This is a genomic window from Tepidibacillus fermentans, from assembly GCF_004342885.1.
Taxonomy (GTDB): Bacteria; Bacillota; Bacilli; order Tepidibacillales; family Tepidibacillaceae; genus Tepidibacillus; species Tepidibacillus fermentans.
Genome location: NZ_SMAB01000011.1, coordinates 1 through 57,671, shown reverse-complemented (window position 1 = coordinate 57,671; position 57,671 = coordinate 1). Strand labels below are relative to the sequence as shown.

General features: G+C 37.6%; 55 protein-coding genes, 1 tRNA gene, 2 pseudogenes and 1 riboswitch (1 of these 59 running past the window's edge). Of the genes and pseudogenes, 56 read left to right on the top strand and 2 right to left on the bottom strand.

Going from position 1 to position 57,671, the window contains the following annotated elements:
• The 49 genes and pseudogenes from EDD72_RS08040 to cysK all read left to right on the top strand — a co-directional run.
• On the top strand, window positions 1-247 hold the 3' portion of the coding sequence (locus EDD72_RS08040) for an SIS domain-containing protein (RefSeq protein WP_132769129.1). It extends 935 nt beyond the left edge of the window; only the last 247 of its 1,182 coding nucleotides appear in the window; its start codon lies off the left edge, out of view; it ends in the stop codon at window positions 245-247.
• Window positions 248-253: 6 nt separating this feature from the next.
• The gene (locus EDD72_RS08035; RefSeq protein WP_132769127.1) at window positions 254-1,120 is read left to right on the top strand and encodes a Cof-type HAD-IIB family hydrolase; all 867 of its coding nucleotides are present in this window, start codon (window positions 254-256) and stop codon (window positions 1,118-1,120) included.
• A gap of 118 nt (window positions 1,121-1,238) precedes the next feature.
• Window positions 1,239-2,096, top strand: coding sequence for a tagatose bisphosphate family class II aldolase (locus tag EDD72_RS08030; RefSeq protein WP_132769125.1), 858 nt, complete (start codon window positions 1,239-1,241; stop codon window positions 2,094-2,096).
• 14 nt (window positions 2,097-2,110) lie between these two features.
• Window positions 2,111-3,058, top strand: a complete 948-nt coding sequence (gene pfkB / locus EDD72_RS08025) for a 1-phosphofructokinase (RefSeq protein WP_132769123.1) — start codon at window positions 2,111-2,113, stop codon at window positions 3,056-3,058.
• A gap of 233 nt (window positions 3,059-3,291) precedes the next feature.
• Window positions 3,292-4,041: a glucosamine-6-phosphate deaminase gene (gene nagB / locus EDD72_RS08020; protein ID WP_132769121.1), complete on the top strand. Its 750-nt coding sequence runs from the start codon at window positions 3,292-3,294 to the stop codon at window positions 4,039-4,041.
• A gap of 12 nt (window positions 4,042-4,053) precedes the next feature.
• Window positions 4,054-4,206 (top strand): annotated as a pseudogene (locus tag EDD72_RS13030) (DUF7916 family protein); the annotation flags it as partial.
• Window positions 4,207-4,290: 84 nt separating this feature from the next.
• Window positions 4,291-4,890, top strand: a complete 600-nt coding sequence (locus EDD72_RS08010; RefSeq protein WP_132769119.1) for a Uma2 family endonuclease — start codon at window positions 4,291-4,293, stop codon at window positions 4,888-4,890.
• 215 nt (window positions 4,891-5,105) lie between these two features.
• A complete protein-coding gene (locus EDD72_RS08005; RefSeq protein WP_132769117.1) occupies window positions 5,106-5,912 on the top strand; it encodes a Cof-type HAD-IIB family hydrolase in 807 nt (268 codons plus the stop codon).
• Between the two features lie 23 nt (window positions 5,913-5,935).
• On the top strand, window positions 5,936-6,895 hold the full coding sequence (locus tag EDD72_RS08000; RefSeq protein WP_132769115.1) for a PucR family transcriptional regulator: 960 nt from the start codon (window positions 5,936-5,938) through the stop codon (window positions 6,893-6,895).
• 109 nt (window positions 6,896-7,004) lie between these two features.
• Window positions 7,005-8,114, top strand: coding sequence for an ABC transporter ATP-binding protein (locus tag EDD72_RS07995; RefSeq protein ID WP_132769113.1), 1,110 nt, complete (start codon window positions 7,005-7,007; stop codon window positions 8,112-8,114).
• A 133-nt stretch (window positions 8,115-8,247) separates the two neighbouring features.
• The gene (gene hprK / locus EDD72_RS07990; protein WP_132769111.1) at window positions 8,248-9,174 is read left to right on the top strand and encodes an HPr(Ser) kinase/phosphatase; all 927 of its coding nucleotides are present in this window, start codon (window positions 8,248-8,250) and stop codon (window positions 9,172-9,174) included.
• A gap of 14 nt (window positions 9,175-9,188) precedes the next feature.
• Complete coding sequence (gene lgt, locus EDD72_RS07985; RefSeq protein WP_132769109.1) at window positions 9,189-10,073, top strand: prolipoprotein diacylglyceryl transferase; 885 nt, start codon at window positions 9,189-9,191, stop codon at window positions 10,071-10,073.
• A gap of 86 nt (window positions 10,074-10,159) precedes the next feature.
• Entirely contained in the window at window positions 10,160-11,116 is a 957-nt protein-coding gene (locus EDD72_RS07980) for a nucleoside recognition domain-containing protein (protein WP_132769106.1), read from the top strand.
• A complete protein-coding gene (gene ppaX / locus EDD72_RS07975) occupies window positions 11,113-11,799 on the top strand; it encodes a pyrophosphatase PpaX (protein ID WP_132769104.1) in 687 nt (228 codons plus the stop codon). The genes EDD72_RS07980 and ppaX overlap by 4 nt, the downstream gene beginning before the upstream one ends.
• Complete coding sequence (locus EDD72_RS07970; RefSeq protein ID WP_132769102.1) at window positions 11,762-12,250, top strand: acyltransferase; 489 nt, start codon at window positions 11,762-11,764, stop codon at window positions 12,248-12,250. Before ppaX ends, EDD72_RS07970 begins: the two co-directional genes overlap by 38 nt.
• A 385-nt stretch (window positions 12,251-12,635) precedes the next feature.
• Window positions 12,636-14,855, top strand: coding sequence for an acyl-CoA dehydratase activase (locus EDD72_RS07965; protein ID WP_132769099.1), 2,220 nt, complete (start codon window positions 12,636-12,638; stop codon window positions 14,853-14,855).
• A gap of 2 nt (window positions 14,856-14,857) precedes the next feature.
• Entirely contained in the window at window positions 14,858-17,446 is a 2,589-nt protein-coding gene (locus tag EDD72_RS07960) for an acyl-CoA dehydratase activase-related protein (protein ID WP_132769097.1), read from the top strand.
• Between the two features lie 248 nt (window positions 17,447-17,694).
• Window positions 17,695-18,879 (top strand): ATP phosphoribosyltransferase regulatory subunit, encoded by a 1,185-nt coding sequence (locus EDD72_RS07955; RefSeq protein WP_165895014.1) that lies wholly within the window; start codon window positions 17,695-17,697, stop codon window positions 18,877-18,879.
• Window positions 18,876-19,502, top strand: coding sequence for an ATP phosphoribosyltransferase (gene hisG, locus EDD72_RS07950; RefSeq protein WP_132769093.1), 627 nt, complete (start codon window positions 18,876-18,878; stop codon window positions 19,500-19,502). Before EDD72_RS07955 ends, hisG begins: the two co-directional genes overlap by 4 nt.
• A gap of 12 nt (window positions 19,503-19,514) precedes the next feature.
• Window positions 19,515-20,789 (top strand): histidinol dehydrogenase, encoded by a 1,275-nt coding sequence (gene hisD / locus EDD72_RS07945; protein WP_132769091.1) that lies wholly within the window; start codon window positions 19,515-19,517, stop codon window positions 20,787-20,789.
• On the top strand, window positions 20,789-21,382 hold the full coding sequence (gene hisB / locus EDD72_RS07940; RefSeq protein ID WP_132769088.1) for an imidazoleglycerol-phosphate dehydratase HisB: 594 nt from the start codon (window positions 20,789-20,791) through the stop codon (window positions 21,380-21,382). Before hisD ends, hisB begins: the two co-directional genes overlap by 1 nt.
• Complete coding sequence (gene hisH, locus EDD72_RS07935) at window positions 21,382-21,990, top strand: imidazole glycerol phosphate synthase subunit HisH (protein ID WP_132769086.1); 609 nt, start codon at window positions 21,382-21,384, stop codon at window positions 21,988-21,990. The genes hisB and hisH overlap by 1 nt, the downstream gene beginning before the upstream one ends.
• Window positions 21,987-22,718 (top strand): 1-(5-phosphoribosyl)-5-[(5-phosphoribosylamino)methylideneamino]imidazole-4-carboxamide isomerase, encoded by a 732-nt coding sequence (gene hisA / locus EDD72_RS07930; RefSeq protein WP_132769084.1) that lies wholly within the window; start codon window positions 21,987-21,989, stop codon window positions 22,716-22,718. The genes hisH and hisA overlap by 4 nt, the downstream gene beginning before the upstream one ends.
• A gap of 2 nt (window positions 22,719-22,720) precedes the next feature.
• Window positions 22,721-23,479: an imidazole glycerol phosphate synthase subunit HisF gene (gene hisF, locus EDD72_RS07925; protein ID WP_132769082.1), complete on the top strand. Its 759-nt coding sequence runs from the start codon at window positions 22,721-22,723 to the stop codon at window positions 23,477-23,479.
• Entirely contained in the window at window positions 23,476-24,156 is a 681-nt protein-coding gene (gene hisIE, locus EDD72_RS07920) for a bifunctional phosphoribosyl-AMP cyclohydrolase/phosphoribosyl-ATP diphosphatase HisIE (protein WP_132769080.1), read from the top strand. The genes hisF and hisIE overlap by 4 nt, the downstream gene beginning before the upstream one ends.
• Before the next feature lie 16 nt (window positions 24,157-24,172).
• The gene (hisJ, locus tag EDD72_RS07915; RefSeq protein ID WP_132769078.1) at window positions 24,173-24,979 is read left to right on the top strand and encodes a histidinol-phosphatase HisJ; all 807 of its coding nucleotides are present in this window, start codon (window positions 24,173-24,175) and stop codon (window positions 24,977-24,979) included.
• Window positions 24,980-24,995: 16 nt separating this feature from the next.
• A complete protein-coding gene (locus tag EDD72_RS07910; protein WP_132769076.1) occupies window positions 24,996-25,868 on the top strand; it encodes a Cof-type HAD-IIB family hydrolase in 873 nt (290 codons plus the stop codon).
• A 178-nt stretch (window positions 25,869-26,046) separates the two neighbouring features.
• On the top strand, window positions 26,047-27,636 hold the full coding sequence (gene mbcS / locus EDD72_RS07905) for an acyl-CoA synthetase MbcS (RefSeq protein WP_132769074.1): 1,590 nt from the start codon (window positions 26,047-26,049) through the stop codon (window positions 27,634-27,636).
• Window positions 27,637-27,692: 56 nt separating this feature from the next.
• Window positions 27,693-28,298, top strand: a complete 606-nt coding sequence (locus tag EDD72_RS12710; protein ID WP_132769067.1) for a GntR family transcriptional regulator — start codon at window positions 27,693-27,695, stop codon at window positions 28,296-28,298.
• A 62-nt stretch (window positions 28,299-28,360) separates the two neighbouring features.
• A complete protein-coding gene (gene tnpA, locus EDD72_RS07895; RefSeq protein WP_132769065.1) occupies window positions 28,361-28,759 on the top strand; it encodes an IS200/IS605 family transposase in 399 nt (132 codons plus the stop codon).
• An 11-nt stretch (window positions 28,760-28,770) separates the two neighbouring features.
• A complete protein-coding gene (locus EDD72_RS07890; protein ID WP_132769063.1) occupies window positions 28,771-29,883 on the top strand; it encodes an RNA-guided endonuclease TnpB family protein in 1,113 nt (370 codons plus the stop codon).
• Between the two features lie 121 nt (window positions 29,884-30,004).
• Window positions 30,005-30,253: pseudogene (locus EDD72_RS07885) on the top strand (PTS sugar transporter subunit IIA); the annotation flags it as partial.
• A gap of 147 nt (window positions 30,254-30,400) precedes the next feature.
• Complete coding sequence (gene glcT / locus EDD72_RS07880; protein WP_132769061.1) at window positions 30,401-31,267, top strand: glucose PTS transporter transcription antiterminator GlcT; 867 nt, start codon at window positions 30,401-30,403, stop codon at window positions 31,265-31,267.
• A 158-nt stretch (window positions 31,268-31,425) separates the two neighbouring features.
• The gene (ptsG, locus tag EDD72_RS07875) at window positions 31,426-33,465 is read left to right on the top strand and encodes a glucose-specific PTS transporter subunit IIBC (RefSeq protein ID WP_132769059.1); all 2,040 of its coding nucleotides are present in this window, start codon (window positions 31,426-31,428) and stop codon (window positions 33,463-33,465) included.
• A 46-nt stretch (window positions 33,466-33,511) separates the two neighbouring features.
• Window positions 33,512-33,772: an HPr family phosphocarrier protein gene (locus tag EDD72_RS07870; protein WP_132769057.1), complete on the top strand. Its 261-nt coding sequence runs from the start codon at window positions 33,512-33,514 to the stop codon at window positions 33,770-33,772.
• Window positions 33,773-33,784: 12 nt separating this feature from the next.
• Window positions 33,785-35,509 carry a phosphoenolpyruvate--protein phosphotransferase gene (ptsP, locus tag EDD72_RS07865; RefSeq protein WP_132769055.1) on the top strand — a complete coding sequence of 575 codons (1,725 nt, stop codon included), beginning with the start codon at window positions 33,785-33,787 and terminating at the stop codon, window positions 35,507-35,509.
• Window positions 35,510-35,718: 209 nt separating this feature from the next.
• Window positions 35,719-35,828, top strand: a riboswitch (TPP riboswitch).
• Between the two features lie 69 nt (window positions 35,829-35,897).
• Complete coding sequence (gene thiS / locus EDD72_RS07860) at window positions 35,898-36,092, top strand: sulfur carrier protein ThiS (RefSeq protein WP_132769052.1); 195 nt, start codon at window positions 35,898-35,900, stop codon at window positions 36,090-36,092.
• A gap of 64 nt (window positions 36,093-36,156) precedes the next feature.
• On the top strand, window positions 36,157-36,933 hold the full coding sequence (locus tag EDD72_RS07855; protein ID WP_132769050.1) for a thiazole synthase: 777 nt from the start codon (window positions 36,157-36,159) through the stop codon (window positions 36,931-36,933).
• 1 nt (window position 36,934) lies between these two features.
• Window positions 36,935-38,041 carry a 2-iminoacetate synthase ThiH gene (thiH, locus tag EDD72_RS07850; protein ID WP_132769047.1) on the top strand — a complete coding sequence of 369 codons (1,107 nt, stop codon included), beginning with the start codon at window positions 36,935-36,937 and terminating at the stop codon, window positions 38,039-38,041.
• Between the two features lie 6 nt (window positions 38,042-38,047).
• Window positions 38,048-38,659 carry a thiamine phosphate synthase gene (thiE, locus tag EDD72_RS07845; protein WP_132769045.1) on the top strand — a complete coding sequence of 204 codons (612 nt, stop codon included), beginning with the start codon at window positions 38,048-38,050 and terminating at the stop codon, window positions 38,657-38,659.
• Window positions 38,660-38,793: 134 nt separating this feature from the next.
• Complete coding sequence (locus tag EDD72_RS07840; RefSeq protein ID WP_132769043.1) at window positions 38,794-40,500, top strand: tetratricopeptide repeat protein; 1,707 nt, start codon at window positions 38,794-38,796, stop codon at window positions 40,498-40,500.
• A 188-nt stretch (window positions 40,501-40,688) separates the two neighbouring features.
• Window positions 40,689-41,618, top strand: coding sequence for a thioredoxin-disulfide reductase (gene trxB / locus EDD72_RS07835; protein ID WP_132769041.1), 930 nt, complete (start codon window positions 40,689-40,691; stop codon window positions 41,616-41,618).
• A gap of 244 nt (window positions 41,619-41,862) precedes the next feature.
• A complete protein-coding gene (locus tag EDD72_RS07830) occupies window positions 41,863-42,372 on the top strand; it encodes an NUDIX hydrolase (protein WP_243643806.1) in 510 nt (169 codons plus the stop codon).
• Window positions 42,373-42,398: 26 nt separating this feature from the next.
• Window positions 42,399-43,358 (top strand): ROK family glucokinase, encoded by a 960-nt coding sequence (locus EDD72_RS07825; protein ID WP_132769039.1) that lies wholly within the window; start codon window positions 42,399-42,401, stop codon window positions 43,356-43,358.
• Between the two features lie 135 nt (window positions 43,359-43,493).
• Window positions 43,494-44,366, top strand: coding sequence for an RNase adapter RapZ (gene rapZ / locus EDD72_RS07820; RefSeq protein ID WP_132769037.1), 873 nt, complete (start codon window positions 43,494-43,496; stop codon window positions 44,364-44,366).
• A 14-nt stretch (window positions 44,367-44,380) separates the two neighbouring features.
• Entirely contained in the window at window positions 44,381-45,361 is a 981-nt protein-coding gene (locus EDD72_RS07815; protein ID WP_132769035.1) for a gluconeogenesis factor YvcK family protein, read from the top strand.
• A 9-nt stretch (window positions 45,362-45,370) separates the two neighbouring features.
• Window positions 45,371-46,309 (top strand): DNA-binding protein WhiA, encoded by a 939-nt coding sequence (gene whiA, locus EDD72_RS07810; protein ID WP_132769033.1) that lies wholly within the window; start codon window positions 45,371-45,373, stop codon window positions 46,307-46,309.
• A 54-nt stretch (window positions 46,310-46,363) separates the two neighbouring features.
• Window positions 46,364-46,621: an HPr family phosphocarrier protein gene (locus EDD72_RS07805; protein ID WP_132769031.1), complete on the top strand. Its 258-nt coding sequence runs from the start codon at window positions 46,364-46,366 to the stop codon at window positions 46,619-46,621.
• A gap of 145 nt (window positions 46,622-46,766) precedes the next feature.
• A complete protein-coding gene (gene cysK / locus EDD72_RS07800; RefSeq protein ID WP_132769029.1) occupies window positions 46,767-47,693 on the top strand; it encodes a cysteine synthase A in 927 nt (308 codons plus the stop codon).
• Window positions 47,694-47,952: 259 nt separating this feature from the next.
• On the opposite strand, the gene clpP is transcribed toward cysK, so the two are convergent.
• Window positions 47,953-48,549 (bottom strand): ATP-dependent Clp endopeptidase proteolytic subunit ClpP, encoded by a 597-nt coding sequence (gene clpP / locus EDD72_RS07795; RefSeq protein WP_132769027.1) that lies wholly within the window; start codon window positions 48,547-48,549, stop codon window positions 47,953-47,955.
• A gap of 243 nt (window positions 48,550-48,792) precedes the next feature.
• Window positions 48,793-48,871: transfer RNA gene (locus tag EDD72_RS07790), tRNA-Arg, on the bottom strand.
• Between the two features lie 63 nt (window positions 48,872-48,934).
• Between EDD72_RS07790 and rpoN the strand changes: the two genes are divergently transcribed.
• The 7 genes from rpoN (at window position 48,935) to eno (ending at window position 57,542) form a co-directional block, all read left to right on the top strand.
• On the top strand, window positions 48,935-50,266 hold the full coding sequence (gene rpoN, locus EDD72_RS07785; protein WP_132769145.1) for an RNA polymerase factor sigma-54: 1,332 nt from the start codon (window positions 48,935-48,937) through the stop codon (window positions 50,264-50,266).
• 116 nt (window positions 50,267-50,382) lie between these two features.
• Window positions 50,383-51,402 (top strand): sugar-binding transcriptional regulator, encoded by a 1,020-nt coding sequence (locus EDD72_RS07780; RefSeq protein WP_341539469.1) that lies wholly within the window; start codon window positions 50,383-50,385, stop codon window positions 51,400-51,402.
• A 76-nt stretch (window positions 51,403-51,478) separates the two neighbouring features.
• Window positions 51,479-52,483, top strand: coding sequence for an ArsJ-associated glyceraldehyde-3-phosphate dehydrogenase (locus EDD72_RS07775; RefSeq protein ID WP_132769025.1), 1,005 nt, complete (start codon window positions 51,479-51,481; stop codon window positions 52,481-52,483).
• Window positions 52,484-52,570: 87 nt separating this feature from the next.
• Complete coding sequence (locus tag EDD72_RS07770) at window positions 52,571-53,755, top strand: phosphoglycerate kinase (RefSeq protein ID WP_132769023.1); 1,185 nt, start codon at window positions 52,571-52,573, stop codon at window positions 53,753-53,755.
• Window positions 53,756-53,763: 8 nt separating this feature from the next.
• Window positions 53,764-54,510 carry a triose-phosphate isomerase gene (gene tpiA / locus EDD72_RS07765; protein WP_132769021.1) on the top strand — a complete coding sequence of 249 codons (747 nt, stop codon included), beginning with the start codon at window positions 53,764-53,766 and terminating at the stop codon, window positions 54,508-54,510.
• A 27-nt stretch (window positions 54,511-54,537) separates the two neighbouring features.
• Window positions 54,538-56,073, top strand: a complete 1,536-nt coding sequence (gpmI, locus tag EDD72_RS07760) for a 2,3-bisphosphoglycerate-independent phosphoglycerate mutase (RefSeq protein ID WP_132769019.1) — start codon at window positions 54,538-54,540, stop codon at window positions 56,071-56,073.
• A gap of 182 nt (window positions 56,074-56,255) precedes the next feature.
• Window positions 56,256-57,542 (top strand): phosphopyruvate hydratase, encoded by a 1,287-nt coding sequence (gene eno / locus EDD72_RS07755; RefSeq protein ID WP_132769017.1) that lies wholly within the window; start codon window positions 56,256-56,258, stop codon window positions 57,540-57,542.
• Window positions 57,543-57,671: the final 129 nt, after the last annotated feature.

The window sequence follows — 57,671 nt, the reverse complement described above, 5'->3', positions numbered from 1 at the left end:
TGTTGCTATATCAATCAACTATGATCCTGAAATTGATGAGAATAGTGATTATTATTTCTACTTTAATAGAGGTCAATTTAATTATTTGGATGATTCACACATTATATTTCAATATTCAATATTTTTTCAATCTTTGGCCATATTAAAATCAATTCAGCTAAAGGTTTCCCCTGATCAACCGGATCAAATTGGTTTGGTTCATAAGGTTGCTCAAGGTGTAAAAATTTATAAAAGAAACGAAAGATAAACTTTTGTGAAAGGGGAACAAGATTTGGCTTATAAATTGTTGGCACTAGATATAGATGGGACGCTTTTTTCTTCTAAAAAATATATCCTTCCACAAACAAAAAAAATGATTAGAAATGTAATTAAAGATGGACTACTGGTGACCTTGGCAACTGGGCGATCATATTCCTTCGCAAAGGAAATAGCAAAAGACTTGAATATTAAAATTCCGATTATTACACATGATGGAGCTTTGATTGCAAATTGTTTAGAACAACCTTTATTTATAAGTAAACTACCTAATGAAATAGTACAAAAAATGATTGAAATGATTACGGATTTCCAACTCGATTTTGAGTTGCAACAAGATCCGTATTCAATCATCAATGTGAGATATCCATGGAAAAATTTTTTTAACACAAAATCATTATCAGCACTGAAATATAAATTTGTTGAATATAGAAGTAGCAAGTTTATTTCTAACCAAGATATGTTATCTTATATTAAGTTGAACCGAATAGAACCGCAAAAAATTTCAATCGTTGCTGAAAATGAAAAAAAAATACAGTTCATAATGAAAGAATTATTAACTAAGTTTCATGATCAAATTCGAATTACTTACTCTGGTATGGGGTTTGAAATCTTACCCAAGGATATTTCTAAGGCTTTTGGTCTAAAAGTATTAAGTAGCGAATTGGGAATTGATTCAACGGAAATCATTGCAATCGGCGATAATCACAATGATATAGAGATGATTGAGTATGCTGGATTAGGCGTTGCCATGGATAACGCTCCACAAAAAGTAAAGAAGTTAGCAAACTACGTGACTCGATCAAATGATGAGAATGGTATCGCATATGTGATTCAAAGGTTTTATTACAGTCTTAAACATTAATAAAAAATCCCTGTTTCCTTGAAATTTTGTAATCAATAAGATTATAATTGGTACGTACATCATAATATCATGATTATTGGTGTTGTTGATTAAGATGCACTTATGAGGAGGTATTCAGATGTCGATTGTATCTACAAAAGAGATGCTTCTTGACGCGAAAAAAAGAAAATATGCAGTACCCGCTTTTAACATTCACAATTTAGAAACAGTTCAGGTTGTAGTAGAGGCTGCAGCTGAATTGTATTCACCAATTATTCTTGCCGCTACTCCAAGTACCGTAAAATATGCCGGTCCAGATTATTTGTTGGCTATCGCAAACGTAGCAACTGCTAGATACAATATCCCTATTGCTCTTCATCTAGACCATTCAGAAGACATTGATTACATTAAACAATGTATTGATTTAGGTTATAAATCGGTTATGATTGATGCTTCTCATGACCCATTTGAGGAAAATATTCGAAAGGTGTCAGAAGTGGTTGATTATGCACATCGATTTGGTGTAACTGTTGAAGCTGAATTAGGTCGACTTGGTGGTCAAGAAGATGATTTAGTAGTGGATGAAAAGAATTCAATATTTACGGATCCAGAAAAAGCTGTTGAATTTGTTGAAATAACGAATATAGACTCATTAGCTGTAGCAATTGGGACAGCTCACGGTTTATATAAAGATAAACCAAAGTTAGATTTTGACCGACTTGAACGGATTAATCAACTAATAGATATACCATTAGTCCTTCACGGTGCTTCAGGAATTCCAGATAAAGATGTAAGAAGATCAATTGAACTAGGAATTACTAAAGTAAATATTGCAACAGAATTAAAGATACCATTCTCCAATGCGGTAAAACAATTTTTCAATGAACATCCAGAGGAAAGTGATCCAAGAAAATATTTGACTCCTGGTAAAGATGCGATGAAAAAGGTAACGATTGAAAAGATAAAGTTATGTGGTAGTGATGGTAAGGCTTTATAAGGAAGTGATTTTTTATGATTACAACGATTACTTTAAACCCATCCGTTGATAGAAGATATGTTGTTCAAGATTTTCAAGTTGGTAATCTCTTTCGAACACATCAATTTGAAGCAACAGCTGGTGGAAAAGGACTTAATGTTGCTCGTGTAATAAAACAATTTGGTGAAGATGTATTAACGACAGGGTTTATTGGCGGAAAAAATGGCGAATTCATTCTTGAACAATTAACCGAACAAGGAATAAAAAATGACTTTATTCAAATAACCGGTGAGACACGCAATTGTATCGCAATACTGTCAAAGGATGTGGTACAAACAGAAATACTAGAATCTGGGCCAAAAGTAACATCTGAACAAATCGAGTTATTTCTCCAAAAATATGAAAGAATACTACAAGATAGTTCAGTACTTGTTGCGTCGGGAAGTTTACCTGAAGGTGTACCTGAGTCGATGTATTATGAATTAATTATTAGGGCAAAGAAAAAGGGAAAACCATTTATTTTGGATACAAGTGGTTCAGCATTAAGAGAAGGACTTAATGCTTCCCCTTTTTTGATTAAACCAAATAAAAGTGAATTAGAATTGCTAATGAATCGACCTATTGAATCAGAAGAAGAAATTATTAAAGCTGCTAAAGAAATTAGTCAAAATGGCGTTGAATTTGTTGTTGTTTCCTTGGGAAGTGATGGGGCTATTATAATCCATAAAGATCTAGGTTATAAGGTAAAAATTCCAAAAATAGAAGTAAAAAATCCTGTTGGATCAGGCGATTCTATGGTTGCTGGTTTAGCAATTGGACTTTATAAAAATTATGGAATAGAAGATATGCTAAAGCTTGGAGTAGCATGTGGAACTGCAAATGCAATGGAAATAGGAACAGGCCAAATTCGAAAGGCAAATGTAGAATCGATGTTTAAGAACGTTAAAGTAGAAAAAATAAAGGTATTAAATTCTTTAAAATAAAAGTTTGGAATTAGTCTACAGAAAACCAGTCTAAAAACCCCCACCCCCGCATGCGATTATTGACCCTGATATTGAATAATTTAAAAAAACAAATAACGTCAGTGAACGATATTAAAAAGGTATTATTGAATTTGGCAAGGATGTGGATCTTGTTTTACTTGATCAGAACAACCAAATTATCATTGTATTTTGTCGAGATGAATTAGAGTATAACCGAAAAGGAAGCGAAAAAGATGAAAATCATTGAAGTAGAAGATTACAACGCATTAGCTAAAAAGGCCTCAGAAATGGTTATCAAACGAGTATCTCAATCTTCTTCTTTAACCCTTGGTTTAGCAACAGGTTCAACCCCTCTAGGTGTATATGAACATTTACGAGAAGATTTTATAAATAATAAAACGTCATACAAATCTGTTAAAACATTTAATTTAGACGAGTATGTCGGATTAGAAAAAAGCAATCCTAATAGTTACTACTATTATATGTATAAAAACCTTTTTGATCATATTGATATACCATCAAACCAAATACACATTCCAAATGGTATGGCGAAGGATTTGGAAGCTGAATGCCAAAGATATGAAGAACAGATTGATCAAGTAGGAGGTATTGACCTACAACTTTTAGGAATTGGTGTAAATGGACATATTGGATTTAATGAACCTGGTACAAGTTTTGATTCCATTACTCATGTTGTGAAGTTAGCTGAGTCTACACGAATCGCAAATTCTCGTTTTTTTCATGATTTATCTGAAGTACCTACACATGCGATTACGATGGGAATTGCCTCCATCATGAAAAGCAAGGAGATTCTATTATTGGCTTATGGCTTGAAAAAAGCACAAATTCTATACGATTTAATGACGAAAACCATAGACGAAAGACTTCCAGCTTCAATCTTAAAAAGGCACCCAAGGGTAACCATTATTGCGGATAAAAAAGCAATGTCCATAATTAAAGAAAAAGCAGGTATTAATGATTAATAAAAATCTTAGCTACCAGAAGGGAGAATAGTTTCTGAAAATGATTTAATGGAGGCTAAAAAATTAGGATTTGATTTCGTTTGTTTAACGGGTAATCCGAAAACAGGAGTATCCAATCTGGAAATTAAGAAAGCAATTGAAAAAGCTAGGAGCGTATTTGGAAAATAGGAATCAGCCTATTCTCCCTTTTGAATTTCTAGCCACATGATATAATAAAGAAAAATGTGATGTGTAGGGGAGTGAGAAACAATGGGGAAAAAAAGGCATGTTGAAGATATAAAAGAAGAAAGCTTGACTTACGAGGATTATTCCAAGCTGCCTGAAGATGGTTCGCATTATGAATTGGTAAACGGAAAGCTAGAACTTATGGCTCCTGCCCCTACAGCAGAACATCAGATCATAAGCAGTAATCTTATCGCAATGATAAATCAACATTGTCGTCTTGATTATTTCATTCTGTATGCTCCGATTGATCTTATACTATCAAATGCTGAAGTACGTCAACCGGATATAGTAATGATTCAAAGAAATCGCAGAGATATCATTACGCGAAGGGGGATTGAAGGAGCACCGGATTTAATCGTGGAAATTCTCTCTCCTTCCACCGCATTAAAAGACAAGAAGAACAAACGGAAAACATATGCATATTTTGGCATAAAGGAATACTGGATAGTTGATCCTTTGCATCGCACTATAGAACAAAATTTATTGAATCCGGAAAAACATCAATATGATCTATATGAGGTATTTGGAGGAGATGAAGAAACGATCACCTCACCACTCATCCCATGCTTATCAATATCAGTAAAGGAAATTTTTCGTGATCTTGACTTGTTTGATCTAGGCTAAAAACCCGTAAATGATGATGAACTGCAAAAAAAACCGTGCATAGCTCGGTTTTTTTAATGAGTTAGCGCATTTAAATATTATTTTTGGAGAGTAGATGGTTGTTTGTAAATAATGGGGCATTAATCATTAACATTAGTGCCCTTTTTTGTCTTTACTTTTAATTATTATGCTAAAATAAATTAAAGTGAAATTTCAGATCAGAAAGGAAATCCAAGATGAACTACAAACTTGTCGCAATCGATCTAGACGACACACTACTAGCTGATGATTTGACGATATCGTCACAAACGATTGAAGCGATTCGCGAAGCTGTCGACAAAGGGATAACGGTGACTCTAGCAACAGGACGGATGTTCCAATCTGCTAAAAAATATGCAAAAGCCATTGAATTAGACGTTCCCATTATCACTTATCAAGGGGCATATATCAAAAATGTTTTAAGCGGTGAGGTTCTTTTTCAAAGATTGGTTCCCTATGAGTTATCGATCGATATCATAAAAGATTTAATAGAGAAGAATAAACACATTCAAATCTATCTCGAAGATCAACTCTATGTCGCTGAAGAGAATCAATATATTCGAGACTATGCCAAAGCATCAGATGTACCCTATTATGTGGTTGATGATTTGGTTCAACAAATGGATCAATCACAAACCGAGCCCATCAAAATCCTAATTATCGATGACCCTGATAACATTCAAACATTAGAGAAAGAATATCAATATCGATATGGAAATCAACTTCATGTTACAATTTCCAAACCATACTTTTTGGAAATTACCCATCCTGAAGCGACAAAAGGAAATGCGATTCGCTTTCTTGCGAAGCAAAAAGGGATTACGATGGAGCAAGTGATAGCGATTGGTGATAGCTATAATGATCGAGATATGATTGAATTAGCAGGTTTAGGTGTTGCCATGGGAAATGCTCGCCCTGAGATAAAAGCGATTGCTGATTATGTGACCAAAACGAATAATGACCATGGGGTATGGGAAGTGTTTCAAAAATTCGTCCTTGCTTGATTGGGTGCTAGGAGAGATTTGGATTGAAAAAGGGAATGGAACTGATTCGCGTCAAAAAAGGAATGGAAAAAGAACAGCAACGAGATACGAATACAATACTCCTCTTAGAAACAGAAGAAGAGAGAATCTATTTAAAAGTTGTAGATCAAAAACAAACCCTAACAATCGAAGAATTGCAACAAATCGTTTCTAACATTCGCGATTTTTTGGCAAATACCAAGTCGATCGAAGAAAAACTAAAAGACTGGTTGACGGAAATTCTAACCAATGAAAAGGCCATAGAAAGGATTCAAATTCCAAATTGGGTTAGGGAAGCAAAAGGATGGCATAACGGTTGGTTTCCCGTGTTGTTTCTTAAAAAAGAACAAGGTTGGGAAGAAAAGTCATTCATTGATATTATTCAGTCCTATATACCTGGTACATTATTACCGATTCCAATCTCTCAACGTAGTTTACTGGTCTTGGTCTCTAACGAGAAACTACGACTTGATCAAAAGGACGAAGTAGATGAGTTTGCCTTTGGACTGTATGAAATGTTACAAAATGAGTGGCATGAAGAAGTGAAAATCGGAATTCATAAACCTGCAACAAGTATCGAGAAACTTTTAAAACATAGTGTTCAATTGATTCAAGATATGTCTTGGATAAAATGGTTCTATGTTGATGTGAAAGTCTTCTCCCCTTGGAATCATTTTTTCGAAAGGATGATAGCGAAAATACCTAGTGAGGAGTTGAAATCCTTTATTCCGAAGCAATGGATGTTGACGTTAGATCCAGAAATAGAAGAGACGATTCGGGTTTTCTTGGAAGAAAATCTAAATATGAGTGAAACGGCTAGAAGGCTTTTTATCCATCGAAACACTTTGCAATATCGGATTGATAAAGTTAAACAGCAAACAGGTTTGGATGTGAAACAATTTCATGATGCTATGACTTTTAAATGGCTATCCCTCCTAAAAAAGCGTTTTGGACAAATTGAATAGAATCGCAAAAAATATTTGTAAGAAATGCGAATAGAAAACGTTTTCATCAAAAGGTAGACTAGAAACAAGAAATAAATGATTCTATGTTTTTACGATGGAGGGATAAGTTATGGCAAGTGTAACATTGAAACATGTGTACAAACGTTACGGCAACCATGAAGTAGTCAAAGATATTAATCTTGAAATCAAAGATAAAGAGTTCCTCGTATTAGTTGGTCCTTCGGGTTGTGGTAAGTCAACTACATTACGGATGATCGCAGGTCTAGAAGAAATTTCCGAAGGTGACCTGTATATTGGTGATGAGAGAGTCAATGACAAAGCACCAAAGGATCGCGATATTGCGATGGTATTCCAAAGCTATGCGTTATACCCACATATGACCGTTTATGACAATATGGCATTTGGTTTGAAATTAAGAAAGTTCTCCAAAGAAGAAATTAAAAAACGAGTTCATGAAGCTGCAAAAATTTTAGACATCGAACATTTACTTGATCGCAAACCAAAAGCACTTTCTGGTGGACAAAGACAACGGGTTGCTTTGGGGCGTGCGATCGTACGTGAGCCAAAAGTATTCTTGATGGACGAACCATTATCAAACCTTGATGCTAAACTACGTGTACAAATGAGAACTGAGATTAGTAAATTGCATAAACGTCTAGAGACAACGGTCATCTATGTTACTCACGACCAAACAGAAGCGATGACCATGGGGGATCGAATTGTGGTCATGAAAGATGGTGTCATTCAACAGGTTGATACACCGACTGAATTATATAATCATCCTAAAAATATGTTCGTAGCAGGTTTTATTGGTTCTCCATCCATGAATTTTATTCCTGGAAAATTGGAAACCAATGGGGATTCATTGGTATTTAAAATTAATCAAGTTCAGTTTGTAATCCCAGAGGGGAAAGCTAAAACTTTACGTGAAAAAGGTTATGTAGGAAAAGAGGTTTTCCTAGGAATTCGTCCAGAGGATATTCATGATGAATTAATTTTCCTAGAATCTTCTCCAAATAGTCAGTTTACGGCAATGATTGATGTGGCTGAGCATATGGGTGCCGAAATGTATCTCTATCTTTCTGGCGTAGGAAAAGAATCGGTTACTGCAAGAGTAAATGCTCGTTCTCAATTGAAGGCTGGAACACAAGTGAAGTTAGCTTTCGATATGAATAAGATTCACATTTTTGATAAGGATACAGAAGATAGTGTAATCTAATCGAATTTCATTTTCTTTACATTCAATTATAAAAATTCTATAATAATGAGGAAAAACAAACAGCGACTGATGTACATCAGTCGCTGTTCTGCTAATATAGATTTCCATATCATCTCCAAGTGGAGGGAACCATGTGAAAAAGATTCTAAAAGTAAAAGATTTAAAAGATGCTTTTGATTTAGAGTTAGTCTGCGATCTTGCTGATCTAGACCGAAAAATCACGGTGAGTGACTTAAGCCGACCGGGTCTAGAAATGGCGGGTTTTTTTACATATTATCCCTATGAACGAGTACAAATTTTAGGGAAAACAGAATTAACCTTCCTTGAAGGACTGTCTTCAAGGGTACGGAAAGAAAGAATGGAAAAATTATGCCATGATGAGACACCAGCTATTATCATCGCTCGCAATTTGTCTGTACCAGAGGAATTAATCGAGGTCTCCTGTAAGAAAAGAATTCCGATTCTTCGCACAGCGATGAATACTACACGCTTTGCTAGTAAACTAACCAACTATCTCGAGGCTCAATTGGCACCAACGATTACACTTCATGGTGTTCTGGTTGATGTGTATGGAGTAGGGATATTAATTACAGGGTCAAGTGGAATCGGTAAAAGTGAAACGGCATTAGAACTTGTAAAACGTGGTCATCGTTTAGTCGCTGATGACGCGGTGGAAATCCGCCAAACTGCAGAAAATGAATTAATTGGGACAGCACCAGAAGTAATCCGTCATCTACTAGAAATCCGTGGATTAGGTATTATTAATGTTATGACTCTTTTTGGTGCAGGTGCTGTACGTATCCATAAGAAAATCACACAAGTAGTCAAACTAGAGATGTGGGATAAAGATAAAAATTATGAACGCTTAGGCCTTGATGAACAAAAAATGAAGATTATGGATACAGAAATCCCAGAGATCACAATACCTGTTCGTCCAGGCCGTAACCTTGCTGTCATTATTGAAGTCGCTGCTATGAATTATCGTTTAAAAATAATGGGACATCACGCAGCAAAAGAATTTACAGAACGCCTCTCTGAATTCATGGATGAGGAGCATTAGAAAGGAGAAATCGTATGGTTACAGGATATATTGATCCCATCGCATTCCAACTTGGCCCGATTCAGGTCCATTGGTATGGAGTAATTTTAGGATCTGCTGCTATTGTTGGTTTATTGCTAGCACTATGGGAAACAAAACGAATTGGTTTTGATTCTGATCTTTTAATGGATCTTTTGATTTATGCTGTGCCTGCAGCGATTATTGGTGCCAGAGCCTATTATGTTTTATTCCAATGGGATTATTATTCAAAACATCCCTCGGAGATCATAGCGATTTGGCATGGTGGTTTAGCGATCCATGGGGCTTTGATCGGATCGGTATTAACGGCTTATGTCTTTTCCAAAAAGAAGGGTGTCCGATTTTGGAAACTAGCTGATTTAGCCGCACCTAGTATTTTATTAGGTCAGGCGATTGGTCGTTGGGGTAATTTTATGAATCAGGAGGCCCATGGTGGCCCTGTTTCCCTTGAATTTTTGCAGAACATGCATCTTCCTCAATGGATTATCAACCAGATGAATATTAATGGAGTATATTACCATCCCACCTTTTTATATGAATCTCTTTGGGATTTCATTGGCGTCTTTTTGTTGTTATGGTTACGAAAAAAGAATCCAATTCAGGGAATGGTTTTCCTTAGCTATTTTATTTGGTATTCCGTTGGACGCTTTTATATCGAAGGATTGCGAACCGACAGCTTGGCATTTAATGGGCCAAGTTGGCTATCGAGTTTGATGAATATCCTATGGTCGCCAATGAGATTATTTTTTGAACCTGGAAATATGGAATACGGTAATGTCAGAATTGCTCAGTTCATTGGTGTGGTTCTCATTTTAGCTGCGCTGATTCTGATGTGGTACCGGAAATACAAAGTAGATCATCCTCTTCATTATGAAGATTAAAAAGGCTTGTATGTTCTATATGCTGCGAGAGATCGGAGCAGCGTTAGAACATACAAGCCAATTCTAGATTTGAGAGGCAGAGAGAAATGATCACAAAAGAAACATGGAAAAAAGGAATTTTGTCAGGCGTAAAAACGACATGGGTTTTAGGGAAGGTAATTTTCCCCATCACCTTTATCGTAACGATCCTTAATTTTACACCTGTCATTCACTGGGTCGTTCGGATCTTTTATCCGTTGATGAAATGGATCGGGCTCCCTGGTGAGGCGGCGATTCCATTGGCATTAGGCTATTTATTGAATCTCTATGCAGCAATTGGGGCGATTTTATCCCTTCATTTGACTGTGAAACATGTCTTTATCCTTGCCGTGATGTTAAGTTTTGCTCATAATTTGCTCGTAGAGACAGCTGTCGCGAAAAAAATCGGTGTACACGCGATCGTGCCGATCGGTATTCGTGTTGGTTTATCTTTTATAGCTGCTTTCTTGATCAACCTTTTTTGGCATGGAGGGGGAGAGGCAGCTCAATATGGTTTGGTTGCCAGTACGACACAAAACCCTGAAACATGGACGGGGATTGTATTGTTCGCAATTGAGAAGTCCGCACTCGGTATTTGGCAAATTGTCATTATCGTTTTTCCATTAATGCTTGCTATTCAAGTTCTAAAAGATTTTCACGCGATTGAAACTATTTCAAAATGGTTAGAACCCTTAACGAGAATATTAGGTCTTTCTTCAGGAAAAACATCTGTTCCACTTCTTGCAGGGCTAATTTTTGGCTTAGCATATGGGGCAGGTGTGATTATTGAGAGTGCAAAAGAAGAGAATCTCTCAAAAAGAGATTTATATTTGCTATCGATTTTTTTAGTTGCTAGCCATGCAGTGATTGAAGATACATTAATTTTTGTGCCTTTAGGGATCAATGTTCTCTATCTTTTATTGATTCGAGTAAGTGTGGCTTTTTTGATCACCATTTTAACGGCAAAGGTGTGGCAACGAATCATTGTTCATACTGATTTTGTAGTGAAGGGAGAAGCAAAGTGAAGTATAAAACATTACTATTTGATTTAGATGGAACGATTCTGAATACAAATGAGTTGATTATAAACTCGTTTTTATATACACTCGAACAGTTTTATCCAGGAAAATACAATCGCGAGATGATTATCCCTCATATGGGTAAACCATTATATGAACAAATGGTTATCTTTGGTGATGAGTCACATGCAGAGGAAATGGTTAAAATTTATCGTGAACATAATCTTCGTACCCATGATGAGTATGTACTTGAATTCCCTCATGTGAAGGAAGTGCTTGAAACATTAAAACAAGAAGGTGCTATCCTTGGCGTTGTTACAACAAAGATGCTAAATACAACGATGATGGGTCTTAAGCGATTTGGTATGGATTCACTGATGAGTACGATTGTCTCTTACGAAGATACGGAATTCCATAAACCAGCTCCTGAACCTGTACTGCTTGCAATGGAACGTTTGGGAGCAAATCCAGAAACAACATTAATGGTAGGAGATTCCCAATATGATATTCAAGCTGCAAAAAATGCGGGGATAACCGCGATTGGAGTTGCATGGAGTCTGAAAGGACCAGAATTCCTAAAGCAGTTTGATCCAGATTATGTGATTAAGGATATGCGTGATTTAATTCCGATCGTGAGGGGAATCAAGGAAGATGAGGAAAACAAAACGATATCCGGTGAAAGAAAGTAATTCACTTTGGCAAGTGTATGATACAGTTAGCTTTTGGAAGGTCATGAAGAGTTTTATCATCATTACGATTGGCCGTTTTACCCCTTGGTTGCCTGCAAAAAATTGGTTGTATCGGACGTTTCTTCATATGGAAATAGGGGAAAAAACTGCGATTGCCTTAATGGTGATGATGGATACGATGTTTCCAGAAAAAATCCATATTGGGGACAATACGATTATTGGATATAATACCACGATTTTATGTCATGAATATCTGATCGATGAATATCGACTTGGTGATGTGTATATTGGTTCCAATGTAATGATTGGTGCCAATTCGCTCATTTTACCTGGCGTGACAATCGGGGATCATGCCGTTGTTGGTGCTGGGTCTGTAGTGACCCAAGATGTTCCCCCGTATGCGTTTGTGGCAGGAAACCCGGCTAAGTTGATTCGGATGGTAAATAAATAGCATTTAGGGGTTTGTATATTCCATAAGCTGCGACATAACGTGACTCGCAGCTTTAGCTGTGTAGCACGACTTGTACACGTTGTGTGCTTTCAGAAGTGCCCTTCTCTCCTTCATCTTTATTCATAGAAGGGCACGGATGACGGAGTGCGATGGAATATACAACCCTTTTTTTATATGTGGGTCTTTGCTTTGCATAACAAATACAAATCATAGATCTAATTGGTAAAATAAAGGATTTTTGTACCTTCTAGTGAATTAGATATTAGATACTTTTGCGAGGTAGGTTATGAGAGTTTTTTTGCTGTTTAAAAAAGCTAACGTTTGGAGATAATCAATATTTGATTGATAAATTTAGATCAAACGATATAGGTTAAGGTGAGTAAGAATGGAAAAAGTTTATCTTGGAGTCGATATCGGGTCGGCAACAGTGAAGGTTGTTGGGATTGATGAAAATGGAGATTTAGTGGGTAAGCCTATCTATATTCGTCATGATCAATTTCCGACACAAGTGGATGCAGTAAAACATGCTCTTCAATCCTATTTAGAGTCCATCTCTGACTATCAAGTTGTTGGTCTTGGACTAACAGGAAGTGGCCGGGAATTAAACCGCCATCTCCTCGGTGGTGATTTAACAAGGACCGAAATTTTTGCACATTCGCTTGGAATTCTCCATGTATTGAAAAAAGGATGGATTCCTGATCCAAACAATGATCATCAACCCTTAACGAAAATTGGAACGATTATTGAAATTGGTGGCCAAGATTCGAAAGTGATCGTTTTTGATGAGAATAATACACCTGTTTATTTTAATATGAATACGATTTGTTCAGCAGGAACAGGGGAATTTTTAAAACAGATTGCCGATGAAGCTGGAGTTCTACTTGATGATTTTGGTGATATCGCGCTTGAAGCCAAAATATCAGCAAAGATTGACTCTACCTGTACTGTTTTTTCCCGTCGAGATTTTCGTCACCTGACACAAAAAGGGGTGGCATTGTCGGAACGACTTCGTGGCGTTTGTGATGCCATGGTAAAAAATTATATAAACAATGTAGTCAAAGAGCAGAAACTAAAGGAACCTATTCTCTTTCAAGGTGGGGTTGCTTTTAATAAAGGAGTCTTATCTGCGCTTGAACGTCAACTTGAGACAAAAGTCATCGTTCCTCCTCACCATGATATTATGGGTGCCATCGGTATGGCTGTCATTGTTCGCGATGAAAAATTAAAGGCAGGAAATGGGTCTTCGTTTAAAGAGGATTTCTTTACACGAGAATTTGATAGTCAGGTTCGTTATTGCCATGGTTGTCATAATGCTTGTGAACTTTCTCAACCGATTGAGCGAATCGGAGATCAAGCTACAATTCTTGATACGCTAGGTGGAAGATGTGAAGGATCTCTTCTAGCGAAGAATGTAAAAGAATACCCTCAGGCTCAAAGCCAACTACAAATCCCGATCAATCGGTCAAAGGAAAGAAGGAAACAAATTGATCAAAAGATTCCTACTCTCGCAAATAAAGTTCGTATAGCTGACGGGATCTACTTTGCTGGGATAGATGGAGGATCACGAGGAACCAAGTATGCGCTAATAAAAGGGACTGAAATAGGGATCGATATAGTGGCAGTTGGATCAGTGGAAACCTCTGGTAACGCGATGAAAGCGATCCAAACAGCATTGAGCCAATTAGAACAACATCTTCCTAATGGTCAAACCTTAGGAGGAATCGGTACAACTGGAAGTGCAGCTGAACTAGCAAGAGATATGATTACGAGAAAAACCAAAGACACTTCAGATATAAAGGCAACCGAAATTATCGCCCATACGACATGGGCGAAACATTTCGTTCCCGATGTGAAAGTGATTATGGATATTGGCGGCAATGATGCCAAAATCATTGTGCTCAATGATCATGGAATTGAATTTGCGATGAATGACAAATGTGCAGCTGGTGCAGGGGCGTTCATTGAGGCGATTGCTAGAAGGTTTGAAGTTCCTTTAGAGGAATTTGGCAAAATTGCCCTAACGTCCAAAGCTCCTGCAAGGATATCTGGTCGTTGTGCCGTTTTTGGTGAATCAGACATTATCCATAAAGCGAGATTAGGGTTTAAAACCAATGATTTGTTTATGGGACTTGCTTATTCCATTTGCCGTACCTATTTATCTGATATCGGTAAAGGAAAAGTGTTATCTGTTCCCATCGTTGCTCAAGGAGGAACCTTCCTTAATCAAGCGATCCAAAAAGCATTTCAAGAGACGTTACAGTTATCAACGGATGAGTTGATTATTGCTGATGATCCCCGTTTTGTTGTAGGTGCAGGGGCATTAGGAGTCGCTTTGCTAGCCAAAGAAGCATATGAGAAAGGGTATGATACTGCATTTAAAGGTTTTGAATGGGTATTAAATTCCCATTATCAGACGGAATCGTTGACTTGTCAGCATCCTTCCTGTGATCGAACTTGCCATGGTGTGATCACCCTTTTAGAAAATGGGGTTCCGATCTCCGGATATAAATCCATTGATTGTGATTTTGGAATGTTTGATGGCATGATTTTAGATCAACAAGAGCGAAATCTCGTGGAAACTTTGCTGGAAAGGGGGACCGCATAAGCATGAAAGATATACGAAAGCCAATGATTGGCGTATCGACTGCTTTTACGGGAAAATATTTAGGAAGCCAAGTGATTTTTCGCTTTCTGGAAAATTTGCAGTTTCCTATAAGAAAAACAAAAATGACAAAACCACAAATCGTTGAAGCAGGAAGTACTTTGGCGAGTTCTGACTTTTGTTTACCCTTAAGAATCTATGTGGGTCATATTTACTATCTTCTTCAAGAACATCCAGAGATTGATCTGTTAATCACACCGATTGTAAAAGGAGAATATCCCGATTCGAGCACATGTGCCAAGTACCGCGATTTAAATGGTGTAATCATTCGCTCTTTAGGGAGTATCGCCGGTTATCATCTAAGGCAAAGCAGTGATAAACAAATCGAAGTATTCCAAGAATTGGTGGGATCGCAAAAAACCCAATATCTCTTGCATAAAGTTCAATCCCTTCCTAGAATTATCGCACCAGAGATTGAATCCATTGAAAGATCCCATATGCGTCATGTTTGTTTTAAACTATATCGAGATATCATGGGAAAAGGCAATGGTAAAGAAAAATTCACCAAAGAACAATTGGAAAATGCTTTTGAAGAGGCTTACGAGATCATTGTTGTTAAGAAAAGAGATCAATATCAACAGAAATTGGCAAATGAAGAGAAAATTCGTTTAGCGATCGTTGGACGGCATTATTTAACTGAAGATCCTGCTCTATCTGCTGACATTAAAAAATATTTTATCAAAAAAGGTGTAGAAGTCTTTACGATTCAAGATATTCCCTTTGAACAACTAAAGCAATACTACCAACAGATCAATGGATTTTATGATACTCATAAATTAGGACTTGCTTTTATTGATTATGTATTCGAGCAAGTGGATGGTTTTATTGTCATTGGTAGTTTTGGCTGCCATCCTGACGCATTTCAAGTTGAATATTTTAGTCAATATATTCGTGAAAGAGGAAAACCCGTTTGGACGTTTAAATTTGATGAACAAACAGGTGGGGTTGGTTTCCATACTCGCTTTGAAACCATTCTTGGTTTCCTTAAACAAAAACGGGATGAACGAATACAGAATAACAGGGTGATTCTCACAAGCAGTTTAGAAAAAAATCCTGTAGTTAAAGAAGTGGCTCAACAGGGAAATCTTAGACCGATATTTATTTGGCCACATATGGGTCCAGGAATTGATTTGCTTTTAAAAGAAATCTGGTATCAACTTGGACTACAGAATTACTTATATCCGCCAAAACCAGTAAATGAGGAAACCATTCAAAAGGGAAATGTTCATTATACGGAAACCTGTTCTCCTTATGCTTTCAGTATGGGAAGTGTACGCCAGACATTGGATCGTTTACTAGATGATTTAGAAAAAGAGGCAAAAGAATTAGAGCAAATGGTTGAACCAAGAAGGATTATTCTCCTAATGGCAAGGGGAAAGGGACCATGTACTTTTGGCTGGTATGCCATCGCTGGCGAAAAAGCATTACGAGAAGAATACGCGGATAAGTTAAAGCGTTATGGACATACTTTTGGAATGGTTGCGTTGGATAATGAGGGGCGTGATCTGATCCCATTCCTTCAAGAATTAGCCAATGTGGCAGAAAATGATCAGATCAAGAAAATCATTCGACTTTTAGACACGATCTTAATTGACCATGGTAAAGGTAAAGGACGTTTTCAGGCTATAAAGGCAGAATTCAAATTGATTAAACAATTAAAACAGATTGTTTGGCCTGGGTGGCAAAAGCTCCTTGCTTATGAAGAACTACAAAATAAGGCATTAGTAACTCGCGCTCACGAATATCAAAAAGGGATGACTACTCTCCGTTTGAAATATTGGATTGAGAAATTGGATCACGTTCATACGTTAGAAGAAATTGAAGAGATTAAGAATACTGCACTCTATGACCTGGATTCAATTCCGCAAGATTCTGAGCCCAAGCCAAAAGTGGTGGTTGTTGGCGAAATTTATGTGGCTCTTACTTCCTTTGCCAATCGGGGAACCGTTGACCATTTGTTAGGGCAGCATGGAATCGAAGCGGTAGAAGGAATGCGCTTAAGTCACTTTATCAAAGGGGCATTTAAAGGATTAAAGATGCATTATCTAAATCAGCACCCCCTTTTAAAACCATGGTTAGACAAACTGGAAGCTCTTGGCTGGTATCATCGAAATCGTTGGGTTCGAGAACCTTTTGCCAACCCTTTTTTAGAACATGAAATTGGTGGCGACGGGCAACCCACTGTGGCATATGCTCGCCATCATATTGAACAAGATGGAGTAGACGGAATCCTTCATATCTATCCTTTTAAATGTATGCCAGAAGGAATGGCAAAGGATGCGCTTGATGAAATGAGTCCAATCTATGGGGTAAAAAGCCTTCACTTGTCTTTTGATAAAGAGATTGAGATTGAACGATTAAGAACAGAGATTGGTACCTTTGCAACACTGTTGTATCAGGATCTAGAACGAAAACAAGGGTTGAATCCACAAAAGGAAATAGAACGAAGACAAAAAATTGGCCAAACGATTGAACAGGCTTATTACCATTCGAAGAAGTCAAAAAGTAAAGTGATCAAGGAGAAAGCTTTGTAGCCTCATGCTGCAAAGCTTTTTTAAATAGGTTTGTATGATTCTATAAGCTCGACTTTAGCGAGCGAGCTTTCCCTTCGACCGTTTATAGCCGTAAGGTTAGGAGTGCGTTAGAATCATACAAGCCATACTAAATGCTCATAGAGACAAAATAGTTCTTGACGCTTATGTCCATTGGTGGTAGACTTTATAACAACACTTTAGTTTGGTAGCATAGTAAAGTATCGTGAATCGAAAAAAGGATGGGAACAATGGGAAAGTTAAAAAACTTTGAGAAACCAATTGGATTTCGCGATCTTTTACCAGAGATGGCAAATCAGAAAAGAGAAATAGAGAATCGTTTACAGACCTTGTTTTCTCGTTGGGGATACCAAGAGATGATCACCCCAACTTTGGAATACGATCAAATCGTTGGAAAAGCAAGTGCGATCTCGGATTCGAAGATGTTTCGTTTACTCGACCGTCAAGGAAATGCGCTTGTTTTACGTCCAGATATGACTGCTCCAATTGCACGGGTTGTTTCTTCTGTTTTACGAAATGAAACATTACCGATTCGTATTTCCTATCATGCAAATGTCTTTCGTGCACAAGAAAATGAAGCAGGTCGTTTTTCGGAATTTTACCAATCGGGAATTGAGCTGATCGGAGAAAGAACACCTGATGCGGATGCCGAAGTGTTAACCCTAGCGATTCAATCGTTGAGACAAGTAGGGATCGATTCATTTCGGATCATTGTTGGTCATGTAGAATATTTAAATGGAATATTGGATGAATGGATCGATGAAGAAGAACAAAAAAAAGTTTTAAAAGAAAGGTTAGCAAAACGAGATTTTGTGGGCTATCAACGATTTGTTGAAGAAAATATAGGGATGGAACTAGGAAGAAAAACCCTTTTATCCATTCTTGATTTACAAGGGGATTTTAGCGTTTTAGCAAAAGCAAGGAAAATCACTTCTTCAGAAAAGGCAGAAAAAGCCCTTGACGAGCTTATTCAAATCTACCAACTCCTTCAACTCTATCAAGTAGAAGAATACGTATCTTTTGATCTTATTTTTGTTCCCCATTTGGAATACTATACAGGAATGGTCTTTGAGGCAACAGGGGAAGGATTAGGTTTTCCTGTATGTAGTGGTGGACGGTATGATTCCTTATTATCCTTGTTTAATAACCCCCAATATGCGACAGGATTTGCTTTGCATCTTGATCGAATACTTGATCTTGCAACCGTCAATCAGGAATCAAAGGAAAAAGTCTATATCATTTATGATTTGGCACATCAGGATGAAGCATTACGTTATGCTGTCAAATTACGTGAGACAAAGGGTATGGTTGTGGAGACGATACGCATAGATTCCAAAGAGGATCTTCAATTCATTCGTTCTAACAATAAAACGGTTGAGCGGATTTACTTTTTACAGGAGGACATAGAGGAATGAAAGAACAACGATTAACCATTGCTGTGCCAAAAGGTCGGATTATGGGAGAAGCGATAGAAATTTGGCGAAAGGCAGGGTTACCTGTCCCAAAAGATATTGAAGATACACGCAAATTAATCTTGACGACGGAAGATGGAGCAATGGAATGGATCCTAGCTAAACCGATGGATGTCCCTACTTATGTGGAATATGGAGTAGCAGATCTAGGTATTGCTGGCAAAGACGTTCTGATGGAAACAGGACGAGAAGTTTATGAACTCCTTGATCTGAAAATTAGTCAATGCCGTTTATCCGTTGCTGGACTACCTAGAGTGGAGCCAAAGGGAATCATGCCAAGAATAGCAAGTAAATATCCAAGAGTGGCAGAAAGATATTTTCGTGAACAGGGAAAACAGGTGGAAGTGATTGAACTTCATGGATCGGTTGAATTAGGGCCAATCGTTGGTTTGGTTGACCGGATTGTCGATATTGTCTCTACTGGACAGACATTAAAAGAAAACGGTCTTGTCGAATATGAAACCATTGCCGATATATCGACTCGCCTAATCGCCAATCAAGTGAGTTACCGAATGAAACAAGCAGCCATTAAAGAGATTATAGAACGCTTAAAAGAAGTAATCTAAGGAGGGTTTATGATGATCAAGATCTATCGCCAGTATACAGAATTTAAACGTCGGGAAAACAATGACAATCTTGAAGAGAAAAGACAACGGGTCTTAGAAATCATCCAACAAGTACGAATGAATGGGGACAAGGCCCTCCTTGCTTTTACCAAAGAATTTGATCATGTAGAACTATCATCCCTTAGAGTCCCTGTTGAAGAAATTGAGCAAGCTGATCAGAAGGAAGATTCAGCTTTTGTTTCTGCTTTAAAAGAGGCAGCAGAAAAAATTCGCTCCTTTCACCAAAAACAAAAACGGGAATCATGGTTTAGCACCGAAGAAGATGGAACGATTTTAGGTCAGAAGGTTACACCGATGGATCGGGTGGGGATCTATGTACCTGGAGGGACAGCCGCTTATCCTTCTTCCGTATTGATGAATGCGATCCCTGCTCAAGTAGCGGGAGTAAAAGAGATTGTGATGGTGACCCCACCGAATCGAGATGGTAAAGTGAATCCCCATGTTTTATTAGCTGCAAAAATTTTGGGGATTGATGAGGTTTATGCAGTAGGTGGAGCACAAGCTGTTGCTGCATTAGCTTATGGAACGGAGACGATCAAACCAGTAGACAAAATTGTCGGTCCTGGGAATATCTTTGTTGCCTTAGCCAAACGGGAAGTGTTTGGTCAAGTTGGAATCGATATGATTGCGGGTCCTAGTGAAATTGCGATTGTGGCTGATGAGAATGCCAATCCAATCTATCTAGCAGCTGACCTCTTATCTCAGGCTGAACATGATCCGATGGCTTCTTCCGTATTATGGACAACATCTGAGTCTTTAGCAGAAGCAGTCCAATTAGAGGTGGAAAAACAGTTACAGCAATTACCACGTGAACGAATAGCAAGGGAATCGATTGAGAATTATGGTGGAATTATTGTTGTCGAGAGTTTAGAAGAGGCTTTTAAACAGGTGAATCAAATGGCTCCTGAGCATTTGGAAGTGATGGTCGAACAACCCTTTGCATGGCTTCCAAAAATTAAGCATGCTGGCGCGATTTTCTTAGGAACATATAGTTCAGAACCTGTAGGCGATTATTTTGCAGGACCAAATCACGTGCTACCGACAAGTGGTACGGCAAGGTTTTCTTCGCCGTTAAATGTGGATGATTTTATCAAGAAATCGAGTATTATCGCTTATAGTAAGGAAGCGCTTTTTGAACATGGGAAGAAAATTATTACGTTAGCTGAAAAAGAGGGACTACATGCCCATGGAAAAGCGATAGCGGTTCGATTGGAAGGTGAGAGGTAATGGAACGGGAACGAAAAGCAAGAATCTATCGAAAAACGAAGGAAACAGAGATCGAAGTGGTATTAAACCTCGATGGGGAAGGCAAAACAGAACTAGAGACAGGGGTTCCCTTCCTTGAACATATGTTGGATTTATGGAGCAAACACGGTCATTTCGATTTAACTGTTAAAGCTAAAGGAGATATTGAGATTGATGATCACCATACCGTTGAAGATATCGCAATTTGCTTAGGTCAAGCCTTTAAAGAGGCATTAGGTTCCAAGGAAGGGATCAACCGGTATGGAATGAGTGTTGTTCCCATGGATGAAGCGTTAGGTCAAGTGATTGTCGATATTAGCAATCGTCCTCATTTGGAATATCGGATCGACCTTCCTGATTCAAGAATTGGGACATTTGCAACGGAATTATTTCATGAATTCTTATGGAAATTCGCTCTCGAATCACGGATGACGATTCATACGATTGTTCACTATGGCCGCAATTCTCACCATATGATTGAAGCGATTTTTAAGGCATTAGGAAGAAGCCTGCATGAGGCGATTCAAATCAATCCAAAGCAAAAAGGAATTCCTTCGAGTAAAGGGGTATTGTAATGATTGCCATTATAGATTATGGAATGGGGAATTTACACAGTGTGCAAAAAGCATTAGAACGATTAGGTTTTGAAGCAAAAGCTACTGATGGGGCAAAAGAGATTCTATCTGCGGATAAAGTGATCTTACCTGGTGTTGGGGCTTTTGGCGATGCTATGGAGAATCTACGAAAAAAAGAGCTTATCCCTGTCATTCATCAACTGATTGAACAAGGTACACCGTTTTTAGGAATTTGTCTTGGAATGCAGTTATTATTTGATTCAAGTGAAGAACATGGCTATCATCAAGGATTAGGAATATTTCGCGGTCATGTGAAACGTTTTGCGGGAGATTATAAGATTCCCCATATGGGCTGGAATGAATTAAACATTCAGCAAAAAGATCATCCATTGTTTGCAGGGATAGAGGGAGGGCATGTCTATTTTGTCCATTCCTACTATGTTGACGTAGAAGAAAAAAGCATCTTATTAGCAACGACCGATTATTATCAAGAGGTTCCAGCGATTGTTGGGAAGAACCATGTCATCGGCATGCAATTTCACCCAGAAAAAAGTGGCCAGGTTGGCATGAAATTGTTGGATCGATTTGCAAAGGGGGAGATTGCATGAGTTTTACCATTTACCCAGCTATCGATCTGCGTGGTGGACAGTGTGTTCGCTTATTTCAAGGAGATTATGGACAAGAAACGGTTTATGGAGATCCCATCGAAATCGCAAAACAATGGCAGAAAAGGGGTGCAACCTGGTTGCATCTTGTGGATCTTGATGGAGCCAAAGAAGGAGCACCGATTCAAATGGAAGTGATTGCGAAGATCGTCAAAGTGATTGATATTCCTGTCCAAGTAGGTGGTGGGATCCGAACATTGGAGACGATCCAAAAATATTTTCAACTTGGCGTTTCTCGTCTTATCTTGGGAACGGCTGCATTAGAAAACCGGGAATTGTTAAAACAAGCCCTTGAGTTAAATCCTGAGGGGATTGCGGTTGGTATCGATGCACGAAATGGGTATGTCGCAACTCGGGGTTGGTTAGAAACCAGTCAAGTCCCTGCGATCGAACTCGGAAAAGAATTAGTTAAGATGGGAGTAAGGCGGTTTATTTTTACCGACATAGCAAAAGACGGGACATTAACAGGACCAAACATTGTGGCGACACGACAATTTGCCAAAGAAACCAAAGGAGAAGTAATCGCTTCTGGTGGAGTTAGCCAAATTGAGGATCTGATTCAGTTAAAGCAATATGAAGAAGAGGGAATAGGTGGAGCGATTGTTGGCAAAGCCCTCTATACAGGAAATCTCTCCTTTGAAGAAGCATTACAACGGATCAAGGAGGCATAACGATGTTAACCAAGCGCATTATCTCTTGTTTAGATGTAAAAGATGGGCGGGTTGTAAAAGGAATTCAGTTTGTTCAACTGCGTGATGCAGGTGATCCTGTGGAGTTGGCAAAGGTTTACGATCAAGAGGGTGCCGATGAATTAGTTTTTTTGGATATTTCTGCGACCTATGAAGGGCGGAAAACAATGATTGATGTGGTTGAACGAACGGCCGGATCGATTTCTATCCCTTTTACCGTTGGGGGTGGGATTGGTTCGGTAGATGATATGAGAGCACTCTTACGAGCAGGAGCAGATAAAGTCTCCATTAATTCCAGTGCAGTAGCCAATCCAGACCTCGTCAATCAAGGAGCAAAGGTATTTGGCAACCAATGTATTGTTGTTGCCATTGATGCGAAATATAACGAGGAATGGGAAGATTATGAAGTAGTTACTCATGGAGGAAGAAAACCAACGGGTTTACGGGTTCGCGATTGGGCAAAAGAGGTAGAAAAACGAGGAGCAGGTGAGATCCTTCTAACAAGTATGGATCAGGATGGAAAAAAACAAGGTTTTGATTTAAAATTAACAAGAATGGTTGCTGAAGCTGTTCAAATCCCTGTGATTGCTTCTGGTGGTGGTGGAAATGCGGAACATTTTGCAGAAGCCTTTGAAATCGGAAAAGCAGATGCAGCATTAGCTGCTTCCATCTTTCATTATGGTGAAGTAAAAATTCCCGAATTAAAAGCAGAACTCCAAAAAAAGGGGTTGAATGTTCGTTGAGTAATTTTACAACCGAGATTGATATTTCACAAATTAAGTGGAATGAACAAGGACTATTACCAGTTGTGATTCAAGATGTGGAATCGAAACAGGTTCTAATGGTTGCTTATATGAATGAAGAATCTTTGAAAAAAACGCTTGAATCTGGTGAAACTTGGTTTTGGAGTCGATCAAGAAAAGAACTTTGGCATAAAGGAGCAACTTCTGGCCATATTCAAAAAGTAAAAGAACTAAGATTGGATTGTGACCAAGATACCTTGCTTGTACAAGTAGAACAAACAGGAGTCGCCTGCCATACGGGTTCATACACTTGTTTCCAAGAAGAGAAAGAGCAGGATTCTAGTAAAATACTCGAGAATTTAGCCCAACTTATCCAAGAAAGAGATCAAGAACGTCCAGAAGGATCCTATACCACTTATCTCTTTGAACAAGGTACAGATAAAATTTTGAAAAAAGTAGGAGAAGAGACGAGTGAAGTGATCATTGCTGCAAAGAATGAAAATCGTCAAGAAATCATCAATGAAGCGAGTGATCTTCTCTATCATCTTCTTGTTTTGTTCCAAGCAAAGGGAATCTCCATAAGAGAGGTAATGGCAGAGTTGCAAAGACGACACCAAAGTCCTTCTCATGATCAAAAATTTAACCGTAAACCGGAATTAAAGAAAAGACAATCGTAAACAGGACGTGATACAGATGTTTATCGACTATCATACACACCATGAACGTTGTGGCCATGCAGAAGGACAACTAAGAGATTATATTGAACAAGCGATTCAAATCGGCCTTGATCAATTGGGGCTATCTGATCATATGCCCATTATTCATCTTCCAGAGGAAAAAATTCCATCTGGAACTGCTATGAAACTTCAGCAATTAGATGAATATGTTCAAGAAGCGTTCGATTTAAAAAAGGAATATCGGGGCCAAATTGAGATAAAAGTAGGCATTGAAGCTGATTATGTTGAAGGGTTTGAAGAGGAGATCGAAAATTTACTTTCTCCTTATCCTTTTGATTATATTATTGGTTCGGTTCATTTTTTAGGAGAATGGGATCATTCAGATAGTCGGCAAATGGAAGGTTGGCGAAAAAAATCGATTGATCAGATTTTTAGTGAGTATTATCGTGCTGTTCAAGGAGCAGCAAAATCTGGGCTTTATGATATTATTGGCCATTTTGACGTGATTAAAAAGCATGGACATGTCCCTCGAGGGGATTTAACACCATTGATCGATGAAACGCTAAAAGTGATCAAAGAACAGGATTTAACCTTGGAAGTCAATACCTCAGGACTTTTTAAAGTTGTAAAAGAAATCTTTCCAGCCCCAATCATCATCGAAAAGGCTGTTTCATTAGATATTCCTTTTACCTTAGGCTCTGATGCTCATAAACCTGAACATGTTCATGTTGGTGTAGAAGAAGGAAGAAAGGTGTTAAAAGAATTAGGTGTAAACGAAATTGCCACTTTTGATCAGCGCAAAAGAATCATGGTCCAGTTTTAGATAAAGAGGTGTTATCATGATTAAATGCATCGCTAGTGATATGGATGGGACACTATTAAGTAGCAAACAAACGATCAGTGAAGAAAACCGTACTGCCATTAAAAGAGCACAAGAATCAGGGATTGAAGTTGTGATTGCCACAGGCCGTTCCTATCAGGAAGCGATTTATTTACTGCAAGAAGCAGGAATTTCTTGCCCGATTATTACTACAAATGGCGCAGAAATACGTTCGGAAACCGGGGAAAGAATTGCATCATTTCCATTACAAGGGGAAAAGGCAAGAAAAATCGCCGATTACCTTGACCAAAAAGAAATGTATTATGAAGTTTTTACGAATGAAGGAACATATATTAAAGATTATGAAAAAGGCTTAGCTACCATTATTGATATTTTATCAAGTGCGAATCCTTATTTCGACCCCGATCGATTCCTTGAGAATGCAAAAGAACGGATTAAACGAGAAAGTGTTCGTATCATTGATGATTATCAACCTCTGTTTGTTGATCCGAATATCGAAATTCTAAAAATACTCGCTTTTTCTTTAGATGTAGGAAAGAAAAAAGAAGTCGAACAATATCTCCTTCAATTTGACGTTGCTGTCAGTTCCTCAGGGTATGATAACCTAGAAATTACCGATATTCATGCCCAAAAAGGACTCGCGTTAGAATACTTTACTCGTGAACGAAAAATTAAGATGGAAGAAACAATGGCGATTGGTGATAGTTATAATGATCTATCTATGTTTTCGCGTGTAGGAATGGCGGTTGCAATGGGAAACGCGAATGCAGAAATCAAAGAAAAGGCAGATCAAGTAACAGCCACCAATGATGAAAATGGAGTTGCCAAAGCGATTTTACAATCATTAAAAATAAGCAATCCTCGGGAATAATATCGATTGAATTCAATAAAATCCCAATCCTATTCTCAAAAAATAGGATATGGGGATTTTTTTTAAATAAAAATTAGTACCAAGTCATATGAATTAGTATTATAATAAAGTAATAAAGAAGTAAAGGGTTAAAAGAAGAGGATTAAAAGAATAAGTACTGAAGAAAAGGAGAATGGTCATGGATTTTAAACATCTGATCGCGCCGAATAGATACAACTTAACACAAGAGGTTGAGAAGTTTGCTTCCGACAAAGTTGCGCTGAAATGGGAAAATGAAGAAGGACATTATGAAGAGATAACCTATAACGACCTCTTAAACAAGGCCAATCAACTTGCCAATGCATTGACAAAGTTGGGTTTAACAAAAGGGGATCGGGTATTAGTAATGATGCCACGATTCATTTTCTCCTACGTGATTTATCTCGCTTGTTTAAAAGCTGGTCTTGTAATCATTCCTGCTTCAGAGCTGTTACGTGCCAAAGATCTTAGTTATCGAATCAACCATGGAGAAGCAAAAGCGATCATCGCATATTCCGAATTCCATCAAGAGATTGATTTGATTACTGAACCGATGCCAACATTACAAGTTAAAATTTCTTACGGAAAAGAAGTGGATGGTTGGCTCTCGGTAGAACAATTAATGAAAAATGAATCGCAAACCTTTGAAACAATACGAACTACAAAAGACGATATTGCTTTTCTAACTTACACTTCAGGAACAACTGGTTTTCCAAAAGGAGTATTGCATAGTCATGGATGGGCCTATGCCCATTTACGGATCGCTGCAGATTTATGGCTAGATATTCAAGAACATGATCTTGTTTGGGCAACAGCGGGGCCTGGATGGCAGAAATGGGTTTGGAGTCCTTTCTTATCGATCTTAGGCAAAGGAGCAACAGGATTTATCTATCATGGAAGGTTTCAGCCTCATAAATATTTAACCCTATTACAGAATTACAAGGTGAATGTCTTATGTTGTACCCCGACAGAGTACCGTTTAATGGCTAAAGTGGATGGATTAAGTCAATACAATCTCTCCCATTTACGTAGTGCTGTATCTGCAGGAGAGCCGTTAAATCGTGAAGTGATTGATGTTTTTAGAAATTATTTTCAAATTGAAGTACGTGATGGTTATGGTCAAACCGAAGGAACTTTAATGGTAGCGACTTTAAAAGATATGAAAGTAAAGCCTGGATCAATGGGTAAACCAACTGTTAACGACGCTATTGAAATTATCAATGAAAACGGAGAGCCGGTTGCGATAGGTGAAGTAGGGGATCTTGCTGTTCATCGCAATCATCCTGCACTTTTTAAAGGCTATGATAAAGATCCAGAAAGAACTTCAGCTGTCTTTCGTGGTGATTACTATATTACTGGTGATCGTGCGCGAAAAGATCAAGAAGGGTATTTTTGGTTTGAAGGTCGTAGAGATGATATTATTATCAGTTCAGGTTATACCATCGGTCCATTTGAAGTTGAAGATGCATTGATGAAACATCCTGCTGTGAAAGAATGCGCTGTTGTTGCTAGTCCTGACGAAATCAGGGGGCATGTCGTTAAGGCATTTATCGTCTTAAAAGAAGGAATTCATGATGGATTGGAATTAGAACACGAATTGAAAGAACATGTGAAGCGCTTGGCAGCACCTTACAAATATCCAAGAAGAATTGAATTTATAAAAGAATTACCAAAAACAAATTCAGGGAAAATTCGTCGGGTCGAATTACGTGAATTAGAAGAACAAAAATATAAAGCTTTAGATATGTAGTGTATAAAATCGGGTATTATGGTATAAAAGAGATAGGAAGACCATGGAGGGGTTTTATGCACAGGAGATACCTCGAAATCTACGAAGAGATTAAAAATGCAATACTAGCCGGAACCTATCGTCCAGGTGAAAAACTATCTTCTGAACACGAATTTTGTCAAAAATATAGGGTCAGCCGAGGGACTATTCGTAGAGCACTAGAGTTGCTTGCAGAAGAAGGTTTTGTTCACAGTTTGCACGGGAAGGGCGTTTTTGTCTTAGATAAACACCCAATTACATTCTCCTTCGGGGGTCTTATTAGTTTCAAGGAAGCAAGTGAAGGTAATGATCAGCCTTTTCAGACGTATGTTCCTAAATTTGAGGAGATCATCATTGATCAATCCCTCCATAAGAAAACGAATTTACCAATTGGTGAAGAAGCATATCATATCTATCGTGTACCTATTCATGGCATTGCCTTTGAACCAACTGAAGGAGAAGTAGTTGCACCCATTGATGGGGAGATTATTCAACTTTTCCATACGAAACATGCAGTGGGAATTCGTAGTAAAGGTGGATTAGAAATTTTAACCTCCCATCGAAAGAAGTCTCCCACTTCTAAACGTGAAGGTGCAACAAAACCAGTGAAAGTGGGAGATGAATTTCGGTTAGGCGTAGCCTAAAGTTGTCTCTTTTTTGTACTATGATATAATCAGTCTTAGATAAATAAAAGGCTGTTATACAAATGAAATTAGATAATAATAATCATTCGGTATTCCTATTGTATTATCATCTTGTTCTGGTCGTAAAATATCGCAGACAAGTGATTGATGATACCATATCTGACTATGCAAAAGATATGTTTGTTCGATTGGGCGAAAATTACAATATTTCCTTGGTCGAATGGAATCACGATATTGACCATGTGCATATTTTGTTCAAAGCGCATCCGAATAGTGAACTATCAAAGTTCATCAATGCCTATAAAAGTGCAAGTTCTCGATTGATCAAAAAGCATTTTCCACAAGTGAAAAGAAAACTGTGGAAAGAGTATTTTTGGTCAAGAAGCTTTTGCTTACTTACAACGGGCGGTGCGCCCATCGAAGTGATAAAGCAGTATATAGAAGATCAAGGGATGAAGTGAGGTGATTCGATATGGCAAACAAAGCATATAAATTTCGTCTGTATCCAACGAAAGAACAAGAGCAACTTCTTGCGAAAACCTTCGGTTGCGTTCGTTTCGTCTACAACAAAATGTTGGCTGAACGAAAGGAAACATATGAACAATTCAAGGACGATAAAGAAGCCTTGAAAAAGCAAAAATTCCCGACTCCTGCCAAGTATAAAAAGAAGTTTGCATGGCTCAAAGAAGTCGATAGCCTTGCATTGGCAAATGCTCAACTGAACTTGCAGAAGGCATACCAAAACTTCTTTTCTGGTCGTGCAGAATTTCCGAAGTTCAAAAGCCGTAAGGCAAGACAATCCTATACAACCAATGTGGTCAACGGAAACATTATGCTTTTGGATGGTTATATCAAATTACCAAAACTGAAACTTGTAAAGATGAAGCAACATCGAGAAATTCCATCAGATCATATTATCAAATCTTGTACGGTTTCTCGAACAAAAACGGGAAAATACTATGTTTCTATTCTCACCGAATACGAACATCAACCTATACAAAAAGAAGTACAAGCTGTTGTTGGTTTGGATTTTTCCATGAATGGCTTATTTGTTGATAGCGAAGAAGGTAAGACAGCCAATTACCCTCGTTTCTATCATCAAGCCTTGGAAAAATTAGCGAAGGAACAGCGTATTCTATCACGCAAAAAGAAAGACTCTAATCGTTGGCACAAACAGCGACTAAAAGTGGCGAAGCTACATGAAAGAATTGCGAACCAACGAAAAGACTTTCTACATAAGGAATCGTACAAATTAGCAAAATTGTATGATTGCGTGGTTATCGAAGACCTCAACATGAAGGGAATGTCGCAAGCCCTCAATTTCGGCAAAAGCGTTGCTGATAATGCATGGGGCATGTTCACGACATTTCTCCAATACAAGTTAGAGGAGCAAGGGAAAAGAATTATCAAAATAGATAAGTGGTTTCCATCATCCAAAACTTGTTCATGTTGCGGTCAAGTAAAGGAGTCTCTATCTCTTGCTGAGCGCATATTCCACTGTGATTGTGGTTTTGTAGCAGATAGAGACTGGAATGCTTCTATCAATATCAAACTTGAAGGATTACGCTTATTAGCGTTAGCATAGCAAAAAGAACTCTTGGAACAAGAGGGATAGCTCGGTCAGTTTTCGTTGGCTACTAAAAGCAACGATAAGTCGAGAAGCCCCTACTTCAAAAACCGCAAGGTTTTAAGTGGTGGGTAGTTCACTCCACATCGGTTTAGAAACGGTACAAATGGAAGGAGAAGGTTTCACTGCACATGTGAAAGAAGGGGACAAAGTTAAAGCTGGTGATGCTTTGATTAGTTTTGACCTTAATCTCATCAAGGAAAAGGCCAAAAGTACCATTACTCCATTGGTGATCACAAACGGAGAGAAAGTAGGACAGATGGAAAGACTGGCGCAAGAGAATGTAAGCAAAGGGCAAACCCAAGTATTAAAAATTCATCTTGCTTAATCAATTGATTTAAAATAAAATAATAGAATTAAAAAATCAAGTGGCTATGTTCACTTGATTTTTCTATACTGCGATGAAAGTGCAGTACAATAAACAATTTTTTACAGTCTTTATTACTAAAAGGCAGTTTAAGAGGATGGAAAACAAATGAAGGATAAAAAAACTTATCAAATCCTGCGAATTTTAAATAATAATACGCTACTGGCCAAAGATGAATTAGGAAATGAAGTTGTGCTTTTAGGAAAAGGGATTGGTTTTAATTGTAAAAAAAGAGAATATTTGGTTGGTAAACAATTACAAGCGATTGAAAAAGTATTTACCCTTTCTTCTGATGCAAACCGCGATTCCATCTTACGTGTTCTTACAGAGGCTGATGATGAAACGATACATGCGATTCATGATGTGATTCAATATATTGAAAAGAACTCGGACCTTCATTTTACAGAACAATTTTTAGTCTCTTTTATTGATCATATTTCCTTTGCGATAAAACGTTTACAACAGGGAATTAATATCGATAACCCCTTTTTATTTGAGATTCGAACCCTTTACCCAGAAGAGTTTGCTCTCGCATTACAAGGATTGAAGATTTTAGAACAAAAATTAAATCTGGAAATCCCAGAAGATGAGGCTGGGTTTATTACCCTTCATCTTCATAGTCTTAGGACCAATCAAAGCATTAACAAAATGAATCGTTTTTCAGCACTTGTCAATCAATTGATTCATGTGATTGAAGAAGAATTAGCGATCAAGATTGACAAGGAGTCCATCGATTATGCCCGCCTAGTGACACACTTGCGCTTTGCCATTGAAAGAACGGAGCAAAACCAACACTTAGGAGAAAATCATCCCTTAAGTTCTTTATTGCAAAAAGAGTATCCTATATGTTATAATCTCGCTTGGAAATTAGTTAAGATCATGCAAAATACCTTAAAGACAGAAATACCAAAAGCAGAAGTTGTTTATCTCACTATGCATATTCAAAGAATATTGAATCATATCAATGAAAATTGAAAATGAAAGCGTCTACGTGTTACTGATTCGATCAGGCATGAGTAAATTTTTGGTGATTATGACATCCTAGTCATATCACAATTATTACTCATGCCTTTTTCTTTTTTGGTATTTCCTGCCGATATTAGCAGAAATTATAAATTAAAGGAGGATTAACGATGCTAAAAAAAATCTTTAGTGTGTTGCAACAAGTAGGTAAAGCATTGATGTTACCTGTTGCCATTCTACCTGCAGCTGGAATTTTGTTAGCTTTTGGGAATGCACTGCAAAACCCCGAGTTGATAGAAAGAATTCCAGCTTTAACAAGTCCTAGTTTTCAACTAGTTGCAAAGGTGATGGAGGATGCAGGGGGAATCGTATTTAGCAACCTTCCACTCCTTTTTGCTGTGGGAGTTGCTGTTGGATTAGCTGGTGGAGAAGGAGTTGCTGGTCTTGCCGCAATTATTGGTTTTCTGATCATGAATATTACGATGGGAGACATTCTTCATATCACCCCTGAAATGGTTGCAAAAAGTCAATCTTATGCAACAGTACTTGGTATTCCAACGCTGCAAACAGGGGTTTTTGGTGGGATCATCGTAGGTATTTTAGCCGCTTATTTATATCGAAAATATTACACCATCCAACTCCCGCCATTTTTAGGTTTTTTTGCGGGGAAACGTTTTGTGCCGATTGTCACTGCAGGATCTGCATTAATCTTGGGTATTTTAATGACTTTTATTTGGCCGCCTGTTCAAAATGCATTAAATGTATTTTCTCACAGTATGATCGATCAAAATAAAACGTTAGCTGCGTTTATCTTTGGTTTGATTGAACGATCCTTAATTCCATTTGGACTTCATCATATTTGGTATGCCCCATTTTGGTATGAATTTGGGAACTATGTCTCAAAAGCAGGTCAAATCATTCATGGGGATCAACATATCTTTTTCGCTCAGTTAAAAGATGGGGTACCTTTTACAGCTGGAACATTTATGACAGGGAAATTCCCATTTATGATGTTTGGTCTTCCTGCCGCAGCCTTAGCGATGTATCACGAAGCAAGGCCTGAGAAGAAAAAGATTGTTGCAGGAATTCTTGGTTCTGCAGCCTTAACATCGTTTTTAACAGGAATTACAGAACCGATTGAATTTACATTCTTGTTCATTGCACCTATCTTATTTGCGATCCATGCGGTCTTTGCTGGATTATCCTTTATGATTATGCATATCCTAAATGTAAAAATTGGGATGACCTTCTCTGGCGGTGTCATCGACTATATCCTCTTTGGAATTTTACCAAACCGTACTGCATGGTGGCTCGTCATACCAGTGGGCTTAGTATTTTCTGTAATTTATTATTTTGGTTTCCGTTTCGCTATTCGCAAATGGGATCTAAAAACCCCTGGCCGAGAAGACGAGGAAAATCGAGTTGAAAATACAGCAGATCATTCAGATAGTCTTGCTGCAAAAGTTTTAAAAGCCTTTGGAGGGAAGGAAAACTTAAGTGTACTCGATGCTTGTATTACTCGTTTACGGGTTACGGTAAAAGATCCAACGAAAGTGAATAAAGAAGAATTAAAAAAATTAGGAGCAGCAGGAGTCATGGAAATGGGCAATAACTTTCAAGCGATCTTTGGAACAAAGTCTGACTCCTTAAAGGAACAAATAAAAGCAATAATCAATGGTCAATCACCGGAAGCAGTGGAACAAAAGAACTTGATCAATGTCATTCCAAACAATATAGAAACCGTTGAAGAAGGTATCGAATATATCGTTGCTCCATTAGATGGAGAAGTCATTGACCTTTCAGAGGTGCCAGATCAAGTTTTTGCTGGTAAAATGATGGGGGATGGGTTTGCGATCAATCCTTCAGATGGAAAAGTTGTTTCTCCTATAAAAGGAAAAATCACAACCATCTTTCCGACTAAACATGCGATTGGTCTAGTTTCTCACAGTGGTTTAGAGGTTCTCATCCATGTAGGAATCGATACGGTTAATCTACAAGGAAAAGGATTTGAATTATTGGTGAAAGATGGACAAGAAGTAGAGGTTGGGACACCGTTATTAAACGTCGATTTGGATTATATCCGCACCCATGCCAAATCAACGATTACACCCATTGTCTTCACCAATTTAAATGAGAATCAATTCCTTCATGTCAATAAAGGAGAAGTAAAAGCTGGAACCACAGAAATTGCAATTATTGAAAAGAAATAACCTGTTCATAATTAAAAAATTTTAGAATCACAAGGAGGAATATCAAATGGTAGAAAAAGTATTTACAGTAAAAAATCCAACAGGACTTCATGCTAGACCTGCAACATTATTAGTACAAAAGGCAAGCTCTTTCCCATGTGAGATCACGATCGTAAAAGGAGATAAACAGGTAAATGCCAAAAGTATTATGGGAATTATGTCGTTAGGTGTTCGACAAGGTGATGAAATTAAAGTAGTTGTAAACGGGGAAAACGAAGATGAGGCACTTCAAGCAATCGGTGAGATCCTAGAATCTGAACACGAATAAGGAGGATAAGCGATGGAATGGAGAGGGATAGCTGCCTCATCTGGAATAGCTATGGGGCCTGCTTTTCTTCTTAAAGAGGAAAAAGTAGATGTCCAAAGATATGAAGTGAATGACATAGAACAAGAAGTGAAACGCTTTGAAGAAAAAGTAAAGCAATCCATCAGCGAGTTGGAAGCGATTCAACAAAAAGCAAAGGAAAAATTAGGAGAAAAAGAAGCGCAGATCTTTGCTGCTCATATTCTCGTTTTGCAAGATCCAGAATATATTGGCGCAGTAAAAGAGAAGATTCAAACCGAATCCATTAACGCAGAAGCCGCATTAAAGGAAATCACAGATCAATTCATTACCATTTTTGAAAGTATGGATAATGAGTACATGAGAGAACGGGCTGCCGATATTCGCGACGTAAGCAGTCGGGTTTTAAAAAGACTTGCTGGAATAGAAGAAAAATCGTTAGAAGACTTCAATGAACCTGTTGTTTTAGTTGCTCACGATCTAACCCCCTCCGATACAGCCCAATTAGATCGGGATAAAGTTGCGGGCTTTGCCACCAATATTGGCGGTCGAACTTCTCATTCGGCGATTATGGCTCGCTCCATGGAAATTCCTGCGGTTGTAGGCTTAAAGAATATTCTTGAAGGGGTAGAAGCTTTAGATTATCTCATTGTCGATGGCATTGAGGGAGTCGTTTATAAAAATCCCACTTCAACGATGATTGAACAATATGCAATAAAGAAAAAAGCTTATGAAGCAGAACTTGCTGAACTAGCGAAGTTGAAGGCAGAGCCTTCGATTACAAAGGATGGTCATCGTGTAGAAGTCGTCGCCAATATTGGTAATCCAAATGATGCAAAAGTTGCTGTTGCCAATGGGGCAGAAGGAATTGGTTTATTCCGCACAGAGTTTTTGTATATGGGAAGAACCGACCTTCCTTCTGAAGAGGAGCAGTTTGAGGCCTATAAACAAGTGGCAGAGATGTTCGCAAAAGAGAACCCAATCGTTATTCGTTCTCTGGATATTGGCGGAGACAAAGAATTGCCTTATCTTGATCTGCCGAAAGAGATGAACCCGTTCCTTGGCTATCGAGCAATTCGACTCTGTTTAGATCGTACCGATATTTTTAAGACACAACTTCGTGCGATTTTGCGTGCAAGTGTCTATGGTAATATTAAACTAATGTATCCGATGATTGCTTCTTTACAGGAATTACGCGAGGCGAACAAGATTCTAGCTGAGGTCAAACAAGAACTAGATCAACAAAATATTCCCTACAATAAGGAAATGGAAGTAGGGATGATGATTGAAATCCCAGCAGCAGCAGTGATTGCAGATCAACTTGCAAAAGAAGTGGATTTCTTCAGTATTGGAACAAATGATTTAATTCAATACACCATGGCTGCCGATCGCATGAATGAGCGTGTCTCTTATTTATATCAACCCTTTAACCCTGCTGTACTGCGATTAATCAATATGGTAATTCAGGCTGCTCATAAAGAGGGAAAATGGGCAGGAATGTGTGGTGAAATGGCTGGTACTATTCCAGCGATCCCGATCTTATTAGGAATGGGATTAGATGAGTTTAGTATGAGTGCTTCATCTGTTCTTAAAGCCCGTTCTTTGATCCGAAAATTAAATGCAGCTGAAATGAAACTCGTTGCGGAAAAAGTTCTGCAAATGGAAACCGCTGAAGAAATTGTACAATATGTTGAGCAAGAGGTCTTGGAAAAAATAAAATAGAAAATTATAAAATCCCCCTTTACAAAATTAATCTTGTCTAGGGGGATTTTATTATATTATTATCGTTATTTCTATTTGTTCTAATTTGACAGTTCAAACGCGAGGGTGATTGATCGACGAGTGCGTCAAACCGACAGGTTTCCCGTCTTTACTTTTTTTATGTGTCGCTTTATAATAATTGTAAATTAAAATAATTGGTAAAATTTAATAAACGTAACAAGGGGAGCCTATAGAGATAGGCTGAGAAAGAAATGTTATTTCTGACCCTTATCACCTGACTTGGGTAATGCCAACGTAGGGAATGTTACACAGTCTTTTATGTGCAAATTCTTTACGGATTTGCACTTTTTTAATTTAAAAGGATTTAGCAAAGGGGGGCGGCGGGAATTTGGTTGTTAATGGTAAAGAAATCACAGGATTTGCAGGAAAAACGGTGGCTGAGTTGTTAAATGAACTTAAACTAAACCAAACACTTGTAGTCGTAGAAATCAATTTTGATATTATACCTAAAGATCAATATGATATAAGAATCCTTCAAGAAACAGATAAAGTAGAAATTGTTAGTGTTGTTGGTGGAGGTTGATTGAAAGATTTTACTACAAGTTCTTATCGATGAAAAAATAAGAAAAAAGGAGTGGGGTTTAGAAATGAGTAAATTAAGTATTGGTGGAGTCGAATTAAAAAGCCGCTTATTCATTGGTACTGGAAAATTTCCTAATCATCAAATTCTACCAGAAGTGATTCAAGCTTCGGAATCACAAGTCATCACGATGGCAATTCGACGTGTAAACTTAGATTCAAAAGAGGAGAATATTCTAGAATATATACCAAAGGACTGTATTTTATTACCAAATACTTCTGGAGCAAGAAATGCACAAGAGGCAGTGAGAATTGCAAGACTTGCTAGAGCAATGGGATTAGGGAACTGGATTAAAATTGAAGTGATCTCGGATAATAAATATCTTTTGCCAGACAATGCAGAAACGATTAAAGCCACCGAGATCTTAGCTAAAGAAGGCTTCGTTGTGCTTCCTTATATGAGTCCCGATTTAATGGCAGCGAAAAGATTAGTAGATGCAGGGGCTGCTGCAGTTATGCCTTTAGGAGCTCCTATTGGAACAAACCGTGGTTTGAAAACAAAAGAGTTAGTTCAAATCATAATCAATGAGATTGATCTCCCAGTGATTGTTGATGCGGGAATTGGAAAACCATCAGAAGCAGCAGAAGCGATGGAAATGGGGGCAGCGGCAGTGTTAGTTAATACAGCCATTGCTACAGCAGAAAATCCCGTCCAAATGGCTAAGGCTTTTTCTTTAGCGGTAAAAGCAGGGTATCTCGCTTACCATGCAAAACTTGCTGAACAACACCAGCTTGCTCAGCCTTCGTCACCTTTAACAGGGTTTTTATATGAAGAGGTGAGATGAAATGGGCTTTTATGATGTATATTCCCAGTATAAGAATATTGACTATCACCAGTTTTATGAAGAATTAACCGACTCAGATATTTTAAAAATCATTCACAAGGATCGTCCAATCAATGAAATTGAATTTCTTGCATTATTATCTCCAAAAGCGGAGAACTATTTAGAATTAATGGCACAAAAGGCTCATACCTTATCCCTTCAACATTTTGGGAAAACCGTTTTATTGTATACTCCCATGTATCTTTCTAACTATTGTACGAATAAATGTACTTATTGTAGTTTTAGTATTGATAACCAAATCAAAAGAAAACAATTAACAGCAGAAGAGATTGAAAAAGAAGCAAAAGCGATCGCAAGTATGGGATTTAAACATCTCTTAATTTTAACAGGAGAATCGAAAAAAGATACACCACTCTCTTACGTGATTGATGCCGTTCACATCTTGAAAAAATATTTTGATTCGATTGGAGTCGAGATTTTCCCATTGACCGTAGAAGAATATCAACAAATGATTGAAGCTGGCGTAGATAGCCTTACCATTTACCAAGAAGTATATGACGAGGAGATTTATCGAAAAGTTCACCTTGCAGGTCGTAAACGTAACTATCATTTCCGACTTGATGCCCCTGAGCGGGGATGCATAGCCAAAATGCGCAATGTCAATATAGGAGCATTATTAGGTTTAGGTGAATGGCGAAGTGAATCCTTTATGACAGGCCTTCATGCGAATTACTTACAAAATAAATACCCTGATGTAGAAATAAGTGTATCTTTTCCAAGAATTCGTCCCCATGTAGGGGTTTTTGAAGATATATATGAAGTAACTGATCAAAATTTAGTACAATTTATGTTAGCGTTACGTATCTTCTTACCTCGTGTAGGGATTACCATTTCGACAAGAGAACGCCAAGGATTCCGCGAGAATTTGATTCCCTTAGGGGTAACAAGAATGTCTGCAGCTTCTTCTACAGAAGTAGGTGGACATTCAATAGAAGATGCGGGGGATGGACAATTTGAGATTGATGATAAACGAAGTCTGGAAGAAGTAAGAGCAGCGATTTTCAAAAAAGGGTATCAACCGATTTTTAAAGATTGGGTAAGGATATGAGGATTAATGTTATATTTAATTACGAATCGAAAAATTGTAAAAAAAGAAAGTTTCATAGGGGTCATCGAGCAAGCGGTATATGGTGGTGTCGATGTCATCATTTTGCGAGAAAAAGATCTATCTATTGAGGAACTATTCCCCTTGGCTTTAAAAATAAGAGAAATCACAAAGAATAATGGAGTTAAGTTGGTGATTAACCATCATTTAGAAGTGGCAAAAGAAGTGCATGCGGACGGTTTTCATACGAGTTATGAAAACTTTATGAAAACAAATATCGACTTTCCTAGTATCATAGGAGTTTCGATTCACCATTTGCTAGAAGCGAAAAAAGTTGAGAAAAAAGCGAATTATCTTCTTGCAGGGCATGTTTTTGAGACAGATAGCAAGAAAGGGCTTAAACCAAGGGGGATATCCTTTATTGAAAATCTAAAACAAGAAGTTCATATTCCTATTGTAGCCTTAGGGGGAATTCATTTACACAATATTGAACAATTACTTATAAGAGGAATCGATCATATTGCAGTCATGTCGGCGATTATGTCATCGGAAGACCCTTATCAAACGACAAAAAATTTGAAAAACAAAATGAAGAAATTTAATCATCAAAGCGAAGCGTGAGCATTAGTTGTTCACGCTCTTTTTTATGTGCGCCCAGCATGGGCGCAAACTAAACCTATACACCTAATACAAGAATCTTTGTCCTGTTTATGTTATACTATTTTATAGGAAATCGTGTAAAGTTGGAGGCTACTATGGACAAACAAAATCGCATGACAGCCAAACAAAAGAATAACGTGATTCCAATGGCTTTCGATGCGGATTTTTTCTTCGAAAGGGCTATGCATTACCTTGAACAACATAACTACACAAAGGTCTTAAAATACCTTTGGAAAAGTGTTGAATATGATTCCAGTAATCCTGTGCATTATTGTAATATTGCTGGAATTTTAGCAGAGATGGGAAGATTTGAAGAATCCACTCGACTTTTACTATATGTTGTTGAAAAACTAGATCCGAATCTGAAAGAGTGTTACTTTTATTTAGCTAGTAATTATACCTATCTAGATGATTTGGAGTCTTCCTACCACTATGTAAAGTACTATCTTGAAATTGATCCTAATGGGGAATACGCAGATGAAGCGAAAGAAATGCTAGACTATGTGGCCTATGAGTTAGAACTATCTGAAGAACAAAGAGAAAACGATAATATGCAATTATTGATTTGGCATCGTCAGGCAAAGCGTGCCATTGAAGAGGGAAAATATTATGAAGCCATCAAACTGTTACTAAGAATCTTAGAAATTAATCCTGACTTTATCATTGCACGCAATAATTTATCACTTGCCTATTTTTACATGGGGAATGTAAATAAAGCGATCGAGCAAGCAGAGTTGGTTTTAGAAAGGGAACAAACTAATATTCATGCACTAGCAAACCTTGCGATTTATTATCATCATTTGCAAGATAAAAAGCGATATGAAAACTATCTCACGATACTAAAAAAAGTTGTTCCATTTCATCGAGAAGGTTTATATAAATTAGCCACTACCTTTGGAATCTTAGGGGAGGATGAATTTTCCTTTAAATATCTGAAAAAGATGATTAAGGATGGTATAGGGGATTGGCTAGTATTTCATTACGGTGCAATTGCTGCATTCAATACAAAGCGTTATGAGATCGCTGCGAAATGGTGGAAACAACTGTTAGTCAATCGTCCATCAAAAGTAGCTGAGTTTTATTTAGAACTTTTAAATTGGATTGAAAAAGAACCGAATGGACAATTACCCAACCTTCCTTATCTTCATCAAGTTCCATTTCCCGATTGGTTGGATACCATTGAAGAAGACCCTGTGCAATATTTTCATCAATCTTTTTTACGCTTCGTCATATTGCGAAGTTTGAAATATGGAGATGAGTTAACGAAGGAACGAGCTGTTGCGATCCTTTATTTTGTTGAAGCTGAGGATACAGAGGAGATTCTCCGTCAACTATTAGTCGATGATCAGCAATCTTTCTCTTTAAAGAAAAAGGTGCTTTTCATTCTAGAAGATATGGATGCGATTCCACCTTATCGACTAAAATGGAATTTACGATTGATCGATAAAGGCCGACTAACTCCTGAGAAAAAACATTGGAAACCATCTTGGATAAAAGTAATGGAAATTCTTGAAGAAGAAATGATCGAAAGATATTCTTTTTTGGAAATTCTTCATGCAAAGGAACTATGGTATCACTTTCTCGCCAAAACGATACCAGATACACCGCAAATTCGTAAGGCAGAAGGATGGGCAGCTGCAATAGAATATATGATTAGCTATCTTCGTGAGAAGCCAATGACGATTGAAAGATTAGGAGAACGATATCTCGTATCTGATCTTACGATTTTGAAAAATATAAAACGGCTTCAAGAAGTCTTATCCTCTACCTACCCATCGAATGAAATTCATCGGTTCAATTAATTTGGACTGATTTTTTTCTATCAGATGGTGAAAATAAGGAGGAACATTCCCACTTCTGACCACTAAACCTAATGTCTGCATTTTATACCCCTTGGGGTACTCGACAATTATGTCAGAATTGAGTAAGATATATATTATGATTTGAGAATAAATAACATTGTTTTATATAAAGGAGGTTATGGATACTTATGAGTGAAGAGAAAGTATATGATGTTGCCATTATCGGTGCGGGTCCTTCAGGAATGACTGCTGCAGTTTACACCTCACGTGCGAATTTAAAAACAGTGATGATTGAAAGAGGTATTCCAGGTGGCCAAATGGCAAATACGGAAGAGATTGAGAACTACCCAGGTTTTGATAGTATCCTTGGTCCGGAACTTGCAAATAAAATGCTTGATCATGCGAAAAAGTTTGGAACCGAATATGCATATGGAGACGTACAAGAGATTGTGGATGGAACTCCATATAAGATTGTAAAAACAGGAAATGGAGACTATAAAGCAAAGGCAGTGATTATAGCAACGGGGGCAAAACCACGTTTGCTTGGTGTACCAGGTGAAAAAGAATTATCTGGTCGTGGTGTTTCTTATTGCGCTGTTTGTGATGGGGCATTCTTCAAAGGAAAAGAATTAGTGGTAGTAGGCGGCGGAGATTCAGCAGTAGAAGAGGCTGTATTCTTAACGAAATACGCTTCAAAGGTAACCATTATCCATCGCCGAGACCAATTTAGGGCACAAAAGATTTTACAAGATCGTGCATTTAAAAACGAAAAAATTGAATATATCTGGAATACCACAGTTGAAGAAATTCTTGGAGAAAATCGCGTAGAAGGGGTTCGAATCAAAAATAAAGTAACTGGGGAAGTTAAAGATTTTCCAGCCCAAGGTGTGTTTATCTATGTTGGAATGGATCCATTAACTGAACCATTTAAAAAACTTGGTATTACAAATGAAGCAGGATATATTCTAACCAATGATAATATGGAAACAAAAATTCCTGGTATTTTTGCATCAGGAGATGTAAGAGAAAAAACGCTACGACAAGTAGTCACAGCTACTGGAGATGGTAGTATTGCAGCAATGGCTGCTCAACACTATATTGAAAGTCTAGAGGATTAAAAAGAATAGATTGTTACAAAGAATTAAAATTTTTGTAACATACGCGTAATATATAGGGGGTATAATAAGATTGAACATTGAAATGACCCCCTTTTCTATATAGAAAAATGTATGCATGGTATCTCGGCCATGCTATTTTTTTGTGTTAGGAGTATGGAAGGGTGAAAGATTGTTAATATAAGAATAACGTGCTATTCTTTATATGGAATCATTTCGGAATAATGACTTTGTCTCAAAGTGTAGGATGAAGTCAGTCATCGAGGTGAAGATTGTGAAACGAGTAACAAATTGTATCCTACAAAATGGGAACCAAATTTTAATGTTACAAAAACCGAGACGAGGTTGGTGGGTGGTTCCTGGTGGAAAAGTTGAACCGAAGGAAAGCCTTCAAGAATCTGTGAAAAGAGAATTTTATGAAGAAACGAATCTTGTTCTCGAAGATCCTCAACTACGTGGAATTTTTTCAATTATCATTGAAGATAACGGAGTTTTTGTTGAGGAATGGATGCTTTTCACTTATTATGCATCCAAATTCAGAGGAGCATTGAAAAAGGATTGTGAAGAAGGTATCCTTGAATGGAAAAATATCAACCAAATACTCTCTTTGCCAAAAGCAAAAGGAGATAATATTTATTTTGAACATATTTTTTCATCGGATCAATTAATCACAGGTAAATTTATTTACACGCCTGATTATGATTTGATCTCTTATCATATTGATCCTCTTTATCAACATAAAGTAGTGACAGTTTAAATCATGCAATAGAATGGAGAACAGTTATGGAAAAGAAAGAAATCTATATTGGCATTGATTTAGGTGGAACAACCATTAAAATGGGTTTGATTTCTGACAAGGGAGAATTATTGGAACAACTTGAAATCCCAACTCGTACAAAGGAAGGCTATCAAACCATTATAGAAGATATTGTCCAACATTCAAAAAAATTGGTATCAGAGACCGGTTTTGAATGGGAGAACGTAAAGGGGATGGGTATTGGTATCCCAGGCCTATTAGATATCGAAAGTGGGATCGTTCGAATGGCACCCAATCTTCACTGGACAGATATTCCGATTAAACAAATTCTTGAGGAGAAATTACAGATCCTTGTTCAAATTGAAAACGACGGAAATATCGCTGCGCTTGGCGAGACATGGATGGGTGCAGGAAAAGGGTATAAACATGTCGTTATGGCTACTATTGGCACTGGGATTGGTGCAGGAATTATTGTAAATGGCCAAATTCTTCATGGAAAAAGTGGAATGGCTGCAGAATTAGGGCATATTCCAATATCCGATAAAGGAATCGTCTGTGGTTGTGGAAACGTTGGTTGTCTTGAAACTGTCTCTTCAGCCACTGGTATCATTCGTATGGCACAAGAAGTGGTAAAGAACAGAAAAAATTCTTTACTCACAGAACGTTTTGAGGGAAAACTAGATCAAATTACCGCAAAAAGTGTGTTTGATGCTGCAAAAGAAAAAGATAAAGAGGCGGTTGCGATTGTAGAAGAAGCGGCCCATCTATTAGGAAAGGCTTTAGCGACAGTTGCTAACTTATTTGATCCTGAGATCATCATTATTGGCGGTGGGGTTTCGAAAGCTGGGGTTATTTTATTTGATCCTATTCGCGAGGCATTTTATCAATATGGGTTAAAAAATATTGTGAAGAATGTTCAAGTCGTACCAGCAACTTTAGGAAATACTGCAGGCATGATCGGGGCAGCTGCTTTATTTCATGTATAAGTTATGCAAAGAAGCCATAGATATGATTTATGGCTTCTTTTTCTCTATATGGAATCACAAAAGCTAACGAATGTTTTCACAATATAAGTTTGATATTATAATGGTAGATAGCTAAGAAAGATGAGGGTGAACAGAATGAGTGAGGGTCCAATTCATTTAATTATCATTACGGGTATGTCAGGTGCGGGGAAAACAGTTGCCATTCAAAGTTTAGAGGATATTGGATTTTTTTGTGTAGATAATTTACCACCTGTCTTTATTCCTACTTTTGTTGATTTAATGATCCAATCAGGTGGGAAAATTAATCGAGTTGCTTTGGTGATCGATTTAAGGGGCCGTGAGTTTTTTGAGAACCTATCAGAATCTTTGAAGGCGTTAGACCAAAATGAAAATATTCGCTATCAAATTCTCTTTTTAGATGCTGATGATAAGACACTGGTACGTAGATACAAAGAAACCAGAAGAAGACATCCTTTATCTTCAAAGACATCACCGATAGAAGGCATTACAGCAGAAAGAAAATTATTAGAAGAATTAAAAGGAAAAGCAAATGATCTTATTGATACAAGTGCATTAAAACCAAGTCAATTAAGAGAAAAAATCCTTGCTCGTTTTGGTGAGATTGAAAAAAATCGTTTGTCGGTTCATGTGGTTTCTTTTGGGTTTAAATATGGAATACCGATCGATGCGGATCTTGTTTTTGATGTTCGCTTTTTAGCTAATCCTCATTATGTAGATTCTTTACGTCCGCAAACAGGTCTCGATCAGCCTGTCTATGAATATGTGATGAAATGGCCGGAAACCCAAGAGTTTATTACGAAATTAAAGGATTTTCTCCATTTCCTTGTACCGAAGTATCAAAAAGAGGGAAAAAGTCAACTTGTGATTGCCATTGGCTGTACAGGTGGAAAACACCGTTCGGTGGCAATTGCAGAATATATTGCCCACTCACTTGAAAAAGAATGGAATGTAAGCGTTCAACATAGAGATATAGAAAAAGACCGATGAGGAGTCAAAAATCAATGGAATCGAAACAACATAAGGTGGTGGCCATAGGTGGAGGGACCGGGCTATCAGCCATCTTAAGAGGATTAAAGAAAAAAAATCTTGATATCACAGCGATTGTAACGGTTGCTGATGATGGGGGCAGTTCGGGCAAATTACGTGATCAGTTAGATATGCTTCCACCAGGGGATATTCGTAATGTTCTGATTTCTCTTGCCGATACAGAACCTTTGTTAGAAAAAGTTTTACAATATCGCTTTCAACAAGGAGAAGGTCTTGCTGGGCATAATCTGGGCAATTTATTACTTGCTGCTTTACAAGACATGACTGGAGATTTTGTTTCTGCGATCAAAGAGTTAAGTCGTGTATTGGCTGTCAAAGGGAAAGTACTCCCCGCAACATTGCAACAAGTCTCACTCATTGCAGAATTTACGGATGGGACGAGGATAAAAGGGGAGTCAAGAATACCAACAACGGGTAAATCGATTAAACAGGTATATATTGTACCTCATGATGTAGAACCATTGGATGAGGCCATTGAAGCAATCCAAAAGGCAGATGCGATTTTAATCGGTCCAGGTAGTCTCTATACAAGTATTATTCCAAATCTTCTCGTAAAGGGTATAAAAGATGCGATACTCGCAGCTAAAGGGAAAAAAATTTTTATTTGTAATGTAATGACCCAACCTGGAGAAACGGATCATTATCAAGCCATTGATCACGTAAAGGCCGTGGAAAAACATGTTGGAGAGCGTTTTATTGATTATGTGATTGTCCAAAATGGGAAAATTCCAGCTAAAATGATAGAACGCTATCGTCAACAGGGTGCAGAGCCAGTAAAAGCGAATATTGAGATTCTAGAATCACAAGGGTATAAAGTCGTTGCAGATCAATTCTTAAAATATAATACTTATCTACGCCATAATGCAGATAAATTAAGTGATCGAATCATCATGATCTTGGAAGGTAAAGGAAATCAATCGAGTGAAAAGAATTGAGGTGATCCTATGTCCTTTGCCTCAGAAACAAAGAAGGAACTCACCTATGTTTTTGGAGAAAATCGGAAGTCGAAATTAGCGGAGCTATCTGCAATTGTAAAAATGAATGGAAGCGTACAGGTTAGTAATCAACGTTTTAAATTAGAGATTATGACAGAAAATGCGGCAATTGCGAGAAAGATATATACTTTAATTAAAGAGCTTTTTCAGATCCATGCTGAATTATTAGTTCGAAAAAAGATGCGATTAAAGAAAAACAATATTTATCTTGTCCGTGTTCCAATTAAAGTAGAAGAGATCCTAGAAGAACTTGCGATTGTTGAAAGTGGATTTACTTTTTATCCAGGGATTAAAAGAACAATTGTTCCAGACACTGACAGTAAAAGAGCTTATCTTCGCGGCGCATTTTTAGCAGGTGGTTCAATCAATCATCCAGAAAGCTCGTCTTACCATTTAGAAATTTCATCAAATGATTATAACCATGTTATTGATCTTTGTAAATTATGTAATGAATTTGGGTTAAATGCCAAATGGACAGAGCGCAAAAAAGGTTTTTTTATGTACATTAAAGAAGGAGAAAAAATAACTGAATTTCTTAGCAATATTGGTGCACATCAAGCGCTATTCAAATTTGAGGATGCACGAATTGTAAAAGATATGCGGAATTCTGTGAATCGTTTGGTCAATTGTGAAACTGCGAACTTGAATAAGACGATAGGGGCTGCGATGAGGCAGATTGAAAATATAAAATTAATCGAGAAAGAAATTGGTTTAGAGAATTTACCTGTGAAATTAAAAGAAATTGCAGAATTGCGTTTGCGTTATCCTGAATTAAATCTTACCGAATTAGGGCAACTGCTTCCAAGTGGAAAAGTAAGCAAATCAGGGATAAATCATCGGTTACGTAAATTAGAAGAATTAGCGAACAAATTGCGGGGCCATCTGTAATTATTTGCTAAAGTCATGGTATAATAAGTAAAAGACGATAGGGGGACGTAAATAATGATCAAAAAAACAGTTGTTGTAAAATTAAAGACGGGCTTGCGTGCTAGACCTGCAGCATTATTTGTTCAAGAGGCAAATCGGTATTCTTCTGAAATTATGGTTGAAAGAGAAGATAAGAGAGTAAATGCGAAAAGCATTATGGGAATTATGAGTTTAGCGATTAATACAGGAGCGGAAATTACAATTATTGCTGATGGTAGTGATGAACAACAAGCAGTTGAAAACTTGACTGAATTGTTAAGTAAAGAGGAATAATAAATGGTTATAATAAATAGAATAATAAGTGGGAAAATGCTGTGGTCTTCACAGCTTTTTTCATTACAACACATTGGTTCATTGACATGGATGAAACATCGTATTAGTATAATCCCAAATAAGAGAAAAGGAGATATGGGAGAAAATGAACGTAGTCAATAGTATTGTCGAATTAATTGGACAAACTCCAATTGTTAAATTACAACATCATGATGAAAATTCTGCAGATATTTATATAAAATTAGAGTTCATGAATCCTGGAGGTAGTGTGAAAGACCGTATTGCTTTACAAATGATTCTGGATGCAGAGGCAGAGGGAAAATTAAAACCAGGAGACACGATTATTGAGGCAACAAGTGGAAATACAGGAATTGGAGCCGCAATGGTAGCTGCTGCTAGGGGTTATCATACAATTATTGTAATGCCGGAAACAATGAGTAATGAGCGGAAAAATCTTTTACGCGCTTACGGGGCAAAACTGATTTTGACCCCTGGAACTGAGGGAATGTCTGGGGCAGTGAAAGTGGCTGAGAATCTAGCGAAAGAGAAAGGGTACTTTTTATTACGCCAATTTGAAAATCCTTCTAACCCCAAAGTACATCGATTAACCACTGCAAAGGAAATTCTTGAGCAAATGGATGGGAAAATCGATGCCTTTGTAGCCGGTATCGGAACAGGTGGTACAATTACTGGAGTTGGTGAAGTGTTAAAAGAACGAGTTCCTCATATTCAGATTATTGGCATCGAACCAAAGGATTCCCCTGTTTTATCTGGGGGAAAACCAGGACCTCACAAATTACAAGGTTTAGGGGCAGGATTTATTCCAAAAACATTGAATACGGAAATTTATGATGAAGTGATTCAAGTTACCACCGAAGAAGCATTTGAAACTGCTAGAGAATTAGCGAGGACAGAAGGAATTCTGGGGGGGATTTCAACTGGTGCCGCTGTATTTGCAGCGAAAAAAGTTGCGATTCGTTTAGGGAAAGGGAAAAATGTTGTGGTCATCTCTCCAAGCAACGGTGAACGTTATCTCAGTACGCCACTTTATAATTTTGAGGATCAAAGATAAGAAATAAGAAAAGGTTAGGTTCGAAAATTAGAACCTAACCTTTTTTAGTTTGGAGTTATTGCGTTGGAGTATACAAACTCTCATCTTCGTAGCTTTTATGTTCTAACACTTATAGAACGTAGAAGCCAGAAACGATGGTCTAGCCTTGTATGATCTAACACTGCTCTAACCTTACGGTTTTGCTTGAATAAACAGATGGTTGGAAAATTGCTTGCTAAAGTCGCAGCTTTTAGATCACACAAGATTATAAAGATATGGTTTACTTCGCTTTTGGAGCTGAAGTAATAATATCATCGATTAATCCATATGCTTTTGCTTCTTCAGCTGTAAGGAAATTGTCACGATCTGTATCTCTTTCGATTCTCTCAAGCGGTTGCCCAGTTCGTTCACTTAGAATTTGATTTAAGCGTTTTTTCATTTCGAGGATACGTCTCGCATGGATTTCAATATCACTTGCTTGACCTTGTGCTCCGCCGAGAGGTTGATGAATCATCACTTCACTGTTAGGTAAAGCAAACCGTTTTCCTTTTGCTCCAGCAGCTAAGAGAAATGCTCCCATTGATGCAGCCATTCCAACGGCAATCGTAGACACGTCAGCTTTAATAAATTGCATCGTATCATAGATCGCCATTCCAGCAGTGATTGATCCCCCTGGAGAGTTGATATATAGATAAATGTCTTTATCAGGATTTTCGGATTCTAGGAATAATAATTGGGCAACGACAGAATTTGCTACAACATCATCAATCGGACTACCTAAAAAGATGATTCGGTCTTTTAACAATCTTGAGTAGATGTCATAAGCACGTTCCCCACGGTTCGTTTGTTCAATGACATATGGTACAAAATAACTCATTCAATGAGCTCCTCCTTTTTCAGAAAGTTTCTTTCATTCTATAGAATATGTTTCTATATTCTTATCATACATCATTGGTCAGTAAAGGTCAAAGATTAAGTGTGATTAAATTTACCATCACTATTTTTGACTTGTTTTGATAAAATAAACCTACAAGAAATAAGTTTGTGATGTATAAAAAAAGAGCTTTTTTAAAAGCTCCATTTTCCAACGATTCGTTATGTAATTTTATTATATAAAAAATGGCGCGCTCGGAGGGACTCGAACCCCCGCAAAACCTGGCTCCGGAGGCCAGTGCTCTATCCAACTGAGCTACGAGCGCAATTAAAACAAAATTTATTATACAATTAGTGAAAAGAAAAATCAACTTTAAATAGGTGATATGATGCAGATGGATTATGGTCTTTATCAACAACAAACACAAAAACTGATGATGACTCCTGAATTACGCCAAGCAATTACTATTTTACAGTATCCAGCAATTGAGTTGATGGAGTATATTCAAGAACAGATCATAGAAAACCCTGTCCTTGATATTGATGAGAGAGAATGGGAACGGTATCGTTATCTCTATCAAAATAGTCGAGGGATTCCATCAGTTGCTCATTCGAATGATGAAGGAAGAAATATATGGGATACAATTGCTTCACCAGAAGATAACTTGGAAGAATATTTATTGCAACAAGGAAGACTTTTAAATTTAGACGCCAAAAAGTTACAAATCTTAGCATTCTTAATCGGCAATCTTGATGAACTGGGTTATTTTACTATGTCATTACGTGAAGTAGCAGAAATATTAAAGGTACAAGAGGAAGAAGTAGAGCAAATGCTTACGTTGTTAAAGTCTTTTGATCCTATTGGAATCGGTTCAAGAGATCTACGAGAATTTTTGCTTATTCAATTAAAACAGATGGAGCCTTACGACGAAAAAGCAATTCAAGTTGTAGAACACCACTTAACAGATTTAGGAGAAAAGAAATTTACGAAAATCGCCCGAAAAATGAAAATTTCTCCAGAAGAAGTACAACAAATTGCCGATTTGATAAAAACATTGAAACCAAAGCCAGTTTTCGGCTTTGAAAAAGGGCAAACCCGTTATATATTACCTGATATCTTTGTAGAAGAAGTAGAAGGAGAATGGATTATCATTGTGAATGATACACTTGTTCCCAGACTTCGGATGAATCCTTATTATTCCAAATTCATTGAAGATCGGCAGATGAATGTAGAAGCAGTGAAATTTGTCATGGATAAATGGAATCAAGCTACATGGTTAATCAAAAGTATTGAGAGGAGAAGAGATACTCTATATAGGGTAACAAGAGAAATTATCGAAGTACAAAAGGATTTTTTTACTACTCATCGGTTGAAACCGCTAACATTAAAAGATATTGCTGAAAAAACAGGAATTCATGAGTCAACCGTCAGTCGAGCGATCGCAAATAAATATGTTCAAACACCAAAGGGAACCTTTGAACTCAAATTCTTTTTTACTCATGGTATCACAGCAAAAAACGGTGAATTCACATCTGTGAATGAAGTGAAAAGACAACTTCAGGAATTGATCGAAAATGAGGACAAAAGAAAGCCTTATTCTGATCAAAAACTAACAGAGCTTTTAAACCAAAAAGGGGTGGAAATTTCGCGAAGAACGGTTGCGAAATATAGAGAAGAGCTTGAGATTCCATCCTCAGCCAAAAGAAAAAGATATAATTAGGGGTTGCCAATTGATTCGTTTCTCGCTATGATGATTAAGAGAAATGAATTTTTTTTACTCTTAGTGGGACATAATATGTAAATGCGGGACTATTTTAGACCAAGGGGACGTTTACATTGGATTTATTACAACTTCAATTAAAATTAGTACCTGATATATTAGAAGAAATGAAAAAACGTTATAAGATATTGCATCTTATCTCGATGATGCAACCCATAGGAAGAAGAAGTTTGTCTCAGTCCCTTGGAATTAGCGAACGAATATTACGTGCCGAAGTTGATTTTTTAAAACAACAAGGTCTTATCGATGTGGATAATATTGGTATGAAATTGAGCCAAGATGGAGTTGAAGTTTTACATAAAGTTTCCCCATACATCAAAAAATTATTTGGTTTGAACGATTTAGAAAAAGAGTTGGAAAATAAACTTCAACTTAAGAAGGTTATTATCATTCCAGGAGACGTTGATCATGATCCATTAGTAAAGAAAGAAATTGGTAAAGCGACCGCCTATTTGATGAGACAATATATCGAAGAGAATGATATTGTTGCTTTAACAGGTGGTTCAACAATCGCTGAAGTAGCAGAGATGATGCCTGAATTCCCACATTTACATTCTGTATTATTTGTTCCAGCCCGAGGAGGGATAGGTGAAAATCATGAATATTTGGCCAATACATTAGTCTCTACTATGGCCAAAAAAACGGGGGGATCATATCGGTTACTCCATATACCAGATCAACTCAGTGAAGAAGCTTATCATTCGCTGATGAATGAAGAATATGTTCAAGAAATTTTATCGGTGATTCGTTCAGCTCGAATGGTGGTTCATGGGGTTGGACAAGCTAAAATTATGGGAATTCGCAGAAGAATGCCTACTGAGGTTATGCAACTACTTGAAAAGAAAAAAGCAGTTGGTGAAGCATTTGGTTACTATTTTGATCAAGAGGGGGACATTGTCTATAAAATGAAGACAATCGGATTAACCCTTGATGATCTCGCGCATATCCCATATATTATTGCCGTTGCGGGAGGAAAAAATAAAGCTAGAGCGATATTGTCTGTTCTCCGTCATAATATTAAACAAATGTTGGTAACAGATGAAGGAGCTGCTAGAGAGATTCTTAATCTTCTATAACAACTATACATCTATCTTTATAGATTTTAGTATAGTTTTTTCACTAAATTATTAATATTACAAGGAGGAATTTTTTATGGTGAAAGTTGGAATTAATGGTTTTGGTCGTATTGGTAGAAATGTTTTCCGTGCGGCATTAAACAATCCAGATATTGAAGTTGTTGCCGTAAATGATTTAACAGATGCAAAAATGTTAGCTCATCTTTTAAAATATGACTCTGTTCATGGTAAACTTGATGCAAAAGTTGAGGTAGTTGAAGGTGGATTTACTGTAGACGGAAAATTGGTAAAAGTTATTGCTGAAAGAGATCCTGCCAATCTTCCTTGGAAAGAACTTGGAGTAGAAATTGTCGTTGAGTCTACTGGACGTTTTACCAATGCTGAAGATGCTAAGAAACATTTAGAAGCAGGTGCTAAGAAGGTTATCATTTCTGCCCCAGCGAAAAATGAAGATATTACCGTTGTTATGGGTGTAAACCATGAAAAATATGACCCAGCAAAACATCACATTATCTCTAATGCTTCTTGTACAACAAACTGTCTTGCACCATTTGCAAAAGTACTCCATGAGAATTTTGGAATCAAGCGCGGTTTGATGACAACTGTTCACTCTTATACCAACGATCAACAAATTTTAGACTTACCACATAAAGATTATCGTCGTGCCCGTGCAGCGGCAATGTCCATTATCCCTACAACGACTGGTGCCGCAAAAGCTGTTTCCCTTGTTTTACCAGAATTAAAAGGCAAATTAAATGGATTTGCAATGCGTGTACCTACTGCAAATGTGTCTGTCGTTGATTTAGTAGCAGAACTTGAAAAAGAGGTAACGGTTGAAGAAGTAAATGCTGCATTAAAGAAAGCTGCAGAAGGAGAATTAAAAGGAATTCTTCAATATTCCGAGGAACCATTAGTCTCCATTGATTATAATCACGATCCACATTCTTCTAGTATCGATGCTCTTTCCACGATGGTTATGGAGGGTTCGATGGTAAAAGTAGTTTCTTGGTATGACAATGAATGGGGTTATTCTAACCGTGTTGTTGACTTAGCAGCTTATATTGCAAAAAAAGGGATTTAACGATAAATAGAGAATAATTATAAAGTATTGTGCAAAAGAGGAGATGCTAATTCTCCTCTTCAATGCTTCATTAGGAGGAATGAAAGAATGAATAAGAAATCCGTTCGCGATATTGATTTGAGGGGAAAAAGAGTTTTTTGTCGCGTTGATTTCAATGTCCCAATGCAAGAAGGGCAAATCACAGATGATACCCGTATCAAAGCAGCAGTACCTACCATTCAGTACATTATTGATCAGGGTGGAAAAGCAATCTTAGCGAGTCATCTAGGTAGACCTAAAGGGAAAGTTGTTGAAGAAATGAGATTAACCCCTGTTGCGAAAAGACTTTCCGAACTTTTAGGAAAAGAGGTAAAGAAGCTGGATGAAGCGATTGGCGAAAATGTAAAAGCTGCGATTGCTGCAATGAATGATGGAGATGTGATTTTACTAGAAAATGTACGTTTTTATGCAGGTGAAGAAAAAAATGATCCAGAGTTAGCCAAAGCTTTTGCAGAATTAGCCGATGTCTATGTAAATGATGCGTTTGGTGCTGCTCACCGCGCACATGCGTCAACTGAAGGGATCGCGCACTATCTTCCTGCAGTTGCTGGTTTCTTGATGCTAAAAGAGATTGAAATATTGGGTAAAGCATTATCTAATCCAGAACGTCCATTTACAGCAATTATTGGTGGAGCAAAGGTTAAAGATAAAATCGGAGTGATTGAAAATTTATTAGAAAAAGTTGATAATTTAATTATAGGTGGCGGTTTAGCGTATACCTTTGTCAAAGCCCAAGGACATGAAATCGGAAAATCACTTCTAGAAGAGGATAAAATTGAACTTGCTAAATCATTTATGGAAAAAGCAAAGGAAAACGGTGTTCGTTTCTTAATGCCAATCGATGCAGTTGTCGCTGATGAATTTTCTGAAAATGCGAATACTAAGGTCGTTGATATTACAGAAATACCTGCAGATTGGGAAGCTCTAGATATCGGTCCGAAAACAGTAGAATTATATCAACAAGTGATCATGGATTCTAAGTTGGTCATCTGGAATGGGCCAATGGGTGTATTTGAAATGGATGCTTTTGCCAAGGGAACCAATGCGATAGCAGAAGCTATGGCAAAGACAAATGCAACAACGATTATTGGTGGTGGAGATTCAGCTGCTGCTGTTGAAAAAGCAGGTTATGCCGACCAAATGACGCATATTTCAACAGGAGGTGGAGCTTCACTGGAGTTTATGGAGGGTAAAGAATTACCCGGTGTTGTAGCATTAAATGATAAGGAATAGGTGATAAAATGCGTACTCCAATTATCGCTGGCAATTGGAAAATGAATAAAACAATTGTGGAAACAAAAGCATTTTTAGATGAAATAAAAGACTTCGCAGTTGATGGTGTGGAAGCTGTTTTATGTGTTCCTTATACAGACCTAGCTATCGTTAAAGAAAATATAGGAGATTATATAAAGATTGGCTCTCAAAATATTCACTGGGCAGAAACAGGTGCTTTTACTGGTGAAATTAGCCCATTAATGTTAAAAGAATTGAGAGTTGAATATGCAATAATCGGACATTCTGAACGTCGAGAAATGTTTGGTGAAACAGATGAAACCGTTAATAAACGCGTCCACGCTGCATTTAAACATGGAATTACTCCGATTGTTTGTGTGGGCGAAAAATTAGAAGAACGAGAAGCAGGTAAAACAAAAGAAATTGTCAAAAAACAGACGATAGCAGCAATCAAAGATCTTGCTTCTGAACAGGTAAAACAATTAGTCATCGCCTACGAACCTATTTGGGCGATAGGGACAGGAAAATCTTCAACTGCAGAAGATGCAAATGAAGTCATTGGTTTTATCCGCCAAGTCATTGCGGATCAATATGATCAACAAGTAGCTAATGAGGTTCGCGTTCAATATGGGGGAAGTGTGAAGCCAGAAAACATTAGCACTTATCTGAATCAACCAGAGATTGATGGTGCATTGGTCGGGGGAGCTAGCTTAGATCCTACATCTTTCAAATCATTAGTTGAGGGTGGTAAATAATTTTTTGAGAATGGAGAGTGAATGTTCATGACTCGACCAAAACCAGTCGCTTTGATTATTTTAGATGGATTTGGATTAAGGGATGAAGTTAAAGCAAACGCGATCGCACAGGCAAATAAGCCGAATTTTGACCGCTATTTAAGTGAATTTCCTCATACCCAACTAGGTGCTAGTGGTATGTCTGTAGGATTACCAGATGGGCAAATGGGGAATTCTGAAGTTGGACACTTAAATATTGGAGCTGGTCGTATTGTTTACCAAGAGCTTACAAGAGTAACTAAGTCGATTGAAGAAGGTACTTTTTTCAAAAATGAAGTGTTTCTTCATGCCATTCAACATGTGAAAGAAAAAAATAAAAAATTACATCTTTATGGGCTCGTTTCTGATGGAGGTGTTCATAGTCACATCCAACATCTATTTGCCCTATTAGAATTGGCAAAACGTGAAGAAGTGAAAGAGGTTTATGTTCATGCCTTCTTAGATGGAAGAGACGTTGCACCCGATAGTGCGATTGAATATATTCGCCAACTTCAGGAAAAAATGAATCAGCTGGGCGTTGGCCAAATTGCAACGATCCAAGGTCGCTATTACGCAATGGATCGTGATAAACGTTGGGAACGTACGGAAAAAGCCTATCGTGCGATGGTTTATGGCGAAGGCCCACATTATACCGATCCAATCAAGGCGATTCGTGAATCCTATGAAAAAAGTGTATTTGACGAATTTGTGATGCCAACTGTAATCGTTGATGATCATGATCGACCTGTTGGCTTGATCGAAGATGAAGATGCTATCATCTTCTTTAACTTCCGACCAGACCGTGCGATTCAAATCTCTCAAGTCTTTACAAATAAAGACTTCCGTGGATTTGATCGTGGCGATAAATTCCCAAAAAACGTTTATTATGTGACATTAACCCATTTTAGTGAAACGGTAGATGGTTATGTCGCTTATAAGCCAACAAACTTAGACGATACGTTTGGTGAAATCGTTAGTCGTAATGGGTTGAAACAATTACGTATTGCTGAAACCGAAAAGTATCCTCATGTTACCTATTTCTTTAGCGGTGGACGTGAGGCTGAATTTGAAGGCGAAACAAGAATTTTAATTCCATCTCCAAAAGTAGCCACTTATGACCTGAAACCTGAGATGAGCGCATATGAAGTGACAGATGCCGTCTTAAAAGAAATTGAGGCAGACAAACATGATGTGATTATCTTAAATTTTGCGAACCCTGATATGGTTGGTCATTCAGGAAAATTAGAACCAACGATTCGAGCCATTGAGGCTGTTGATGAAAACTTGGGCAAAGTCGTTGATGCAGTTTTAGCTAAAGGTGGTATAGCTTTGATTACCGCAGATCACGGAAATGCGGATCATATGGAAGATGATCAAGGGAATCCAATTACTTCTCATACAACAAATCCTGTACCATTTATTGTAACTAAGAAAGATGTACAACTTCGTGAAGGTGGGGTATTAGCTGATATTGCCCCAACGATGCTAAAAATTTTGGGAATTGAACAACCTGAAGAAATGACAGGGAAATCGATCATTATCTAAGAATTAGGTTTTTGTTTATATTACAATCTACGAGTTGTGTTTTTACATAAGCAGCGACTTTCAGGAATGTCTTTCTCACTTATTCTATTAATCAGAGAGACACGGATGACGGAGCTGCGTTGTAAAACATAATTCTAGCTACATAGTCTTAGTTAAAAAAAAGTGATTAAGGAGTGGACATTGTGACAATTATTTCTGATGTTTATGCACGTGAAGTACTTGATTCACGTGGAAATCCAACTGTTGAAGTTGAAGTCGTTCTTGAATCAGGAGCGATGGGAAGAGCGATTGTACCATCTGGTGCCTCTACTGGTGCTCATGAAGCTGTTGAATTAAGAGATGGTGATAAAGATCGTTATCTAGGGAAAGGTGTTTTAAAAGCTGTCGAAAATGTAAACAACATCATTGCTCCAGAAATCATTGGAATGGATGCTCTCGATCAAGTAGGGATTGATGAGTATCTCATTCAGTTAGACGGAACACCGAACAAGAGTAAATTAGGTGCTAATGCTATTCTAGGTGTATCTATGGCAGTAGCTCGTGCAGCCGCAGATGCTTTAGGAGTACCATTATATGCTTATCTTGGTGGATTCAATGCGAAGACGTTACCTGTTCCAATGATGAACATTCTAAATGGTGGTAAACATGCTGATAACAACGTAGATATTCAAGAATTCATGGTTATGCCAGTAGGTGCAGAAAGCTTCCGTGAAGCATTACGTATGGGTGCTGAAATCTTCCATAGCTTAAAATCTGTATTAAAAGGAAAAGGATTAAATACTGCTGTTGGTGATGAAGGTGGATTCGCTCCAAATTTATCTTCCAACGAAGAAGCAATCTCTACAATTATTGAAGCGATTGAAAAAGCAGGCTACAAACCAGGTGAAGATGTATACATTGCTCTTGATGTGGCTTCCAGTGAAATTTATAAAGATGGTAAATATCATTTTGAAGGTGAAGGAGTCGTTCGTACAACCGATGAGATGATCGACTTCTATGAGCAGCTTCTAAATAAATATCCAATTATCTCAATTGAAGATGGTTTAGCAGAGGATGATTGGGAAGGATGGAAGAAGCTCACTGAACGTCTAGGTAAGAGAGTACAACTTGTTGGTGATGACTTATTTGTAACCAACACTGAGCGTTTATCTCAAGGAATCGAAAAAGGTACTGCGAACTCAATCTTAATCAAAGTAAACCAAATTGGTACCTTAACCGAAACATTTGATGCGATTGAAATGGCAAAACGCGCTGGTTATACTGCTGTTATTTCTCACCGTTCCGGCGAAACCGAAGATTCCACGATTGCGGATATTGCGGTAGCAACCAATGCGGGGCAAATCAAAACAGGTGCACCATCTCGTACAGATCGTGTAGCGAAATACAATCAATTATTACGCATCGAAGATGAATTGGCTTATATTAGCCGCTACGGTGGTAAGAAAGCTTTTTACAATTTAAAGTTCTAAGACAAAAAAAGTAGCACTTCTTAAAGTGCTACTTTCAGCTTGTAGACAAAGTCCCTAACTAGTGGCCAAATCTACAGGTTTTTTTGTATAATAGGGATAGAATTCTTGGTTAACGGGGGAAATTTAGGA

Bases quoted from the DNA above. Each gene is read 5' to 3' on its own strand.
- EDD72_RS07890 (WP_132769063.1), top strand. From the start codon at position 28,771: ATGGCAAACAAAGCATATAAATTTCGTCTGTATCCAACGAAAGAACAA.
- thiE (WP_132769045.1), top strand. From the start codon at position 38,048: ATGTTATATTTAATTACGAATCGAAAAATTGTAAAAAAAGAAAGTTTC.
- EDD72_RS07910 (WP_132769076.1), top strand. From the start codon at position 24,996: ATGATTAAATGCATCGCTAGTGATATGGATGGGACACTATTAAGTAGC.
- hisF (WP_132769082.1), top strand. From the start codon at position 22,721: ATGTTAACCAAGCGCATTATCTCTTGTTTAGATGTAAAAGATGGGCGG.
- thiH (WP_132769047.1), top strand. From the start codon at position 36,935: ATGGGCTTTTATGATGTATATTCCCAGTATAAGAATATTGACTATCAC.
- EDD72_RS07960 (WP_132769097.1), top strand. From the start codon at position 14,858: ATGAAAGATATACGAAAGCCAATGATTGGCGTATCGACTGCTTTTACG.
- lgt (WP_132769109.1), top strand. From the start codon at position 9,189: ATGGTTACAGGATATATTGATCCCATCGCATTCCAACTTGGCCCGATT.
- hisA (WP_132769084.1), top strand. From the start codon at position 21,987: ATGAGTTTTACCATTTACCCAGCTATCGATCTGCGTGGTGGACAGTGT.
- hisD (WP_132769091.1), top strand. From the start codon at position 19,515: ATGATCAAGATCTATCGCCAGTATACAGAATTTAAACGTCGGGAAAAC.
- mbcS (WP_132769074.1), top strand. From the start codon at position 26,047: ATGGATTTTAAACATCTGATCGCGCCGAATAGATACAACTTAACACAA.
- EDD72_RS07995 (WP_132769113.1), top strand. From the start codon at position 7,005: ATGGCAAGTGTAACATTGAAACATGTGTACAAACGTTACGGCAACCAT.
- ptsP (WP_132769055.1), top strand. From the start codon at position 33,785: ATGGAATGGAGAGGGATAGCTGCCTCATCTGGAATAGCTATGGGGCCT.
- EDD72_RS07815 (WP_132769035.1), top strand. From the start codon at position 44,381: ATGGAATCGAAACAACATAAGGTGGTGGCCATAGGTGGAGGGACCGGG.
- glcT (WP_132769061.1), top strand. From the start codon at position 30,401: ATGAAGGATAAAAAAACTTATCAAATCCTGCGAATTTTAAATAATAAT.
- EDD72_RS07855 (WP_132769050.1), top strand. From the start codon at position 36,157: ATGAGTAAATTAAGTATTGGTGGAGTCGAATTAAAAAGCCGCTTATTC.
- hisH (WP_132769086.1), top strand. From the start codon at position 21,382: ATGATTGCCATTATAGATTATGGAATGGGGAATTTACACAGTGTGCAA.
- EDD72_RS08030 (WP_132769125.1), top strand. From the start codon at position 1,239: ATGTCGATTGTATCTACAAAAGAGATGCTTCTTGACGCGAAAAAAAGA.
- hisB (WP_132769088.1), top strand. From the start codon at position 20,789: ATGGAACGGGAACGAAAAGCAAGAATCTATCGAAAAACGAAGGAAACA.
- rapZ (WP_132769037.1), top strand. From the start codon at position 43,494: ATGAGTGAGGGTCCAATTCATTTAATTATCATTACGGGTATGTCAGGT.
- nagB (WP_132769121.1), top strand. From the start codon at position 3,292: ATGAAAATCATTGAAGTAGAAGATTACAACGCATTAGCTAAAAAGGCC.
- hisG (WP_132769093.1), top strand. From the start codon at position 18,876: ATGAAAGAACAACGATTAACCATTGCTGTGCCAAAAGGTCGGATTATG.
- EDD72_RS07825 (WP_132769039.1), top strand. From the start codon at position 42,399: ATGGAAAAGAAAGAAATCTATATTGGCATTGATTTAGGTGGAACAACC.
- EDD72_RS07870 (WP_132769057.1), top strand. From the start codon at position 33,512: ATGGTAGAAAAAGTATTTACAGTAAAAAATCCAACAGGACTTCATGCT.
- EDD72_RS12710 (WP_132769067.1), top strand. From the start codon at position 27,693: ATGCACAGGAGATACCTCGAAATCTACGAAGAGATTAAAAATGCAATA.
- EDD72_RS07965 (WP_132769099.1), top strand. From the start codon at position 12,636: ATGGAAAAAGTTTATCTTGGAGTCGATATCGGGTCGGCAACAGTGAAG.
- EDD72_RS07770 (WP_132769023.1), top strand. From the start codon at position 52,571: ATGAATAAGAAATCCGTTCGCGATATTGATTTGAGGGGAAAAAGAGTT.
- EDD72_RS07775 (WP_132769025.1), top strand. From the start codon at position 51,479: ATGGTGAAAGTTGGAATTAATGGTTTTGGTCGTATTGGTAGAAATGTT.
- tnpA (WP_132769065.1), top strand. From the start codon at position 28,361: ATGAAATTAGATAATAATAATCATTCGGTATTCCTATTGTATTATCAT.
- gpmI (WP_132769019.1), top strand. From the start codon at position 54,538: ATGACTCGACCAAAACCAGTCGCTTTGATTATTTTAGATGGATTTGGA.
- EDD72_RS08010 (WP_132769119.1), top strand. From the start codon at position 4,291: ATGGGGAAAAAAAGGCATGTTGAAGATATAAAAGAAGAAAGCTTGACT.
- cysK (WP_132769029.1), top strand. From the start codon at position 46,767: ATGAACGTAGTCAATAGTATTGTCGAATTAATTGGACAAACTCCAATT.
- EDD72_RS07970 (WP_132769102.1), top strand. From the start codon at position 11,762: ATGAGGAAAACAAAACGATATCCGGTGAAAGAAAGTAATTCACTTTGG.
- EDD72_RS07980 (WP_132769106.1), top strand. From the start codon at position 10,160: ATGATCACAAAAGAAACATGGAAAAAAGGAATTTTGTCAGGCGTAAAA.
- EDD72_RS07840 (WP_132769043.1), top strand. From the start codon at position 38,794: ATGGACAAACAAAATCGCATGACAGCCAAACAAAAGAATAACGTGATT.
- EDD72_RS08005 (WP_132769117.1), top strand. From the start codon at position 5,106: ATGAACTACAAACTTGTCGCAATCGATCTAGACGACACACTACTAGCT.
- clpP (WP_132769027.1), bottom strand. From the start codon at position 48,549: ATGAGTTATTTTGTACCATATGTCATTGAACAAACGAACCGTGGGGAA.
- trxB (WP_132769041.1), top strand. From the start codon at position 40,689: ATGAGTGAAGAGAAAGTATATGATGTTGCCATTATCGGTGCGGGTCCT.
- EDD72_RS07830 (WP_243643806.1), top strand. From the start codon at position 41,863: ATGAAGTCAGTCATCGAGGTGAAGATTGTGAAACGAGTAACAAATTGT.
- ptsG (WP_132769059.1), top strand. From the start codon at position 31,426: ATGCTAAAAAAAATCTTTAGTGTGTTGCAACAAGTAGGTAAAGCATTG.
- whiA (WP_132769033.1), top strand. From the start codon at position 45,371: ATGTCCTTTGCCTCAGAAACAAAGAAGGAACTCACCTATGTTTTTGGA.
- hisJ (WP_132769078.1), top strand. From the start codon at position 24,173: ATGTTTATCGACTATCATACACACCATGAACGTTGTGGCCATGCAGAA.
- tpiA (WP_132769021.1), top strand. From the start codon at position 53,764: ATGCGTACTCCAATTATCGCTGGCAATTGGAAAATGAATAAAACAATT.
- EDD72_RS07955 (WP_165895014.1), top strand. From the start codon at position 17,695: ATGGGAAAGTTAAAAAACTTTGAGAAACCAATTGGATTTCGCGATCTT.
- pfkB (WP_132769123.1), top strand. From the start codon at position 2,111: ATGATTACAACGATTACTTTAAACCCATCCGTTGATAGAAGATATGTT.
- rpoN (WP_132769145.1), top strand. From the start codon at position 48,935: ATGCAGATGGATTATGGTCTTTATCAACAACAAACACAAAAACTGATG.
- EDD72_RS07805 (WP_132769031.1), top strand. From the start codon at position 46,364: ATGATCAAAAAAACAGTTGTTGTAAAATTAAAGACGGGCTTGCGTGCT.